Source organism: Pararhodobacter aggregans (assembly GCF_003075525.1).
Classification (GTDB): domain Bacteria; phylum Pseudomonadota; class Alphaproteobacteria; order Rhodobacterales; family Rhodobacteraceae; genus Pararhodobacter; species Pararhodobacter aggregans.
Genome location: NZ_QDDR01000002.1, coordinates 333,661 through 389,836, shown reverse-complemented (window position 1 = coordinate 389,836; position 56,176 = coordinate 333,661). Strand labels below are relative to the sequence as shown.

Genomic DNA, 56,176 nt, shown 5'->3' with positions numbered 1-56,176 from the left:
GGTCGCGCGCCTCTTCATCGTCACGGGCGATCCGCAACCGGTCACGCAAGTCCGAGACATGGCGGGCGAAATCGCCGATTTCGTCATGGCGATCGAGGGCGGCGATCGGCTGGTCGTAGCGGCCCTGCGCCAGATCCTCGAGCGAGTTGGCCAGCTGCTGCATGGGCCGCGAGATCATCCGGCGGACGATGACGATGGCAATGGCCATCATCACGGCCAGGATGACGACGGCGGTCAGCATATTGGCCAAATCGCCGACATGGGCCCGTTTCAGGGCATGGGCGGTATCCCAGCGGGTGGCAACCCCGCCGACGCGCGTGTCGGGCGTGCCGGCCCCGACCGGGCCGACCGAATCGAAGCCCGCGCCATGATCGATCAGGCGGGGCTCCCCGGCGGCGGCGGCGGCCTGGCGCAGGGTCTCGATGGCCCCGGGATCACTGGTGCCGGTCGAGGCCAGGACGCGGCCATCCGCCCCGGTGACGACGACGGCGGTCACATCACCGTCGCTCATCGCCACCAGTTCTTCGATCAGGGGCATGATGCGCGGGGCGTCGCCGAAGCGGACCGCGTTCAGCGCCCTTGCGGCGAAGCCGTTGATCGAGGCCGCGGCTTCGTCCTGCAGGGCGGCGGTGGCCAGGCGATCCGTCTCGCGCATGGCGAAGAAGATATTGGCGCTGACCACCACGGCCGTGGCCATGAACACGAGCCCCGTGACCTTGACGAAGAGCGAGGCACGCAGGGCGGGCCAGCGGGGGCGGAGACGTCCGGAAAGCCAGACCATGGCGAAACCTCCTGGGATGGCGTTACTGAATCAGTTCGGCGTCCACACCGACCGTCATGGCGCCGACCATCTCGCCATTGGCCGGATCGACCACCGGGAACGAGATCTGGCCCTGATAGCGCCCGGTAGATTCGTCGAATTCGACCTCGCCGATATGCACCGAACCGGGGCCGTGGCCGTAGGTCTCGCTGAACTTCGCCTCATCGCCCTGCCACATGTCCGAGGTGATGCCGGTCACGGCCACGTTCAGACCGGCCCCGTCCATCAAGATGACCTCGGTGATGCGGCCGCCCGAGGACTCGACCTGGCCGCGCAGGAAATCGGCGGCGGGATTATGCAGGACCGGGGTGATGGTCGGCTGGTTGGCATTGCCGATCTCGGCCTGCCAGCTGCGGTCGAGCGCGGCGACCTGATCGGCGGAATAGACACTGGTGGTGGCATTCTGCGCCCGGATCGCGCCGATAAGCACCGGATCGGTCGACCAGCCGGTCAGGCTGGATTCATAATAATTCTGCAGGGCCTGGTGGAAATCCTGGGCCGCAGCGGGCAAAGCCCAGGTGACCGCGGCAAGCGCGAGCGCGAAACGTCTCATACCGATACTCCTCAACGGGTCCGCCACCGGGCGGCCTGACCCACAAGGTAGAATCGAAGATTTGACGGCCCGTTAATGCGCGCCCTGCTCCGCTCTGGCGTCGTCCAGCACGATCACGTCGGAAGCGGCGATGCTGACCTCGGTCTGCGAGCCCAGCGGCGGCGGCGGGGTTTCGGGGCGGTTGAAGGTGTCCAGCGACAGGCTGGTGCCGCCGGTCTCGACCCGGATGCGGATGACGGAGCCGAGGAAATGCACCTCGGTCACGCGGGCGGGCAGCACGATATCGCCCCGGCCACCGCCCAGATGCAGCGCCTCGGGCCGGAGCGCCAGCGTGATCGCGGCGCCGGCCGGACGCTCGATGGGCCGGCCCAGCGTGACCTCGCCCTCAGCGAGCGAGACGCGCCCGGTTGCCGGGTCCTGAAGCACCCCCTCCAGCATGCTCAGCGTGCCGACGAAATTGGCGACGAAGCGGGTGCGGGGCCGGTTGTAGATCTCCAGCGGGCGGCCGGTCTGTTCGGCGATGCCGCCGTTCATCACCACGATCCGGTCCGAGATCGACAGCGCCTCCTCCTGGTCGTGGGTCACGAAAATGGTCGTAATGCCAAGGCGTTGCTGAATTTCGCGGATCTCCGTGCGCAGGCTGACGCGGATCTTGGCATCGAGCGCCGACAGCGGCTCGTCCAGGAGCAGCACCTGCGGCCGGGGCGCCAGCGCCCGGGCCAGCGCGACGCGCTGCTGCTGCCCGCCCGACAGCTGGAACGGATAGCGCGCGCCCAGATCGGGCAGGCCGATCAGCGCCAGCATCTCGGCCACGCGCTCACCCGCCTCGGCCTTGGCGACGCCCGCCACCTTCAGGCCGAAGCCCACATTCTCGGCCACCGTCAGGTTGGGAAACAGCGCATAGGCCTGAAACACCATGCCGATGCTGCGCTGGTTGGGTTTCAGCCCGGTGATGTCCCGCCCGTCAACGGTGATCGCGCCGCTGTCCGGGCGCTCGAACCCCGCGACCATGCGCAACACGGTGGTCTTGCCGCAGCCCGAGGGCCCGAGGAACGAGACGAACTCGCCCTTGTCGATGCCGAGGTTGAAGTCCTTCACCACGCGCATCGCGCCGAAGGCTTTTTCCAGATGGGAAAGGTCGAGGAAGGCCATCAGCGCGCCACCCTGTTGTGTTTCGAGAATCGGGTGACGAGCTGGATCAGCCCCATGCAGGCCCAGGTGATGGCGAAGGCGATGACCGCCAGCGCCGCGGGCTCGTAGGCGCGGTTGGCGCCCAGTAGCTGCATGTAGGGGCCGAAGGCCGGGCGGTCCAGCAGCGCCGCCATGGTGAATTCGCCGATCACGATGGCGAAGGTGAGGAAGGCGCCGGACAGGACCGCGCCCAGCACATTGGGCAGAATGACGCGGGCCAGGATCGTGACCCAGCCGGCGCCCAGCGACTGCGCGGCCTCGGTCAGGGTGGCCACGTCGATGGTACGGAGCCCGGTGTCGACGGCGCGGTACATATAGGGCAGCGCCAGCACCGTGTAGCCGAACATCAGCAGCATGTTGGTGCCGGTGACCGAGCCGGTGAGCGGCAGCCAGCTGGAGGTGTTGTAAAGCCGGATATAGCCGAAGACGACCACGATCGAGGGGATGACCAGCGGCAGGAGCGTGATGAACTCGACCCAGGGCCTGAGGCCCGGCAGTTTCAGCCGCACCCAGAAGGCCGTCGGCACCACCAGCAGCACGCCGCAGAGGATGGTCAGCACCGCCATCAGCACCGAATAGCCGAAGGTCGCCTGAAAGCGGGGGTCCCCCAGCACCGTGACATAGGCGTCGAAGGAATATTCCCCCCGGCGCATCTTCAGCGAGAATTCGGTCATGCCGTAGAGCGGCATGAGGAAGAAGGCGACACCGATCAGCAGCGCGCCCCAGGACCAGAGCCGGGTCATTTCAGCCACCTCTCGGAGCGGGCGCGCAGCACGATATAGAGCGCATTGGCCAGCCCGGTGATGACGATCATGCCGAAGGCCAGCGCATAGCCGAGGTTGGGCGAGCCCAGCACGTCGCCCCGGATCTGCGCATAAAGCAGGATCGGCGCGATGTTCAGGGACGGACCCGTGAGCGCGATGGCGGTGGCGACGGCGCCGAAGGCATTGGCGAAGAGCAGCGCCATGGTACCGAGGATCGAGGGGAACAGGATCGGAAAGGCCACCATGCGCCAGTACTGGAAGCTGGTGGCGCCCAGGATCGAGGCCGCCTCTTTCCACTCGCGCTTGAGCCCCTCCAGCGCCGGGGTGATGATCAGGATCATCAGCGGGATCTGGAAGAACAGGTAGGTGATGACCAGCCCCAGCGTGCTCAGCAGGTTGAAGCCCATGAGCCGCAGGTTGATGCCGAATTCGTGCCGCAGATAGAGGGTGATGATCCCCGCCGGGCCGATGGTGGCGATGAAGGCGAAAGCGAGCGGTACGCCCGCGAAATTGGAGGCGACGCCCGAAAAGGTCAGCAGCGGGTTCTTCACCCAGCCCGGCCCGGCGCCCACGGTGACGGCGGCGGCCATGGCGAAACCCACCGCGCAGCCGATCAGCGAGGACCAGAAGGCGATCTTGATCGACACCCAATAGGCGGACAGGATCGTCGGCGTGTTCAGCGCCAGAATATTGCCGAAGGTGAAGCCGCCCTCGGGCGTGCGGAAGGCGCCGACGACGATGTAGAGCGTCGGCAGCAGCAGGAACAGGCCGACAAAGACGAAGAACGGGACGACGCCCAGCCAGGTGAGCGGCAGGTTGATCCTTGCGCGCGGTAGCGCCATGGGCTTCTCCCCGGGGGATCGGGGGACCGGCTGCGGGCCGGACCCCCGAGGTTTCGCTTACTCGACGTTGGCGCCGACGACCGAATCCCAGCCCGCGACAACGGCGTCACGGTTGGCGTTCACCTGATCCAGCGTCGGGAAGACGGCGGCGGCATAGCTTTCAGCCGGGGGCAGCGCGTCCATCATGTCCTGCGGGATCACGCCGCGGGCGGCGAGGTCGTTGAAGCGGATCGGGTGGCAATAGCCGGCCAGCCAGCCCAGCTGACCCTCGTCCGAATAGAGGTATTCCATCCACAGCCGCGCGGCGTTCGGATGGGGCGCATAGGCGCTGATCGCCTGCACATAGACCCCGGCCAGAACCGCGTCCGAGGGCACGACCACTTCGACCGGCGGGTTGCCGGCCAGCGTGTCACGGGCCGAGAGCGCGTTGTAATCCCACTGGATCAGGATCGGCGTGGTGCCCTGCGCCAGCGTGCCCGTGCGGCCGATGACCGGCACGAAATTGCCCGAGGCGTTGAGTTCGGCGAAGAACTCGAGCCCCGCCTGGGCCGCCGCCGCGCCCGGCTCGGCGCCGCGCGCCATGCCCGCCGCCATCACCGCCAGGATCGCCTGGTTCGAGGCGCGCGGATCACCCGCCAGCGCCACCTGGCCCACGTATTCGGGCTTCAGGAGGTCCTCGAACGAGGTCGGGATGTTGTCCACGAGGTCGGTGTTCACGATGAACGACATGACGCCGTAGTAATCGCCGTACCAATGGCCCTCGGCGTCACGCGCGCCTTCGGGGATCGTGTCCCAGGTCGAGACCATGTAGGGCGTGATAAGCCCTTCCGCCTGCGCGGCGGGACCGAAGGCCAGACCGACGTCGATCACGTCGGGCGCCTGCGGCCCGGTGTTGTTCATGTTGGCGCGGATCGCTTCCAGCTCGTCGGCGGAACCCGCGTCGGGGTTCAGCTCGTTGATCTCGAGGAACGGATACATCTCGCGGAAGCCCGCGATGACGTCGCCGTAGCCGCACCAATCATGCGGCAGGGCGATGGTGGTCAGCATCCCTTCCGCGCGTGCGCCTTCGACCAGAGCGGCCATATCCTGCGCGAGTGCCGGCGCCGCCGACAGCATCGCCGCGATGCTGGCCGACGCCACCCGTACGGTCGTCGTTTTCATGAAAGCCTCCTGTTGGCAAAGCCGCCGCTTCTTCACCCCGAAAACTGGAGCGTCACGGCTGGCCCGGGCTACTGAACAACTGAAACAGATTCGTGACAATCGGGACAATGCGCGAAAAGGGGCGATTCTGTCTTTTTTCTTTCGCTTGCCGGTCGGAACGGCGACCGCCGCCTCTGCCCCGCGCGCGCCGGGCAGCGCCGGAAGCGGGCCTGTGCCCGCCCTCAGCCACCGGCGCGGCCGATGCCCGGTCAATAGGCAGTTCGAAACGCCGCTGCCCGACAAATGAGCATGAGGCGAAGTAAGCCGCGAAAAAACAGCAATCCTCTTACCATTGCCGACGACTGCAAATCGTCTAAAGTCGTGCAGAGTGGGGACAGTGACATGAGCACCTATTTCAACGAGATGATCGAAAGGGGCGCCGTCCGCCCCCCCTATGCGCGGTTGCAAGGCTGGGTCGACCAGATGCCCGCCGAACTCAGAAACCTCAAACAGGCCGAAGCCGAGGCGCTGTTTCGGCGCATCGGCATCACCTTCGCGGTCTATGGCGAGGGCGGCGATCCCGACCGGCTGATCCCTTTCGACATGTTCCCCCGCGTGTTCAGCGCGCAGGAATGGTACAAGCTCGAACGCGGCATCAAGCAGCGCGCCCGCGCGCTCAACGCCTTTCTGGCGGATGTCTATGACCGGGGCGAGATCATCCGCGCCGGCCGCATCCCCGGCCGCCTGGTCTATCTGAACGAGGCCTATGAAAAGGCCGTGGCCGGCATCCGCCCGCCCAAGAATGTCTACAGCCATATCGTCGGCATCGACCTGGTGCGCACCGGGCCGGACGATTTCTTCGTGCTGGAGGACAATTGCCGCACCCCCTCGGGCGTCAGCTACATGCTGGAAAACCGCGAGATCATGATGCGGATGTTCCCCGAGCTGTTCAGCGCCAACCGCATCCAGCCGGTCGAGGCCTATCCCGAGTTGCTGCGCCGGACCCTGGCCTCGGTCGCGCCCGAGAAATGCACCGCGTCCGAGCCCAATGTGGTGATCCTGACGCCCGGCCATTTCAACTCGGCCTATTACGAACACTCTTTCCTCGCGGACATGATGGGCGTCGAGCTGGTCGAGGGGCAGGATCTGTTCGTCGAGGGTGAATTCTGCTGGATGCGCACCACCGAGGGCCCGCGCAAGGTCGATGTGATCTATCGCCGGATCGACGATGCCTTCCTCGATCCGCTGTGTTTCCGCCCCGACAGCATGCTGGGCGTGCCGGGGCTGATGGATGTCTACCGCTCGGGCGGGGTGTCGATCTGCTCGGCCCCCGGCGCGGGCGTCGCCGATGACAAGGCGGTCTATACCTTCGTGCCGGAGATGGTCCGCTTCTATCTGGGCGAAGAGCCGATCTTGCAGAACGTCCCCACCTGGCAATGCGCCAAGTCCGACGAATGCAAGTATGTGCTGGAGAATCTGGGCGATCTGGTGGTCAAGGAGGTGCATGGCTCGGGCGGCTACGGCATGCTGGTCGGCCCCAAATCGACCAAGGAACAGATCGAGACCTTCCGCCACAAGATCGAGGCCGATCCCGACAATTACATCGCCCAGCCGACGCTGGCGCTGTCGACCGTCCCCTCCTTCGTCGAGGAGGGCGTGGCGCCGCGCCACGTCGACCTGCGCCCCTATTGCCTGGTGGGCGAGCGGATCGAGCTGGTGCCGGGCGGCCTGACCCGCGTGGCTTTGCGCGAGGGCTCGCTGGTCGTGAACTCGTCGCAGGGCGGCGGGGTCAAGGACACCTGGGTCTTGGCCGAGTGACGGGGGCGGAGGAACGGACATGCTGAGCAGAACCGCCGACAACCTCTTCTGGATGGCCCGCTACATGGAGCGCGCGGAAACCGCCGCGCGGCTTCTGGATGTGGGCGCCCGGATCGCCATGCTGCCCAACTCGGAACAGGGGTATCGCAACGAATGGGAGGCCCTGCTGCACGCCTGCGGCAGCTACGATGCCTTCATCAAGAAATACGGCGACCCGGTGCAGCGCAACATCGAGAGCCATCTGTTCTTCGACCACGAAAATCCCTCCTCGGTCGTCTCCTGCATCACCCAGGCGCGCGAAAACGGCCGCATCGTCCGCACCGCGCTGACCACGCAGATGTGGGACGCGCTGAACTCCGCCTTTCAGGAAATGCGACAGATCGAGCGCGAGCCGCGCTCGGACCAGTCGCTGAGCCGCCTGACCGACTGGACCCGGCGCCATTGCGCCATGGTCCGGGGCGCGATGGATGCGACGCACCTCAGGAACGACGGCTGGGATTTCCTCAACATCGGCTATTACCTCGAACGCGCCGACAGCACGGCGCGGCTGCTGGACGTGAAATACTACGTCCTGCTGCCGCATATCGACTTCGTGGGCTCGGGCCTCGACAATTACCAATGGCGCACGCTCCTGCGCGCCATGTCGCTGCACCGCGCCTTCCACTGGGCCTATGGCGGAGAGATCACGGCGAAGAAGATCGCCCATTTCCTGATCCTCAACCCCCAGACTCCGCGCGGCCTCAGCCCCTGCGTCGAGGCGCTGAACCTGCATCTGGACCGGCTGGCGCGCTATTACCGCCGCCCGAGCCGGGCGCAGGAATCGGCCCGCAACATGATGGCGCGGATGTACGAGACCTCGACGGAATCGATCTTCGACGAGGGGCTGCACGAATTCCTCACCCGTTTCATCGGCGAGGTGGCCGATCTGGGCGCCCGCGTGCATGAGGCCTATCTCAGCGGAGACGTGCGATGAAGCTCTTCGTCGAGCATGTGACGACCTACCACTATGACCAGCCGGTGCGCGGCGTGGTGCAAAGCCACCGCCTGCTGCCGACGCAATGCCAGAACCAGACCACCCACCGCTGGCAGGTGGCGGTGTCGGACGGGGTGATGGGCGGCTCGTTCCGCGACGGGGCGGGCGACATGATCCAGGCCTGGAGCGTGCGCGGCCCGGTCGACCGGATCGAGGTGCGGGTCACCGGCGAGGTCACGACCACCGACCAGGCCGGCGTCCTGCGCGGCAACCGCGAGATCATCCCGCCGGTCGCCTGGCTGGACGAGACCCTGCCGACCCGCCCCGATGCCGCGCTGAAGGAACTGGCGGCCAAGGCCGAAAGCCCGACCGCGCTGGGCTTGGCGCATGACCTGTCGGCGCTGGTGGCCGAGGCCATCGCCTATCGCCCGGGCGCCACCGACGCGCACACGACCGCGGCCGAGGCGCTGGCCCTGGGCGAAGGCGTCTGCCAGGATCACGCCCATGCGCTCATCGCCTGCGCGCGGCTCAGGGACCTGCCCGCGCGCTATGTCTCGGGCTATCTCTTCACCGACAGCGACGGCAAACCGCACGAGGCGGCGCATGCCTGGGCCGAGGTCTGGATCGAGGGGCTGGGCTGGGTCGGTTTCGACCCCGCCAATGCCTGCTGCCCGGACGAGCGCTATATCCGCCTCGGCTGCGGCATGGACGCCACGCATGCCGCGCCGATCCGCGGCACCGCCCGCGGTCCTGGCAGCGAAAGCATGGAGATCGCCGTTGCGGTTGCGGCAACGCAGCAGTAAACGCAGGCGAAACTGACCGCAGGACGGGGCCGGAGGCCGCCCCCGCCGCGGATCGAGGGGGACGGCTCGCCGCCATGACCTATTGCGTCGGATTGCTGCTCAAGGCGGGGATGGTCCTGCTGTCGGACACCCGCACCAATGCCGGGCTCGACAATATCGCCACCTATCGCAAGATGTTCGTGTTCGAGGATCCGGGCGAGCGCGTGGTCACGCTGCTGACCGCGGGCAGCCTGTCGGTCACCCAGACCACGCTGGCCCGCCTGCGCGAGGCGATCGACCACCCCGAAGAGGGTGTGCCCTCGATCATGACCGCGCAGACCATGCTCGAAGTGGCCGAGATCGTCGGCAACACGCTCGCCTCGGTCCGCCACGACATCGATGTGCGGATGGAGGCCAGCAAGGTCTCGACCTCGGCCTCGATGATCGTCGCGGGGCAGCGCAAGGGCGGTACGATGCGGCTGTTCCTCATCTATCCCGAGGGCAATTTCATCGAGGCGACCGAGGACACCCCCTATCTGCAGATCGGCGAGCACAAATACGGCAAGCCGATCCTCGACCGGGTGGTCACGCCCGACACCTCGCTCGAGGACGCCCGCAAGGCGGTGCTCCTGTCGATGGATTCGACCCTGCGCTCGAACCTGTCGGTCGGCATGCCGCTCGATTTCGCGGTGATCGAGAAGGACGCCTGCCGCGTCTCGCGCCGCCAGCGGATCGAGGCCCAGGACGAGGATTTCCGCGCCATGTCGCAAGCCTGGTCCAACGCCCTGCGCGACGGGTTCCAGAAGATCCGCATCTGACCGCCCGGATCGCACCGCGCGGCAACCCGCCGATCCCCGGAACCCTTTATCCTTTCGCGCGTTTTTGCCTGCGCCCGATGTGGCCCCGGCCTGCGACCCTCGGCGTGGTTGACGCCATCGCGGTGGCCGGGCATCACTCGGACGGATAGGGAAAAGGAGTATTCCATGGGCTGGAAAACCCTCGACGAGATGGATTTCGCCGGCAAGACGGCGCTGGTCCGCGTCGACATCAACGTGCCGTTCGAGAATGGCAAGGTCAGCGACTTCACCCGCATCGACGCGGTGCTGCCGACCATCCGCGACATCGCGGCGGCGGGCGGCAAGGTGGTGCTGATGGCCCATTTCGGCCGGCCCAAGGGCCAGCCCAACCCCGAGATGTCCCTTGCCCAGGTGCGTCCGGCGCTGGAGGCCCGTCTGGGCCAGCCGGTGGCCTTCGCCGAGGATTGCATCGGCGGCCCCGCCAAGAAGGCGGTGGGCGCGATGGAGCCCGGCGATGTGCTGCTGCTCGAGAACACGCGCTTTCACGCGGGCGAGGAAAAGAACGACCCGATGATGGCCGCCTCGCTGGCCGCGCTGGGCCATGTCTATGTGAACGACGCCTTTTCCGCCGCCCACCGCGCCCATGCCTCGACCGAGGGGATCGCCAAGCTCCTGCCCTCCTGCGCCGGGCGCCTGATGGCGGCTGAGCTGCAGGCGCTCGACGCAGCGCTCGGCAACCCGCAGCGGCCGGTGGTCGCCGTGGTCGGCGGCGCCAAGGTCTCGACCAAGCTCGATCTGCTGAGCAACCTCATCACCAGGGTCGATGCGCTGGTGATCGGCGGCGGCATGGCCAACACCTTCCTCGCCGCGCAGGGCAAGGATGTGGGCAAGTCGCTTTGCGAACACGATCTGGCCGAGACCGCGCGGGCGATCATCGCCAAGGCCGAGGAAATCGGCTGCCGTCTGGTGCTGCCGGTCGATCTGGTCGTGGCCCGCGAGTTCAAGGCCCATGCCCCGCATGAGGTGGTCTCCGACTGCCCGCCGGATGCGATGATACTGGACGCGGGGCCGGCCAGCGTGGCACAGATTGTCGACATCTTTAAAGGATCGAAGACCCTGATCTGGAACGGCCCGCTCGGCGCTTTCGAGCTTGAACCCTTTGATGCCGCTACCAATGCCGCCGCGAAAGCCGCGGCGGAACTGACCCGTGACGGCGCGCTCGTCTCGGTGGCGGGCGGCGGCGATACGGTGGCCGCGCTGAACCGCGCTGGCGCGGCGGGCGATTTCACCTATATTTCGACGGCGGGCGGTGCTTTCCTCGAATGGATGGAGGGCAAGGTTTTGCCCGGTGTTGCTGCGTTGGAGGCATGATGGAAGCGCAAGATCCCGATGATCCGAAGGGCCTGATCCGCGAAGCCTATCGCATTGACGGGATCGGCGAGGCCGAATGCCGGTCGATCCTGATCGACTGGGCGCTCAGTCTTCCGCCCAGCGTCGATTACGCGACGATCGCCAGTCGGCTGGCCGGGCGCGACCGGCCCGGGGATCACCCGATGACCGGGCTCCTCCTGGCCGCGGGCGCGCCGCGCATGGGCCTTGGCGGGCGCCGTGGCGGCCGCAACGGGCGACTGGGCGAAAGCGCGCATTGAAGGGCGGAACATTGTCGTCGGGCCGAGGGGGTCTCACCCTCTCGGCATGGCCTCTGGACAGGCTGGCGCCTCGCGCTAGCTGACAAACAGTTTGCCGCGCCCTCCCCCCTCATTGCCCGAGCCCCGATGCCCCTGCCCTCCCCGCTTGCCATCGCCATCACCCTTTTCACGCTCCTCGGCCTCGCCGGTTGCGCCACGCTGGTCGACAGCCGCGCCGACCGGCGCGAGACGCTGTGGATGACCGAATTTCCCCCCCTCGGCCAGTTCGTCGAGGTCGAGGGCCACCGCGTCCACCTGCTGGTGACCGGCCGCTCCCGCGGCAGCGCGCCGGATGTGGTGCTGATACATGGCGCGAACGGCAATCTGCGCGACTTCACCTTCGATCTGGTGGAGCGGCTGGAGGGCGATTTCCGCGTCATCGCCGTGGACCGGCCGGGCCTTGGCTATTCCGACAGCTGGGGCGAGGCCGACAACGACCCGGCGCTGCAGGCCCGGGTGCTGCGCGAGGCGGTGGCGCAGCTGGGCGTCCGGCGGCCCATCGTGGTCGGCCATTCCTATGGCGGCGCCGTGGCGCTGGCCTGGGGCCTGCAAGCGCCCCGCGACACCGCGGCACTGGTGCTGCTCGCCGGGGCCTCGGAACCCTGGGAGGGCGATCTGACGTTCTGGTACAACCTCAACGCCACGGTGCTGGGCGGACCGGCCCGCACCCTGGTCGCCGCCTTCGCCCCCGAAAGCGCGGTCGAGGCGGCGCTGGCCAATGTCTTCGCCCCCGAGGCGGTGCCGGAGGGCTATGGCGATCACATCGGCGCCGGCCTGTCGCTGCGCCGCGAGTCGCAGGAGACGAACAACCGCCAGGTCAACAGCCTGCTGCCCTATGTCACCGCGATGCAGCCGCGCTATCCCGGCCTGCGGATGCCGATCGAACTCTTGCACGGCGACGCCGACGAGACGGTCCCGGTCGAGGTCCACGCCCGCCGCTTCATCCGCGAGGTGCCCTCGGCCCGGCTGACCGAGATCCCCGGCGCGGGCCATATGCTGCACCACACCCACCCCGAGGCCGCGGTGGCGGTGATCCGGGAGGCCCGGCGCCGGGCGGGTCTCTGAGGCGCCTCAGAAAAGGCCGGTGATCCCGTCCCAGATCAGCTTGACCCCGACGATGGCCACCATGGTGTAGGTGAAGGGATAGAAGACCTCGGGCCCCATGCGCCTGATGATCCCGGCACCGATCCGGACCGAGATGATGGCCAGCGGCAGCATCAAGAGCGCCGACCACAGGACCGGCGCCTCGAAGAGGCCGAGCGCGGCGTAGGGCACGACCTTCACCAGATTGACCACGGCAAAGAAGATCACCGAGGTGCCGGTATAGAGCTTGGGATCCAGCCGCTTGGGCAGGACCTGGATCTGGAAGAGCGGCCCGCCGGCATGGGCCACGAACGAGGTGAAACCGGCGATCGAGCCCCAGAGCCAGCCCATCGCCGGGATGTAGCGCGGCGCGCTGCCGAGGTAGCGCCCCAAGGCCCAGCGGGCGGCAAATCCCAGCGCCACCAGACCGACCAGCAGCCGCACCATGGCGTCCGACGTCACCGCCGCCGCCGCCCAGCCCGCCGCGATACCGATCATCGCCGCGGGCAGCATGGTCCTCAGCACCTCCCAATCGCGGTAGGAGCGCCAGATCCAGAGGCTCACCGCATCCATCATCAGGAGGATCGGCAACAGGACAGCCGCGGCCAGAACCGGCGGCATGACCAGCGACATGACGGGAACGCCCATCAGCGCGAAGGCCCCGCCGAGCCCGCCCTTGGACAGACCCACCAGCCCCACAGCAAGCAGCGTCACCCAGATCATCGCGGGGCTTGCAAAGATCGTCCAATCCGCCAGGGCCATCGCCACTCTCCCATCCACCGAGGCGGTGATGCCCGCCCGGGTCGCGGAAGACAAGGGGCGGCATGACAGGAAGCCTGACGCGGAAGGGGAGGTATTTCGCCCTCGTTTCCCGCTAGCGCGGGCGCCTCGGGCGACCAGCGGCGCGGCGTGCCGCCGCGCCGAAACAGAAAGGGGGGCCGTCTGCCCCCCTCTTGGCCTGACGGCCAATTCACCCCCCGAGGATATTTGGAGCGCAAAGAAGGTGGCTTAACGCCCTCTTAATCTTCATCTTTGTTCTCTAAATATCCTCGGGGGTTTCCAAAGGGGGCCCGAGGGTCCCCTTTGGCGGGGGGCGCGGGGGGCTGGCCCCCCGCATGACCCGGCCCTGACGTCAGCGCCCCTCGAACTTCGCCGGGCGCTTCTCAAGGAACGCCATCACCCCTTCGCGGAAATCGCGGGTCGCGCCCATCTCGCCCTGCAGCCGGGCCTCGGTATCAAGCTGGCTGTCGAGATCGGCGGTCATCGAGGCCCGGAGCGCGCGTTTGATCGCGCCATAGGCGAGCGTCGGGCCCTGTGCCAGCTGCGCCGCCCGGGCCTGCCATTCCGCGGCAAACTGGTCATCGGGGACCGAGGCCCAGATCAGCCCGGTCGCCGCCGCCTCATCCGCCGTCACCGGCCCGGCAAAGAGCGACTGGCCCATGGCGCGCGCAAAGCCCACCAGCCGCGGCAGCCAATAAGTGCCGCCCGCGTCCGGGATCAGGCCGATCCGGGCGAAGGCCTGCAGGAAGACCGCGGATTGCGTGGCGATCACCACATCGGCGGCCAGCGCCAGATTGGCCCCCGCCCCCGCCGCCACGCCGTTGACCGCCGCGATCACCGGTACCGGACACTCGTGGATCGCCCGCAGCATCGGCTCGTATTCCTCGCGCAGGATCCGGCCCAGGTCGATCTCGTTGATCGAGGCCCCGGCCCCCAGATCCTGGCCCGAGCAGAAGGCCCGCCCCTCGCCGGTCATCACCAGGACGCGCGCGCGGGTGCCGAGGTCGCGCACCGCCTGGGTGATCTCGGCCCGCATCTGCGCGTTCAGCGCGTTCATCAGCGTCGGCCGGTTCAGCCGGATCAGGCCGACGCCCGCCTCTTCGGTGACGGTGATTGTGGTGTAGATCATGGGGCCCTCCGACAATGCCGCGGTCAGACTAGCCACAGGCGGCGCGCCCCGGCTAGGCGCAACCTTGCGTCACTCGTCGAGAAGCGCCCTGAGCCGCGCCTCTTCCTCGGGGCTCAGCGCCTCGGGTCCCGCGCGCCGCCGCCGCCGCGCCGCCATCAGCGCGATCCCCAGCCCCGCCACCAGCAGCGCGGGCCCGGTGATCCAGAGGATCAGGTTCGAGCCGGTCGGCCGGGGGTTGAGCAGGATATATTCGCCGAACCGGTCGACCATGTATTGCACGGCTTCGGTGTCGGTATCGCCGGCCACCAGCCGCTCGCGCACCATGAGCCGGATGTCGCGGGCGATCTCGGCGTTGGAATCGTCGACCGATTCATTGCGGCAGACCACGCAGCGCAGTTCGGCGGTGATGGCACGGGCGCGGGCCTCCATCGCCGGGTCGGGCAGGATCTCGTCGGGTTGCACGGCGCCTGCGGCCATCGGCAGGACCAGCAGCAGGGCGAGGAGGAAGGCGCGCATCGCCGTCACTCCGCCGGTTTCGCCGCAATCGGCGCCGAGCGCGCCCCGGCCGCCACCCGGAAGCGCCGGTCGCTCAGCGACACCAGCCCCCCCAGCGCCATCAGCGCCGCCCCGATCCAGAGCCAGACCGCGAAGGGTTTCACATAGGTCCTGAGCGCCCAGCCGCCGCCATCCTGCGGATCGCCGAGCGCGACATAGAGGTCGCGGGTCAGCGTGTAATGGATGCCCGCCTCGGTCGTCGGCATCCCGGCCGCGGGATAGACCCGCTTCTCGGGATGCAGGGTCGTGATGAAGCGGTCGCCGTCATGCACCTCGACCGTGGCCATGGTCGAGATGTAGTTCGGCCCCGGCTGACGCTCGACCCCGGTGAGGGTGAAGGTATGGCCGCTCAGCGTGAAACTCTCGCCCGGGCGCAGGACGCGGATATCCTCGCTGGCCCAGCCCAGCACGGCGGTCACGGCGAAGATGGTGACGCCGAGGCCGCCATGGGCGATGGCCTTGCCCCAATCGGCGCGCGGCAGCCGGGCGATGCGGCGCAGCCGGTCGCCGATGCCCTGGCGCCCGCCCCGGGTCCAGAGGTCGATCAGCGCGCCGAACACCAGCCAGCTGCCCAGCAGCACGCCGATCGGCGCCAGCGCCGAGCGCCCGGTCTGCAGCGCGAAGGCGAGCCCGGCCAGCGCCACGGCCAGTGCCAGCGCCCCGGTCATCGAGGCCGCGGCCTTGCCCAGTTTGCCACGCTTCCAGGGCATGACGGCGCCCACCGGCAGGGCGATGGCCAGCGCCACCATGAAGGGGGTGAAGGCCGCGTTGAAGAAAGGCGCGCCAACCGACAGCACCCGGCCGAAGGCCAGCTCGCTGACCAGCGGCCACATGGTGCCGACGAAGACGACAAAGGAGGCGACGGCCAGCAGAACGTTGTTGAGGACCAGCGCCGATTCCCGGCTGACCAGGGCGAAGACGCCCTTGGCCTCGAGCGCCGCGCCGCGGAAGGCGAAAAGCGTGAGGGCGCCGCCGACGAAGACGGCGAAGATCAACAGGATGAAGACACCCCGCTCGGGGTCCGAGGCGAAGGCATGGACCGAGGTGATGACGCCCGAGCGGACGATGAAGGTCCCCATCAGCGAGAAGCCGAAGCCGAGAATGGCCAGCAGGATGGTCCAGGCCTTCAGCGTCTCGCGCTTTTCCACGACGATGGCGGAATGCAGAAGCGCGGTGGCGAAGAGCCAGGGCATGAACGAGGCGTTCTCGACCGGGTCCCAGAACCAGAACCCGCCCCAGCCCAGCTCGTAATAGGCCCACCAGGAGCCGAGCGCGATGCCGATGGTCAGGAAGATCCAGGCAGCCAGCGTCCAGGGCCGCACCCAGCGGCCCCAGGCGGCGTCGACCTTGCCCTCGATCAGCGCGGCGATGGCGAAGGAGAAGGCCATCGAGAGCCCGACATAACCGAGGTAGAGGAAGGGCGGATGGAAGGCGAGGCCCGGGTCCTGCAGGAGCGGGTTCAGGTCATGGCCGTCGAAGGGCGGCAAAGCGGTGCGCAGGAACGGGTTCGAGGTGAAGATCATGAAGGCCAGGAACGCCGCGCCGATCGCGCCCTGAACCGCCAGCACCCTTGCCTGCAAGGTCTTGGGCAGATTGCCCCCGAACCAGGCGGCCGAGGCGCCGAACAGCGCCAGGATCAGGGACCAGAGCAGCAGCGAGCCCTCGTGATTCCCCCAGACACCGCTGATCTTGTAGAGCAGCGGCTTCAGCGTATGGGAATTGTCGACCACCAGCAGGACCGAGAAATCCGAGGTGACGAAAGCATAGGTCAGCGCCGCGAAGGCGATGGCCAGAAGCGCGAATTGCCCGCTGGCGAGCGGCCCCGCGGCGGCCATCCAATCCGCCCAGCCCTTCTGCGCACCGACAAGCGGCACGAGGCTTTGCAGGATGGAGACGGCGAAAGCCAGGATGAGGGCGTAATGTCCGAGTTCGACGATCATGCCCCCGCTATAGCCTGCCCGGCCCGGCCCGCAAAGCACGAAGGCGCGAGGGCCCTGCGACAGCACAGCGCGGGGGAGGTGTTTCGCCCTCATCGGGAGCGGCCTTGCCGCGCCCTCCTCGGGCGACCAGCGGCGCGGCGTGCCGCCGCGCCGAAGAAGGGGGGCCGTCTGCCCCCCTCTTGGCCTGACGGCCTGGTCCGGCCCTCCGCTTGCGCTCCGGGCGTTCGGGCCTGACGACGCGCCACTGGCGCCTCGTCCGGGCGGCCCTCACCCCCGAGGATATTTGCAGAACGAAGACGGAGGCTTAACGCCCTCTTAACCTTCATCTTTGTTCTCTAAATATCCTCGGGGGTTTCCAAAGGGGGCCCGAGGGTCCCCTTTGGCGGGGGGCGCGGGGGGCTGGCCCCCCGCTCCTGCGGGCTCAGCCGCCGGTGTGGCTCATGTGGCGGCTCATCTGGCCGGCCACCTTCTGGCGCGAATAGTCGAAATCGTGGCCTTTGGGCTTGCGGGTGATCGCCGCGCGGATCGCGTCCTGCACCACCGCGTCGTCGGACGAGGCGCGGAGCGGCGCGCGGAGGTCGGCCATGTCCTCCTGCCCGAGGCACATGTAAAGCTCGCCCGTGCAGGTCAGCCGCACCCGGTTGCAGCTTTCGCAGAAATTATGGGTGAGCGGGGTGATGAAGCCGATCTTCTGCCCGGTCTCTTCGAGCCGGACGTAACGGGCGGGGCCGCCCGTCCGTTCGGCCAGATCGGTCAGGGTGAAGCGTTCGGCCAGCCGCGCGCGCAGATCCTTCAACGGCCAGTATTGGTCGAGCCGGGCCTCTTCCGACATGTCGCCCATCGGCATGACCTCGATGAAGGTCAGGTCGTGCCCCTCGGCCGCGCACCAGTCGACAATCGGGAACAACTCGTCCTCGTTGAAGCCCTTCAGCGCCACGACATTGATCTTGACCCGCAGGCCCGCGGCCCGCGCCGCCTCGATCCCGGTCAGCACCTGCGGCAGGCGGCCCCAGCGGGTGATCGTGGCGAATTTCGCGTCATCGAGCGTGTCGAGCGAGACATTGATCCGCTTCACCCCCACATCCGCCAGCGGCTGGGCGAATTTCGCCAGCTGCGAGCCGTTGGTGGTCAGGGTCAATTCCCGCAACGCGCCGCTTTCCAGATGCCGGCTCATCGCCTCGAAGAAGGTCATGATGCCCTTGCGCACCAGCGGCTCGCCGCCGGTCACGCGCAGTTTCTCCACCCCCAGGCCGATGAAGGCCGAACAGAGGCGGTCCAGTTCCTCCAGCGTCAGAAGCTCCTTCTTCGGCAGGAAGGTCATGTGCTCGGCCATGCAATAGGTGCAGCGGAAATCGCAGCGATCCGTCACCGAGACGCGCAGATACTGGATCGGACGCTGGAACGGGTCGATCAACGGCGCCGTCGGACGCAGGATCGGGCTCTCGGGCAGGCTGGGGGTCATGACATCTCCTCGCGGCCTGACTTAGGTAATGCGCGTTCTGGTGAGCGGCAAGGCGCACGCCTTGCCGCAGCGGGGGCCGAGCGCTAGACTTTGGTCCATGCGCACCCTGACCCTCTGCCTGCTCCTCCTCTCCGTCGCCGCCTGTGGCCGCTTTGCGCCCGACCGCGACCGGGGCCCCGATATCGCCGTGACCGAAGGCCCGGGGGCCGAAGTCCTGCGCCCGCAGGGGCGGCCGGGCGCCGGGGCGCTGCCCGCGGGCACGCCACCCGGCGCCGGGGCCGATGGCAGCGTCCCGGCCCCGCCGCCGCCCGCCGCCGACGGGCTGCTGGGCGAGACGCTGGCCGGGCTGGGCGCGACCGGCGGGCCGGGGCTGTGGCTGATGACCGGGCTGGTGACCGAGGCGCGGCAGGGCCGGGTCGAGACCGCGGGCGGCGGACGCCTGTCGGTCGAGCTGCGCCCCTCGGGTGCCGCCCCGTCGGCCGGGAGCACGCTGTCGGTGCAGGCCATGCAGCGGCTGCAATTGCCGCTGGGGCAACTGGCCAATCTCAGGGTCTACGCCGAGTAAGCCGCGCTCAGCGTCCCGTCGCCACCTGAAAGACCGCGCCCTCCAGCGCCTCGCTTACCATGACCTGGCAGGTCAGGCGGCTGGTCGGCTGCGGCGCGTGGGCGTTGAACTCGATGGTGTCCGCCTCGTCGATCCGTGGCTCGGGCAAGGGGCCGTTCGGCGCCTCGAGCAGGTAGCAATGGCAGGTCGCGCACATGGCCGATCCGCCGCATTCGGCGATGATGCCGTCGATGCCCGCGTCCTTGGCGGCATACATCAGCGGATCGCCCGGTCTGGCGTCGATCTCGCGCCGCTTGCCGCTTTCCTCGATGAAGGTGACCTTGACCATGAAATCCTCTCAGATGAATTGCTTGCCGCCGTCGATCACCAGCGTATGGCCGGTGACGAAGCCCGAGAGCGACGAGGCGAGATAGAGCGCGCCGCCGGTGATATCCTCGACCTCGGCGTTGCGCTTGAGCGCGGCGCGGTCGACACCGTAGCTGCGCGCGTCCTCGATCAGGCCGAGACTCGCCTCGGTCAGGGTGAAGCCCGGGGCGATGACATTGACGCGGATGCCGTCGCGGCCCAGCTCGCGCGCCATGGTGCGGGTCATGGCGATAACGGCGCCCTTTGACGCGACATAATGCATCCAGAGCGGCGAGCCCGACAGCACGGTGGCCGAGGCGATGTTGACGATCGAGCCGCCCTTCGCCGCCCGCATCAGGGGCGAGACGGCGCGGGTCATCTGCCAGACGCCCTTGATATTGACCGCCATTACCCGGTCCCAGACCGCCTCGTCGATCTCCTCGAAAGGCGCGCGCTGGAGCCCGGCATAGAGCGCCGCGTTGTTGATGAGCACATCGACGCCGCCGAGTTCCGCCTGCGCCAGCGCCACCACCGCGTCACAGGACGCCTGCCGGGTCACGTCGAGCGTGGCGGCGAGGCAGCCCTGGCCGATCAGCGCCGCGGTCTCCTCGGCTCCTGCCCGGTTGATATCGGCGGCGATCACCCTTGCGCCGACCCCGGCAAAGGCCTGGGCGAAGGCGCGGCCAAGCCCGCCCCCTGCCCCGGTGACGATCACGCGCTTTCCGGTCAACGAGATGTCGCCCATTGGCCCGCTCCTTCGGTCTGGGGGAACTGGGGGAATTCGGCACCGCGGCCCAGATAGGCCCGGATCGCCTGTTCGGCGGCGACGGCGGCGGTATTGGCCTCGGCCAGCGCCCGGCCCTGCGGCGTCAGCATCAAGGGGTTCGAGCGTTCGCGCAGCATCATCAGCACCTCGGACACCGGGACGCCGTACCAGCCGGCGATGGTGCGCATCCCGTGCGGCGTGGTGCGCCAGCCCTTGTCCGCATCCTTCAGTACCGCGTCGTTGAGGTTCTTGGCCTCTTTCACCGTATCATGGCCGTCGATGATGGCCAGCACCGCCTCGATATCGACGCCCTCGGGGCGGTGGCGTTGCAGGACCTCGCGGGCGATCTCGACCGAGTGCAGCTCGTGCTCGCGCACCAGATCCTTGCGGCTGGGGTAGCGGCCGATGGCCAGAAGCAGCAGATCCTCAGGGATGCGCTTCCAGCCCACATCGTGCAGCAGGATCGCGGGCAGGACCACGCTTTCCTCCGCCTCGGGGATCTGGGCCAGCAACGCGCGGGCCAGACCATAGGCGACGATCGTGTGTTCGTCGTTGTTGCGCACGTCGAGATAGGCGCGCGCGTCGTGCCAGAGCGGCAGGTCGCGGGGCAGGAAGACGTCATCAGGGGTCACAGCGGCGGCTCCCAGCTGAGGTAGAGGGTCTTGTATTCCAGATAGCTTACAACGCCGTAGCGGCCCTTCTCGCGGCCCAGCCCGCTTTCCTTCATGCCGCCGAAGGGGACATGATGGCTGGCGCGCTGGATGTCGTTGAGCCAGACGGAGCCCGCCTCGAACCCCTCGCACAGCGCCATGCCGAGCGCGAGGTCGCGGGTGAAGACGAAACCGGCCAGCCCGAACCGGCTGTCATTGGCCAGCCGCAGCCCCTCGGCCGGGCTGTCCACCGGGGCGATGCCGATCACCGGGCCGAAGGTCTCTTCGCGCATGACCAGCATCTCGGGCGTGGCGTCGGCGATCAGCGTGGGCGGCATGTAGCAGCCGCCGTCGTAGCCGGGGCCGGTCGCCCGGTCGCCCCCCGCCAGGATCCGCGCGCCCCGGGCCCGCGCATCGGCGATCTGCTGTTCCGAGGTGGCGAAGATGCGGGCATTGACCAGCGGGCCCAGGTCGCCCTCGCCGCCCGCAGGCGCCAGCGTCAGCTTTCGCGCGCGGGTGGCGAGGCGGTCGAGCAGCGCCTCATAGACCGGGCGCTCGACATAGAGGCGGTTCACACGGTAGCAGAACTGCCCGCTGTTGGCGAAGCCGTGGCGGGTGATCGCCTCGGCTGCCTTGTCGAGATCGGCATCGGCGCAGACGATGGCGGCGGAATGCCCGCCCAGCTCCAGCGTCACCCGTTTCATGGTCCCGGCGGCGGCGGCGGCGATGGCCTTTCCCGCCGGAACCGAGCCGGTAAAGGCGATCTTGCGCGGCACCGGATGGGCGACCAGCGCCTCGCCCAGCTCCCGCGCGCCGGTCACCACGTTGAACAGCCCCGCGGGCAGGCCGGTCGCGTGGAAGAGTTCCGCCAGCAGCAGCGTCGACAGCGGCGTGTCCTCGGACGGCTTGGTGACCACCGGGCAACCGGCGATCAGCGCCGCGCCCAGTTTGAACATCAACAGCGTGATCGGATAGTTGAAAGGCGTGATCGCCACCACCACGCCGACCGGATCGCGGGTCACGACGATCCGCTCCCCGGGCGCCGAGCCCAGCGCCTGCGTCGCGTAAAGCCGCAACCCTTCCTCGGCATAGATGTCCAGGAGGTTGGCGGAACTGGCGATCTCGGCGATGCAGCCGGGCAGCGGGCGGCCGAGTTCGCGGTTCAGCGCCGCGCCGATCCGCGGCGCCTGATCCCGCATCGCCTGCGCGCAGGCCTTGACCAGCCGCACCCGCTCGGCCATCGGCACGCGCTTCCAGTTCTCAAAAGCCCGGGCGGCCGAGGCGATGGCCCGCCCGGCATCCGCGGCCTGCCCCATCGGCACGGTGTCGATGACCGCGCCGGAGGTCGGATCCGTCACCGGCATCACTTGCCCCGATTGCGCGGCGACCCAGCCCCCGTCCATGAACATATCCATCAGCGCGTTCCCCTAAAGCACATGCGCGAGCAGCAGGGCCCGGGTGCGGGCCAGTTCCTCGGTCGCCATGCGGCGGCCCGGCTCGGTCTCGAATTTCGGCAGGATTGCCTCGTTGCGGGCGCAGTTCTGCACCGGCGTCTCGCCGAACCAGTCGCAGCCGACGGCGGTGCCCGTCACCTCGTAGCGCCAGAGCTTGTCACTGTCGCGCACGATGCGGTCGTTCAGATGCCGCGGCTCGGGCCGGGTGTCGTGGCCGTCGATGATCTCGCAGACCTGGGCGATGACCGCCTCGGACCAGCCGGTCGCGCGCAAGACCTCGGTCCCCAGCCGCACGCCCTCGGCCTCGTGCCGGTAGCGCACATCCGATTGCAGGATGTTCTCGGACCGGAAGCCCTGTTCGATGATCTCCTCCATGTCGATGGCCCACCAGCCGATGTCATGCAGAAGGATCGCCAGCAGGCAGACATCGCGGTCGGCCTGGGGGAAATGTTCCAGGAGCCGCACGCACCAGGCGAAGGACAGCGGGATATGCACGTCGTTCTTGCGGGCGCGCATGTAGGGTTCGGCGGCGCGCCAGACGGGATCGTAGCGCGACAGGTCAGCAGGCATCATCAGGCGTCCACAGCAAGGAAACGGGGGGCCCGGCGGCCCCCCGGGGGGTCAGTCGAGGATCGTCACCGTTCCGGCGTTGCCATCGACCCGCAGGCGCATGCCCGTCTTGATCCGCGAACTGGCGTTGCCGGTGCCGGTCACGGCCGGCAGGCCATATTCGCGGCAGACGATGGCGGCGTGGCTCATCATGCCGCCGATGTCGGTGACGGCGGCGCCGATCTTGCCGAACACGGGCGCCCAGGAGGGCGCGGTCACCGGCGTGACCAGAATATCGCCCTTCTGCAACTCGCTGAGTTGATCGGGCGAGCGCAGCACGCGGGCCACCCCCTCGACCACCCCGGGCGAGCCCGCCATGCCGCGCAGGGCGCCGTCATCCTCGTCCGACTTCACCCAGCGCTCTACCGCGTCCGAGGTGATGCCCCAGAGCATGATGGTGAAGGGCTCGGTGATGACCTCGGGCGGGTTGTTCAGCGCGGGCAGCGGCGATTCCGCGGCCAAAGCCTCGTAGATCTTGCGGCGGCGCGCGATCTCCCCGGGCCAGACGGCGGTGCCGCGATAGGGCACGCCGATGGCCCAGCCGGCCGAATAATCCCACAGCACATCCCGCACCTCGTTGCGGTTGAGGAAGAACATGTCGTCGTCGTTCTCCCAGAAGCCCTGATCCTTCAGCAGCTTCGACAGCTGCCGCATCTTCCGCCAGAAGACGCCCAGCGCCCAATGCTCGATGTAGAAGTTGTGGTCTTCGACATAGGGGAACACGGTCCGCGCCAGACCCAGCTTGCCGTCAAACACCGCCTGCGCCTCGTCATCCATCATCTCGCGGTATTCGGCGGTGATGCGGTCACGCTCGGCCAGCAGCGTGGCGGTCGGGCGCATGATCTCGTCACCCTCCTGCAGCCGCTGGATATAGTCGCGCAGATAGCCCATCGGGATGTCCAGATGGTCGATCCAGTATTTGTCGGTCGAATAGAAGCCGTTGCCCGAGGTGAAGTTGAACCACGGGTCCTTGGCCGCCTCCCATTGCGCCAGCCATTCCTTGCCGCCCGCCTTGGTGGCCAGATTGGCCAGGATCACCTCGGTGCTGTCGCTTTCGAACACCGGGGCGAGGCCCGAGGCCACGGCGAGCTTGGCCAGTTTCTTGATCTCGTCATCGGGGCGGAAGAGTTCCGAATCGACGCCCTGCACCATCTTGGCGATGGCCTGATCGGGGATCTGCGGGAACTGGCCCTTCATGAAGCCGAAGAAATCGAGATAGGCGGCATAGCCGAGGTTCAGGAACTCGAAATGATGCTGCCAGATCTTGTAGGCCAGCTCGATGGCCTTGTCGTATTGGTCGAAGAGCTGGTTGGTGCTGTCGAGGCCCACGCCCCCCGTCACCACCTCCAGCGCCTCCACCTCCGGCAGCGCCTCGAAATTCAGGGCCTCCAGCTGGCGGATCTTGGCCAGGACCTTGTCCTTCCAATTGGCGTAGAGATCGCCCCAGTTCATGAAGTAATGCCCGGCGCGCTCCATGAAATGCGGAACCCGCGCCTCGATCTGCTCGCCGGGGACAGCCACGGGCGAGAAATAGACGTAGCCGTTCAGGATCCGGTAATCGACGCCATTGGCGGGCGGCACCAGCAGGTGGCGGGTGTTGTATTGCCCCAGCCCCTTGATGGCGAAATCCAGCATCACCGTGTCGAAGGGACGAAACGGCGTCGGCCAGTGCTGCGAGTTGCAGAACCAGAAGGTGGCGTCGTCCTGCGCCCGGCGTTGCGGCAGGAAATGCGTGTAATAGGGGTAAAGGTCTTGCCAGCCCTCGGCGCCCTTCGGGGTCGGAACCTCGAAGGCCGAGGGGAACATGCTCTTCATGGCGTCCATTCTGAATCCTCCCAGAGAATGGCCATAGTCTCGTAGCGTCAGGTCTTCTTTCTGGCGGCCAGCGGGTTGGTGAGGGTGTTGACGATCCCCATCATCCCGACGGCATAGGCGCTGGCCGGCGCCGCCTTTTTCTTCTGCGACCAGATCGTTTCGGGGCGCGATTGCAGCGCCAGCAGGTTCTCGCCGTCCGGCAGATCGGCGTCGATCGCCCATTCCACGTCCTGCGGGCAGCCGTTCTGGCGTTCCAGCCGCTTGGCCAGCTGGGCCACGGCGATGACCTGCGCGTCGGTCAGGCTGGGCGTCTTGCGCCGTGCCGCTTCGACCTCGCGCTCGACCGTTTCGCCGCGTTCGGCGTCGCCCAGCAACTCGACATGCTTGTCGCTGATCTTGCGGTCGATGATCTCCATCAGCACCTTCTCGACGCTGAAATTGTCGGGCGTCACCACGCCCGAGACGACCATCTCGCCCAGGCCCCAGCTGGCGTCGATGACGATCCGCGTGCGGTCGCCGGTGCCCGGGTCCAGCGTCATCGCCACGCCCGCGGCGCGCGCGTTCACCATCTTCTGCACGCCGACGCTCATGTTCACGTCGACATGCGGGATCTTGTTCTTCTCGCGATAGGCCACGGCGCGGGTGGCAAAGAGCGAGGCCCAGCAATCGCGCACCTTCTCGACCACGGCATCGGCGCCCTTGACCCACAGATAGGTATCCTGCTGCCCGGCGAAGGAGGCGTCGGGCAGATCCTCGGCCGTGGCCGAGGAGCGCACGGCAACCGGCGTCCCCTCCCCCATGCTGGCGTAAGCCGCACGGATCGCCGCCTCGACCGCCTCGGGCATGCGGTGGCCGCGGATGCGGATGCGGATCGCCTGCGCGGCGCGGTCGATGCTGTCGATGTCGTCGGGATCGACGCGGGCCAGATGCCGCTCGATCTCGGCCCTGAGGCCCGATTCCTCCAGCATCGCCAGATAACCGTCCGTGGTCACCGCAAAGCCCGGCGGCACCGCGACACCGGCCTGCGTCATCTCGCCCAGAGACGCGCATTTGCCGCCCACCCGCGCCAGATCGTGCTTGCCGATCTGGGCGAAGGCCAGCGTATAGGTTCCGTCGGTGGCGATCATGCGGGCTCACCCAGTTCAACCATGACCGAGGTCGGAACCCGGAAGGTGATGTTGCGGTGGTATTCAGGGCGGAAGCCCGGGGCGAGCGTCATGTTCGGGAACCGCTCGGCCAGCTGGCGCAGCAGGATCGCCGCCTCCATCTTGGCCAGCTGGAAGCCCAGGCAATAATGGATGCCGTAACCGAAGCTCAGATGGGTCCGCGCGTTGTCACGGGTGATGTCCAGCGTCTCTCCCTTGGGGAAACGCGCCTCGTCGCGGTTGGCGGACCCGGTTATCATCAGCACCTCGGCCCCGGCGGGCAGCGTCACGCCGCCCACCACCGCCTCGGTCCGCGCCTTGCGCCGCCAGCCCACGACCGAGGGCATGTAGCGCAGCATCTCTTCCACCGCGTTGGGGATCTTGCCCGGATCGGCCTTGATCGCCGCCCAGGCGTCGGGATTGTCCATCATGGCCATCAGGTAATTGCCCATGAAGGTCGAGGTCGTCTCGTGCCCGGCAAAGAGCGTCGAATAGAGGACACCGGCGATTTCCTCGGTGCTGATATCGGCCCCTTCGGCTTGAAGCCGCAGCAGGTCCGAGGGGAAATCGTCACCCGGATCGGCCCGGCGCAGATCCAGCAGGTCGTGGATGTACTTCCAGTAGGCCACCATGTCATGCGCCACCGGGATCTGTTCGGCATCCGACAGGTCGGACCAGGTCATCTTGCCCCGGCTCATGCCGTATTGCTTGATCTTCGGCACATCGGTGTCGGGAATGCCCATCAGCGTGAAGAGCACATGCGCCGGGACCGGGAAGGCGACGATCTCCCAGAAGTTCACCGGGCCCCCGTCGCGCCCGGCCTCTTCCAGCCGGTCGAGGTGGGTCTTCACGATCGTCTCGATCTGCGGCTCGATCGACTTGAAGCGGCGCGGGCCGAAGCACGATTGCGCCACCTTGCGGATGCGGGTGTGATCGGGCGGCACCCGGGCGGTGAGCCCGGAATAGGCGGTGAAGCCGCCGTCGGTGAGGATCTTGCGCCCCTCCGCGCACATCGGCCGCATCGGCTTTTGCGCATTCTCCGAGCTGAAGGTCTTCCAGTCGTCGAAAATCGCCTTGATGTCGTCATAGCGCGAGACGACCCAATAGCCGGTGGGCTCGTGGAAGAAGATGGGCTCTTCCTTGCGGAATTGCTCCCAGCGGGCGTGGGGCGTATTCAGATCGAACGGGTCATACCCGTTCGACGGCTTGACGCCGTCAATCGTTTGCATGTCGATATCCTCCCATCTCGGGGACCCGGATGCCCTCAGGGCTGGGTCTCGAGCTTGCGACTCACCGTAGGACCAGTTCTTTGGTTTTTCTTTGGCTCAGCGAAAGCCGGTCGAGCGATCGGCAAAGCTCGTCATAAACCGCCCTGATTTCAACGCCTTCCTTGGCCTCGCCCAGAGTCGTCAGCGCCGTCCGGTACTGGCGGAACTGGCGGTGCATGGCATCGGGGCGGCCCATGGCATGGAACACGCGCATCGCCTCGGCATTGGCGGCCTCGCTGGTCGGGTCGATGGCCACGGCCTTCTGCGCCCAAGCCAAAGCCTCGCCATAACGGCGGTATTTGCGCAGCAGTTTCGACAGGTCGAAATGCAGCCGCATCGCCATCTCGCGCAGCCAGGTGCGGCGCGGCATGATCCAGTCCTCGGTCTCGGTCGCGAGGTATTCGAGCGGCAGATCCTCGAAGAGATCGCCCGCATAGAGCCGCTCGGCCTCGAAATAGATCGGCAGCGCCAGATCCTCCTGTCCGTGCCGGGCAAGCGACAGTCCCCGGCGGCACAGCTGCTCGAAGGCGGTGATGTCGATCAGGCTGCCGTCCGGCACGTTCAGCCGGTAATAATCGCCGTTGCGGGTGATGGATTGCTGCGAGCCCAGCACCTTGCGGACCATGGCGACGGTATGGTGCAGCCGGGCGCGCTTGGTCTGTTCGGCCTCCAGATCCGGCCACAGCAATTCGCTGATCTGGTCGGCATGCGCCCCCTTCTCGCCCGCGTTCAGCAGATAGGCGAAGAGCGTCTTGCTCTTCTTCGGCGCGCCGCCCTTGGTGCGCCAGTCGACCTCGCGGTGGCCATCGACGAAGACCCTCAGCTGCCCCAGGCAATGGATATGCCAGCGCGCCCGGGCCGAGGGGGCGCCCAGCGTCGCCCGGTCCTCGTCCAGCCAATGCGGCGAGGCACCGCGCGCCGCGGCCTTGTCGAAGGTGCGGAAAAAGGTCTGCCCGGCGAAATCGGGCACCACCCGGCCCAGCATGAAGCCCAGCTGTTCGTCCAGCGTCGAGGCGGTCAGCAATTCGCGCGGCAGCCAATAGGGGTTCTCGTAAAGCCCCGAGGGCGCGAGGAATTGCTGATGCGCCCTGAGCGCGGCCTGCAACTGCTCCTCGATCATCCGGTCCTGATTGTAGATCGACACCACCGTGACACCCAGATCCGAGGCCGCCTGCTCGGCCACCGTGCCCCAGGCCTCGATGGCATTGACGCCCAGCATCGCCGCCAGGCTCCAGGTCATGTCGATGAGGATCGTCTCCACCGCACCCAGCGCCGCCACCCGGTCGCGCAGCTTGGCGTAGACATCCTCGGGTTCGATGGGCAGGCGGTCAAAGCCAAGGGCCGAGAGCGGGCAGCGCCGCCCCTCAGGCACCTGCACCAGCAGCGCCGCGTCGTCGCTGACCAGCAGCGCCGCGCGGTCCCGGTCCCGCAACGCGGCACTCAGGAAGGCGCTTTCGGTGAAATGGCAAAACAGCGCCGCGTTGATTTCGGCGCCCTGTGGCGAATCATCCAGCTCGGCCATTGTCCCCTCCGAAATCCGTGGATTTCCCTGCCATTGGTTCATAGGGCAATCATCGCCAAAGAGAAACCAAAGTTTCGTGCCTAGCGTCGACACTGCGTCGGGGGAGGCGCGGGGAGGATTCGTCGGCATCGCATCTGTCGCGCCCGGTCTTGGGCGTGGTCGGAAAAGCCATGCCTGCGAAAGGGTTGCGCCGGACGATGGCGCCGATCTGGGGGCAGACCACGCCGATGAACGCGACGATGAGCTTCGATTACGTGATCGTCGGCGCGGGCTCGGCCGGGGCGGTGCTGGCGCATCGCCTGTCCGAGGACCCGACCGTCCGCGTCTGCCTGATCGAGGCCGGACCACGCGACCGCTCGCCGCTGATCCGGGTGCCGCTGGGGGTCATGCTGCTGGCCAAGGACCGGCGGCACAACTGGCTCTATACCTCGGCCCCGCAGGAAGGGCTGAACGGGCGGCAGGTGTCGATCCCGCGCGGCAAGGTGCTGGGCGGGTCCTCGGCGATCAACGGCATGATCTACATCCGCGGCCACCGGGCGGATTACGACCAATGGGCGGCGCTCGGCTGCACGGGTTGGGATTACGACGCGCTCCTGCCCTATTTCCGGCGCTCCGAGGCCAATGCCGATCCGGCGATGGATGAACGCTTCCATGGCCGCGCCGGGCCGCTTTCGGTCACCTCGCTGCGCGACGCCTCGCCCATCGACCGCGATTTCATCGAGGCCGCGGGCCAGATGCAGATCCGCGCCTGCGCCGATTTCAACGCGCCCGAGCCCGAGGGCGTCGGCCTCTATCAGGTGACGCAGAAGGACGGCAAGCGCCATTCCACCGCCGAGGCCTTCCTCAAGCCGATCCGCGCGCGCCAGAACCTGCATATCGAGACGGGGCTGGAAGTCACCCGCGTCCTGATCGCCGAGGGGCGCGCAACCGGCGTCCTAGGGCGCAGACCGGATGGCAGCGCGGTCACGATCCATGCGGCGGGCGAGGTGATCCTCAGCGCCGGGGCCATCGGCTCGCCGGACATCCTGCTGCGCTCGGGCATCGGTCCGGGGGCCGAGATCGCCGGCTGGGGCGGTGCGCCGCTGCTGGACCTGCCGGGCGTCGGGCGCAACCTGCAGGACCATGTCGATTGTCTGGTGATCTGCCGCTCGCGCTCGCGCCAGCCTTATGGCCTGTCGCTGGCCGCCCTGCCCCGCCGCGCGCTCGATGTGGCGAACTGGCTGACCCGGCGGCGCGGCATGTTTTCCTCGAACATGGTCGAGGCCGGGGGCTTCGTGCGCACCACCCCGGCCGAGGAGCGGCCCGATATCCAGTTCCACATCATTCCCGGGCTGAAAAGTCACCGCGGGCGGATCGTCGAATGGGGCCATGGCGTGACGCTGCATACCTGCGTCCTCAGGCCCGACAGCCGGGGTTCCGTGACCCGCACCGGGCCCGAGGGCGCGCCCGTCGTCGACCTGGGCCTTCTGCGCGAGGACAGCGATGTGGTGCGGCTGGCCCGGGGCGTCGCCATGGCGCGGCAGATCCTGCGGCAGACGCCCCTTGCCCGGCACGGCCTGACCGAGGTGATCCCGGGCGACACCGTCTCGGACGACCGCGCGCTGCAAGCCTTCGTGCGCGAGCAGGCGCGGACCGTCTATCACCCGGTGGGCACCTGCGCGATGGGCACCGGCGCCGAGGCGGTGGTCGACCCCGACCTGAGGGTCCGCGGCATCGCCGGGCTCAGGGTGGTCGATGCCTCGATCATGCCGCGCATCGTCTCGGGCAACACCAACGCCCCGGCCATCATGATCGCCGAGAAAGCCGCCGACCTGATCCGCGCGGCCCGGCGTGCCGCCCCCGCCCCCTCGGCCCGGGCGGCAGAGTGAGCCGATGACACCGATCTTCACCCCCCGCGACCACAGCAAGCCCGGGGATTGGAGCTGCAGCGACGGGATCGGGAGGGTCCCGCCGCTGCCAAGACCGAAAACGGCACCACAAAGCACGTCCAACGGAGGAGACAAGACATGCGTTTCGCAAAACGGATCGGGGTGGCCAGCGCTATCCTGACGCTGTCGCTGGGCACCCAGGCCATGGCCGAGGTCAGCTGCGGCATGAACACGGGACAGGCCGCCACCGGCGCGCCGATTCTGGTCGGCGGCATCTATGGCAACGCGGCGCCGGGCGACTGGTCGTCCTCGACCGATTCCGCCGCCGCCTATTTCGCCTGCGTCAACGCCAATGGCGGGATCAACGGCCGCCCGGTCGACTACCGGGTCGAGAATGACCAATGGAACCCCGAGGCCGCCGCCCAGGCCGCCGCGCGTCTGGTCAATGACACGCCGACCGTGGCCATGGTCGGCAACGGGTCCTTCATCGAGATGGCGGTGAACGCCAATACCTACGAGGCGGCCGGGATCATGGTCATGGCCTCGGCCTGCGCCATCTCGGAATGTTTCGAGACGCCGAACATCGTCTCGACCAACCAGGGGCCGCTGTCCTCGAACCTCGGCGCCGCGCAATACGCGGTCGAGGAGCTGGGCACCCGGCATGTCGCCTGCATCGGGCTGAATATCCCCAACAACGGCATCTGGTCGTGCCAGGCGGTGCAGGATTTCATGCGCGCGCGGGGCGGCGAGGCCACGGCGGTGCTGATCAACCCGGGCGCGCCGGATGTGAACTCGGCGCTGCTGGAGGCCATGGCCTCGGGCGCGGACACGATCCTCATCAACCAGCCCGCGGGCATCGCGCTGGCGATCCTGTCGGCGGCCGAGGAGCAGGACCTGCGCGATCAGTTCAACTGGATCGCGCCCACGCCGCTTTATGACCAATCGGTCCCGGCCGCGGTCGGCGCCTATTGGTGGGGCCATATCTACGTCAACGCCGAACTCGCCCCCCTGGAGGTGAACGGCCCCGACGCCCAGAACTGGATCGCCGTGCTCGATCAATACGGCCGGGCCGACGACCCGCGCGACAGCTTCGGTCAGGCGGGCTATCTGTCGGCGCGCTTCTTCACCGAGGCGATGCTGGCCATGGACCCCGCGCAGCTGGACGACCGGGCGGCGGTCGGCGCGGCGATCCGCGGCATCACCGGCTATACCTCGGACCTGATGTGCGGCCCCTATTACGTGGGCGACGCCGATTTCCACATGCCCAACCACGCGGGCTACATGGTCAAGGTGGTCGAGGGCGGCTTCGAGATCGTGCGCGAGTGCTACGAATACGACAGCCCCTATTTCGAGCCGCATATCGCGCTCGAAACCCAGCTCGGCCTGCGCTGAAACCTGCCCCGCCGCATTTCCCTGCGGCGGGGTTCCACAGAACGGGCGGGGGGTCGATGAGACTGGCACGATACGGAAACTGGCTGCTCTGGGCGCTGCTGATGGCGGCGGTGATCGGCGTCCTCGGCTGGGGCGGGCGCCCGCAGATGGTGGGGCTGTTCATCGCCTCGGGCCTTGCGGTCGGATCGCTTTACGCGCTGGCGGGGATCGGCATCGTCGTCCTCTACCGCGCCACCGGCGTCCTCAACTTCGCGGGCGGCGCGGCCGGTGCGGCGGGGGCGATGACCGCCTGGCAGCTGACCGCCTGGGGTTTCTGGGAGCCGCTGGGCTGGCTCGCCTGCCTGCTGGTCGCCACCGCCATCACGCTCTTCTACGGGCGCCTGATCGCCCCGCGCCTCGCCTGGCGGGAAACCGTGGTCAAGGCGGTGGCGACGCTGGGCTTCGCGCTCATCATCCTCGGCGCCATCAGCTTCCTGTGGGCCGACGACCCGCGCTCGATCTCGCTGCCGACCGATGCCGTCGGCGTGCGGCTTCTGGGCATGCGGATCACCGCCACGCGGCTTTTGCTCTTCGCCGCCTCCATCGGGATCGTCATCGGCATCTGGCTGTTCCTCGCCCGGACAACCATCGGCCTGCAGATGCGGGCGCTGGCCAGCGACCGGGACCTCGCGGCGCTGATGGGCATCCCGATCCTCAGGGTCGAAACCATCGCCTGGGCCATCGCCGGGCTGCTGGCGGGCTTCACCGGGCTGATGTTCGCCGACCTGATCCGGCTGGAGCCAAGCGTCATCACCTTCATGGTCATCCCCGGCATCGCCGCGGCCATCTGCGGGCGGCTGGAGAACCTGGTCGTGGTGCTGATCGGCGGGCTGTCGATGGGCGTGATCGAGAACATGCTCACCATGTCGCCCGTGCTGCGCGGGGTGCGGCCCATCGCGCCCTTCGTCATCGCGGCGCTGGTGCTGCTTTATTATCAACGCGGCCAGCGGCTGACCTTCGGCGGGCGGGATTGAGATGAGACAGCTCTTCCACGTCACCCCCTCGGGCTGGGCGGGCCTCGGCACCGCGGCCTTCGGCATCCTGATCCTGCCGTCGCTGTCCAACAGCTACTGGCTGTCGGTCTTCACCTCGATGGGCTGTTTCCTGCTGGCCATCGCCGGGGTCGCCTTCATGTACGCGCGCCTCGGCATGGTGTCGCTCACGCAGGTGGGTCTGATGGGCGTCGGCGGCTGGATCGCGCTGCGACTCAACCACGCCTTCGACTTCCCTTTCGAGGTGAACCTCGCGCTAGCCGCCACCGCCACCATGATCTTCGGCTGGATCCTCGCCCTGCCCGCGCTCAGGATGCGGGGCCTCTATCTGGCGCTGGTCACGCTGATGGCGGCGGGCGGGCTGGAGATCATCTTCGCCACCTTCCAGTTCCCGAACGGCGGGGCGGGGTTCTGGGGCGTGCAGACCGGATCGGGCGCGGCCTTCCGCAGGCCCTGGATCGCCCAATCCGCGCAGGCCTATCTGCGCTATGTCATCGCTTGCGCGCTGCTCGGCTTCCTCTGCATCGAACTGCACCGCCGCCTGCAACCGGGCCGCGCCTGGGCCCTGATCCGCCGGTCCGAGGCCGCGGCGATGGCAGCGGGGGTCAATGTCACGCTCTACAAGACCTGGGCCTTCGGGATCGCGGGCCTGCTGGGCGGGGCGGCGGGGGCGCTGCTGGCGGGTTCGCTGGGCCTCTTGGACGACGGCACCTTCCGCGCCTCGGAAAGCGTGATGATCTTTGCCCTGGCGGTGGTCGGCGGGGCGCATTCCTGGCAGGGGGCGCTGGTTGCGGCGGCCCTCTACAAGGTGCTGCCCGCGGTTTTGAACATCTGGGGCGTGGACGCCAACCTCTCGTTCGTCATCTTCGGCGCGGGGCTGCTGCATGCCGTCATCACCGCCCCGCAGGGGATCGCCGGGCAGCTGCTGGACGGGCTCCGGCGCCTGTCGCCAAAACGCGAGGCCAGGGATGCTTGAGATCGAGGATGTGACCGTCCGCTTCGGCGGTGTCGTCGCCCTGAGCGCGGTCTCGGTGCGCTTCGACAAGCCGGTCAACGGCATCATCGGGCCGAATGGCGCGGGCAAGACCACGCTGATGAACGTGCTCTCGGGCTTCGTGCGCCCGGCCTCGGGGCGGGTCAGCGGCGATGGCGAGGCTCTCCTGCCGCTTGCACCGCACCGGCGCGCGCATTGGGGGCTGCGGCGCAGCTTCCAGAAGGAAGAGATCGCCGACGACCTGACCGTGTTCGAGAATGTGCTGGTGCAGATCGACCATTCCCGCAGCCCCGCCCGCAGCAAGACGGCCGAGGTCGAGGCGATGCTGGCGCTGGTCGGCATGGCGGATCGGGCGGGCAAGATCGGCGCCGCGCTCTCGGGGTTCGAGCGGCGGCTGACCGATGTGGCGAAATGCCTGGTCGGGCGACCCCGGCTGGTGATGTTCGACGAACCGGCGGGCGGCATGTCGGTGGACGAATCCCGCCAATTGGGCGCGCTGATCCGGCAGATCCACGGCGCGACCGGCGCGCAGGTGCTGGTCATCGACCACGATGTCGAGCTGATCCGCACCATCTGCGAGGACACGCTGGTCCTCGATTTCGGCCGCCGCATCGCCTTTGGCCCGACGGCCGAGGTGCTGGACGACCCAAGGGTCAAGGCCGCCTATCTGGGCACCGAGGAGGTTTGACCATGGCTTTCGTCGTCACCGATCTTGCCGTCACCAAGGGCGGGCGCGCCGCGGTCAGCGGCGTCTCGCTGCGGATCGAGCCCGGGCAGGTGGTCGCGGTGCTGGGCGCCAACGGCGCGGGCAAGTCCGAGCTGGTGCTGGGCCTCGCGGGCATGCTGCCGGTCACGGCGGGCAGCGTCGCGGTGGATGACCAGCCCCTGACCGGGCGCGGCCCCGATGCGATCCGCCGCGCCGGCATCGCCGCCGTGCCCGAGGGGCACCGGGTCCTTGCCCGGCTCAGCGTCGACGACAATCTGCGCGCCGCGGGCTCGATCCTGCCCCGGGGGCTGGACGAGACGCTGGCCGATACCTACGCCCTCTTTCCCGAACTGGCCGAACGCAAGAAGCAGCTGGCGGGCACCATGTCCGGAGGCCAGCAGCAGATGCTGGCACTGGGCCACGCGCTGATGGCCCGCCCGCGCTACATGCTGATCGACGAGATGTCGCTGGGGCTGGCGCCGCTGGTGGTCAGGCGGCTGATGGGTTTCGTCGAAGGCTTGAAGGCCCGCGGCGTCGGCATCCTGCTGATCGAGCAATTCACCAGTCTGGCGCTGGGTGTCGCCGACACGGCGCTGGTGCTGCGTTCGGGCAAGCTGCGCTTTGCGGGCCCGGCCCAGACGCTCCGCGACGATCCGCAAGCGCTGGACCGCGCCTATTTCGGGCACTGAGGGGCACGGGCCCTCGGTGCCCGCCGCCCGGTCCTAGCGCATCACGTTGGGCAGGAAGGTGGCGATCGGCGGGAACATCAGGATCAGCAACCCGCCCAGTACCATGGCCACGATATAGGGCATGACGCCAAGGAAGATCGCCGTCAGCGGGATCTCGGGCGCGACCGATTTCACGGTGAAGACATTCATGCCGATGGGCGGCGAGATCAGGCCCAGCTCGATGACGATGATGACCAGGATCCCGAACCAGATCAGATCGACCCCCAGCGCCGACAGCGCCGGCAGGAAGACCGGGATGATCAACAGCAGGATACCGATCGATTCGAAGACCATCCCCAGAAGCACGCAGATCGCGCAGATCAGCAGCACCAGCCCCACCGGCCCCAGCCCCCAGGCCGTCACCGCCGCCTGCAACGCATAGGGCATGCCGGTCAGGTTGATGAATTGCGCCAGGATCAGCGCCGAAAAGACGATGGCGAAGATCATCGCCGTGGTGGTGACCGTCTCGGAGAACACCGCCCAGAGGCTGGCGCGGTCCAGAAAATGCCCGCGCGCCACGCCGAACAGGAAGGCGCCCGCGCAGCCCACGCCCGCCGCCTCGGTCGGGGTGAAGATGCCGCCATAGATGCCGCCGAGGATCACCCCGAACAGGATGATTACCGGCCAGGTGGAATAGGAGGCGCGCAGCGTCGCCCGCAGGCCCATCGCCTCGCCCCGGGGGCCGATGCCGGGCCGCAGCCAGGTCATGATCACCACCGCCAGCATGAACAGCCCGACCAGCATCAGCCCCGGCAGGATCCCGGCGATGAACAGCTGGGCGATATCCTCGCCCGCGACGATGCCATAGATCGCCAGAGGGACCGAGGGCGGGATCATGATGCCCAAGGTGCCGCCCGCGGCGATGGTCCCGGCGGAAAAGCCGTCGTTGTACTTGAACTCGCGCATGGTCGGCACCGCGACCCGGGTCATGGTCGCCGCCGTGGCCAGCGACGAGCCGCAGACCGCCGCGAACCCGGCGCAGGACAGGATGCCCGACAGCGCCAGCCCGCCCCGGAAGCGCCCCATCCAGGCGTAGGAGGCGGCGAACAGGTCGCGGCTGATCCCCGAGCGGTGGATGAAGGCGCCCATCAGCACGAAAAGCGGGATGATGGTCAGGTTGTAGTTGGTCGCCGTGTCGACCATCCATTGCGAGGACACCGCCAGCGCCGCATCGAAGCCGCGCAGATAGGTCAGGCCGAAAAAGCCCACGGCCAGCGTGGCGAAAGCCAGCGGCACGCCGATGAAAGCCAGAAGAAGCAGCAGCGCGAAGCCCGTCAGTGCCAAGGTCATCCCGGATCAGCCTGTCATTCAAAACTTTGGGGGGAATGGGGCGGCGGCGCCCGCCGCTCGTCCCGCATCGAGGCCAGCACACCGACGACCCCCAGAAGGGCCAGCAACGCCATGATGGCGACGATCCAGATCATCGGCACCCGCAGCACCACGGTGGTTTCGGGGTATTCGGTCAGGTCCCACAGCCGCCAGCCCAGAATGCCGACGATGGCGCCCGAGCCGATCAGCGACATGACATCGAAGATGGCGCGATACCCGCGGTTGAAGCGCTTGAGCAGAAAGGGCTCGAACAGCGAGACATTCACATGCCCCCGGTCACGCCCCACCGCGAAGAAGCCGCAAAAGGCCAGCACGCCGAACAGCAATTGCGTCATCTCGGCAGAGCCGAAGATCGGATGCGCGAAGAAATAGCGCATCACCACCTCGGCGCAGGTCACCAGGATCATCGCCACGAGGCACAGCGCCCCGAGTACGACCGTCACCTTGCGGATCATCGGCTTTTCCTCCTCCGGCCGACGAAGGGCGCCGCCCGGGCGCCCCTCAGTTTCTCAGCGCCCGGGGATCACTCGGCCGAGGCCGCCTCGATCTCGGCGCGGACTTCCTCGACCAGCGCGCGGCCGTCGATGCCGTAAGCGCTCTGCACCGCCGCCGCCCATTGCGTCAGAACCGCGTCCGAGGCGTTGTGCATGGCCTCCAGGATACCCGGATCGACCGGCGCATAGGTCACGCCCGAGGCTTCGAGCTGCGCGCGCATCACCGTGTCGGCCTCGGCCGCGGCGGCGCCCATCCGTTCGGCAAAGGCCGAGCCCGAATATTCCATCACCGCGGCCCGCTGCTCGTCAGTCAGACGGTCGAAGGCGCGCTGGTTGAAGAACACGAGGAAGCTGGCCGACTGCAGCGCCGGCGACATGTCGAGGCAGGATTTGGTATAGGGCGCCGCGCCGAACGAGACGACCGTCTCCTGCGTCAGGCCGAAGATCGCGTCGACCGTATTGCGCGAAACCAGCTCCTGCACCTGCACCGCGGGCGAGGCGGTGATCGCCAGACCCATGTTGGCCATGGTCTCCGAGATGGTGCCGGGCAGCACCCAGACCCGGCGGCTCTGCAGATCCTCAAGGGTCGAGAGCGGCGTGTCGGTGGTGGAACACAGGATGTTCGGCCCCAGATGGAAGGCCGAGACGACCTCGACGCCGCGGATCCGCTCGACCGGGGCGAAATGCTCCTGATAATTCTCCCAGAACACGCGCGAGGTGGCGGCGGTGTCACCGAGATCGATGAACGGCATCTGCGTCAGCATCACGCCCGGGTAATTCTGCCCCAGAAAGCCGTTGAAGATGAAACCCGCATCGGCCACACCGTTGCGGACGGCATCGACGACACCCGGCGGCGGCGAGACGGATTGCGGGGTGAAGACAATGCGCACCTCGCCATTGGTGGCGGCGGCGATATCGTCCGACCAGGCGCGGAACACCGGCCAGCTGAAGTGGTTCGGCGGGAACAGGCTGGAAAAGGTCAGCTCGGTCACGGCTTGGGCCGAAACGGGCGCGATCAGCGCCGCGACGGAAAAGAGCGCCCCGAAAACGGGCGTGCGAATGGTCATCGTGTCCTCCCTTACACCGGCAGACCTGCCAGGCCCTTGGCGTAAACCCAAGCGCGCCAAGGAATCAATTGCACAGGGCCTATCGCGATACCGCTTCCTTATCGCTCATCATCGAGGCGACGCGGCGGCGGATGCATTGCGCGAAGGTATCGGCGGCGGGCGTCAGAGGATGACCGGCGCGGGTCATCAGGCAGATGGACAACGGTTCGATCGGCTCGCGGATCGGGATCTCGGCGATGTTCCAGGACTTCTTCAGGTCGTCCAGCAACAGGCCCGGGTAGGTCATGATCGCCCCCAGACTCTCGACCAAGGAGATGGCGCCGAAATAGCTTTCCGAGGTCGTCGTGGCATGGGGCGGCACGAAGCCGTTCTCGATGAAGGGCTTGCGGAACACGTCGCCCGGGCCGGTCGGCACGCCCAGCATCACCCATTGCGCATCGGCCAGTTCACCGATGGACCGCGCATGGCGATAGGGGGAATCGGCCGAGGTGACGACGATGATCGGCGAATAAAGCAGGTGCTCGACGTTGATTTCCCGCGCCATCCCGGCCGGTGGCGCCGGGCCGATGACGATATCGGTCCGCCCCTCGCGCAGGGGTTGCAGCGCGCCCGGAAACAGGCCCGAGGTGAAGCGCACGTCGATATCGGGATAGGATTTGCGAAAGAAGGTCAGCGCCCGCGGGATGATCCGCACCGCCGCCAAGGGCGACAGGCACACATGCACCGCGCCTTTTTGCTCGCCGCGAAGCTGCGCCACCTCATCTTCCATCCGCACGATTTCCGAGCTGATGGTGCGGGCGCGGGCCAGGATCCGCTCGCCGACCTCGGTCAGCCGCACCCCCCGCGAGGTGCGCACGAACAGCGACAGGCCGAGTTCGCTCTCGGCCTGGCGGAGGGCCTGGGTCAGGCCGGGTTGCGACCGGCCCAGCGCCTTGGCGGCGGCCCTGAGGCTTCCGTGATCGGCGATGGCGACAAGGGTCTGGATATGTTGGACACGCATGGCGATAAGCGAACATTATTGGTAGTGGAACTGCAATACTATTCGTGATTGCCCGCCCCCCCTAGGTTGCAGCCGTCAAGAGGGGGGAAGAGCATGGCAACGTTGACCTACGCGGTCACGGGGGTTGCAAGCGGGATCGGCGCGGAACTGGCGCAGGTCCTCAAGGCGCAGGGCCACCGGGTTCTGGGCTTCGACATCCGTGATACAGCGGCCAATCTGGACCGTTTCATCCCGCTCGACCTCAACGATCCGGTCAGCATCGCCCATGCGGTGCGGATCGTCGGCGAGCCGCTCGACGGGCTGTGCAACAACGCCGGTCTGCCGCCCCGTCTGGGGCTGGAAGAGACGATCCTGCAGGTCAATTACCTCGGCACCCGGGCCTTTACCGGCGCGATGATGCGCTGGTTCCGGCCCGGCGCCTCGGTGGTCAATCTGGCCAGCCGCGCCGGTCAGGGCTGGCGCGACGGGGTCGAGCAGGTCCGCCGCCTGAGCGAGATCCGCCGCCGCGACGACATCGCCCGCTTCATCGCGCTGGAGGGCATCGACGCCACGCGCTGCTACAACCTGTCGAAAGAGGCGGTGATCCTGTGGACCATCGCCGAGACCGAGGCGATGATCGCCCGCGGGTTGCGGATGAATTCGCTCAGCCCCGGCGCCATCGCCACCGGCATCTTCGGCGATTTCCAGAAGGCCTTTGGCGAGGTCGTGGCCCGCAACATCGCCCGCGCCGGCCGCCCCGGCACGCCGCGCGAAGTGGCCGAGACGGCGGCTTTCCTGCTCTCGCCCGCCTCGGGCTGGATCAAGGGCGCCGACATCGCCATCGACGGCGGCATGGGCGCGTTCAACCTGTCCGATGCGCTGGACCTGCGCCGCATCGGCCTGCGCCCGGAGGATCTGCAACCATGAACACCCGCGCCGCCATCCCCGCCGGGATCCCGGTCTCGACCCTCGATTATTACGCCGATGCGGCGATCCGCGATCCCTATCCGGTCTACGAGGAAATCCGCGCCCTCGGTCCGCTGGTCTATCTGGCGCAGCACGACCTCTATGCCGTGCCGAATTACGCCGAGGTCAGCCACGTCCTGCGCCATCCCGAATTCTTCTCGAACGCGCGCGGCGTCTCGCCCTTGCAGAAGGTCAACGACATCCTCGTCGGCTCGACCCTGAATTCGGACCCGCCGTCGCATGACCGCACCCGCGCCATCACCGCCGAGCCCCTGCTGCCCGGCGCGCTGGGCGTGGTCGAGGGCCGGATCCGCGAGGCCGCCGACGGGCTGATCGACACGCTTTGCCAGCGGGGGGAATTCGACGCGGTGAAGGATTTCGCCCGCTACCTGCCGGTGACCATCGTCGCCGAGCTGGTGGGCCTGCCGCCCGCCGTCGACAGCGAGCAGATGCTGACATGGGCCTCGGCCACCTTCAACCTGTTCGGGGACGAGAACCAGCGCACGCTCGAGGCCTATGAGAACCTCAAGGATCTGCGCGATTTCCTGCGCGAATACGGGCGCCCGGAAAAGCTGAAGGACGGCGGCTGGGCCAAGCGGATCTTCGAGGTCGGGCCCGAGCGCGGCATCTCCTACGAGACCTGCGCGCAGCTGATGCGCGACTATATCAACCCCTCGCTGGACACGACGATCTCGACCTCGGGCCAGCTAATCAAGCTTTTCGCCGAGAACCCCGGCGAATGGGCCAAGGTCCGCGCCAACCCCGATCTGGTCAACAACGCCATCGAGGAAGCCGTGCGCATCGCCGCCCCGGTGCGCGGCTGGACCCGCTATGTGGCGCAGGACGCGGAACTGGCCGGGCATCTGCTGCCCGCTGGCTCGCGCGTGCTGGTGATGTTCGCCGCCGCCAACCGCGACCCGGTGAAATACCCCGACCCCGCCCGCTTCGACGTGAGCCGCGACGTGCATGACCATGTGGGCTTCGGTCAGGGCGTGCATATGTGCATGGGGATGCATCTGGCCCGGCTGGAAATGCAGAGCCTGGTCCATGCCCTGCGCCGCCGGGTCGAGGGGTTCACCCTGACCGCCCCGCCGGTCATGGCGCTGAACAACACGATCAGCGGCTATCAGTCGATGCCGGTGCGGGTGACGCTGGGGGCCGAGGCCTCGGCCCGCCCCGAGGCGCAGGCGGTGGAGAACCCCTGGCTCGACCTGACGATCGCCCGCCGCCGCCCGGCCGCCACCGATATCATCGCGCTGGAGCTGGTCTCGGCCGATGGCAGCCCCCTGCCCGCCTTTGACGCCGGGGCGCATGTCGATGTCTACGTGCAATCCGGTCTGATCCGACAATATTCGCTGACCGGCGACCCCGCCGACCGCAGCCGCTACCGGCTGGGGATTCTGCTGGACCCGGCCTCGCGCGGCGGTTCGTCAGCGATCCACGCCCGCTTTGCCGAGGGGCAGCAGATCCGCGTCGGCCGCCCGCGCAACCATTTCCCCCTGCAGGACGCCGATCACACGATCCTCTTCGCCGGCGGGATCGGCATCACGCCCATGCTGGGCATGGCCCATGCGCTGGAGGCCCGAGGCGCCTCGTGGGAGCTGCATTATTGCGGCCGCACCCCCGACCGGCTGGCCTTTGCCGAGGAACTGGCAGGCTTCGGCGACAAGGTGCAGCGGCATGTGGACAGCGGGCCGGACGCGCAGAAACTCGACATCGCCCGCGTGCTGGCCGGACCCGGGGCCGGGCGCCACCTCTATGTCTGCGGGCCGAATGGTTTCATGGATTTCGTCACCGAATCGGCCACGACGCAAGGCTGGGACAAGGCGCAGGTCCATCTCGAACGCTTCGGGGCCGAAGTGAACACCGACGGCGCCCCGTTTACCGTGGTGGCCCAGCGATCGGGCAAGAGCTTCGAGGTGGCGCCGGGCGAGACCATCGCCCAGAAGCTGGAGGAAAACGGGATCGCGGTGCAGGTCTCGTGCCAGTCCGGGGTCTGCGGCACCTGCGTGACCCGGGTGCTGGAGGGGATGCCCGACCACCGCGATCTGGTGCAGACCGATCTGGAGAAGGCCGCGAACCGCACGATCACCGTCTGCTGCTCGCGCTCCAAGACCAAGACGCTGGTGCTGGACCTCTAGCCCAGCGCCGCCTGCCGCAGCGCTTCGACATGCGCCTCGGCGAAGGCCTCGGGCGACATCAGCCCGCCGGTAAAGACCAGCGGGATGCCGAACAGCGTCCCGTTGGGCGAGCGCACCGCCACCGCGACGGCCGAGAGGTTATCGGCCGCCACCGTCTCGCCCAGATAGGGGTAAAGCCGCTTGCCATAGCCCCGGGCGCGGGTCGCCTCGATCTCGTCGTAGAGCCGCGCCTTGGTCATGTTGAACCGCTCCAGCCCGAAGACCGCATCGCCCCGGGTCCGTTCGATCAGATGCTCGACCATCGAGGGCGGGCAGAGCGCGAGGCAGGCCTGACCCGAGGCCGCGCCGAACACGTTGAAGCGCCGGTCGACCACCCCCGGGACCATGAAATGCGGGCTGAGCGGCCGGGTCGTATCGACGAAGCGCATGCAGAGGTCATCCATCACATGCAGATCGCAGGGCCATTTGATGCGCCGGGTCAGCGCCGCCAGCCGCACCATCAGCTGATCGACGAACCGCTGATCCTCCAAGGACAGCGCGTCGACCAGCGCGGTGCGGGACATGATGTTCACCCGGTAGCGCCCGTCCGCCATCGAGCGGCGGACGAAATTGCGTTCGACCAGCGTGGTCAGCAGGCGGCGGGTGGTGGTGATCGGCAGATCGGCGTCGCGCGCCACCTCGCTCAGCGTGCGCGGCCCGAAGCGCGACAGGCATTCCAGCACCGTCAGGCCCCGGTCGAGCGATCTGTTCTGCTCCGCATCGGACATGGCCCGCCCTCCCGCCGCTTTCGGCGCGCCGGGTGTTTACCGCTCTGCGGAAAGCCTGTCAAATCGCGTTGCCTGTTCCCCGCCCGCTTGGAAGAAACCCCACAAGGGCCGCTTCCCTCCGGCAGGGAGATCCGAGACGCCTGAAGGGGGAAGACGATGGCCACCAAGAACATCCTGTTCATCATGTTCGATCAGCTGCGCTGGGATTACCTCAGCTGCGCCGGACACAAGACGTTGCACACGCCGCATATCGACCGGCTGGCCTCGCAAGGCGTGCGGTTCACCAAATGCTACGTGCAATCCCCGGTCTGCGGCGCGAGCCGCATGAGCACCTATACCGGCCGCTATTCCAGCAGCCACGGCGCGCAATGGAACGGCTATCCGCTCAGGGTGGGCGAGATGACGCTGGGCGACCATCTGCGCGCCAACGGGATGGACTGCTTCCTGTTGGGCAAGACCCATATGAAGGCGGATCTGGAGGGGATGGCGCGGCTAGGCATCGACCCGGACAGTAAGATCGGCCGCCGGCAGGCGGAATGCGGCTTTGACGCGCATATCCGCGATGACGGGCTCTGGCCCGAGGGGCCGGAGGGGTTCTATGACCCCAAGCCCTCGCCCTACAACGCCTATCTGAAGTCCAAGGGCTATCAGGAAGACAACCCCTGGAACATGAACGCCAATGCCGGGCGGGATGAGGACGGCTCCATCGCCTCGGGCTGGTTCATGCGCCACGCCGACAAGCCCGCCAATATCCGCGAGGAAGACAGCGAAACCACCTGGCTGACCTCGGAAACCATCGACTTCATCCAGAACGCGGCGCCCGACACCCCCTGGTGTGCCCATGTCAGCTATATCAAGCCGCATTGGCCCTATATCGTCCCCGCCCCCTATCACGCGCTCTACGGGCCGGACGACGTGCAGCCGGTGAACCGGTCGGACAGCGAGCGGGTGGATCCGCACCCCGTCTACAAGACCTTCCACAGCAACCTGATCGGCCGCGCCTTCCACCGGCAGGAAGTCCGCGACAAGGCGATCCCGGCCTATATGGGCCTCATCAAGCAATGCGACGACCAGATGGGGCGCCTTTTCGCCTGGCTGGAAGAGACCGGCCGGATGAAGGACACGGTGATCGTCATCACCTCGGACCATGGCGATTATCTGGGCGATCACTGGATGGGCGAGAAGGACCTGTTCCACGATTGCTCGGCCAAGGTGCCGCTCATCATCTACGACCCCAGCGCCGAGGCCGACGCCACCCGCGGCACCACCTGCGACGCGCTGGTCGAACAGATCGACCTGACCGCCACCTTCATCGAGATGGCAGGAGGCGAGGTGCCCTCGCATATCGTCGAGGGACGCTCGCTGCTGCCCTTCCTGCACGGGCACAAGCCCGAGGAATGGCGCGAGGTGGCGATCAGTGAATACGATTACGCCGTGACGCCGATGCGGGCGACGCTGGGCGTCCGGGATCAGGACGCGCGGCTTTACATGGTCACGGACGGCCGCTGGAAGCTGATGCATTCCGAGGGGCCGGGCCATGGCGCGATGCTCTTCGATCTGGTGAACGACCCGGGTGAGCTGACCGATCTGGGCCGCGACCCGGCCCATGCGGCGGAACGCGCCCGGCTCTACGCGCATCTGCACCGCTGGGCGCTCAGGATGAACCAGCGCGTCACCCGATCCGCGGCGGATATCGCCGGCATGCGCGGCCGCAGCCGCCGGCGCGGCATCCTGCTGGGGGTCTACGACGAACACGAGGTCGAGGACGACCTGACCCGGCATCTGCAGGGCAAGGCGAAAGAGGATTTCGTGTCCGGCCGCTGATCGGCCGAGGGCATGCGAAACGGGAGGATGACATGGCAGGCACCGCGGATTTTCTGACGGATGCGGATCTCACGCGCATCGAGCGCCTGATGGAAGCGCTGGACCGCTCGGGCGTCGACTACATGAAGGTCGATTTCGGCGAGTTGCAGCTGACGCTGGGCAAGGGAGCGCCGCTGGCGCCCCGGACGCCCCCGGTTTCGGCGCCAGCCCCTGCCCCGGCAGCGGCCGTGCGGGCCGCCCCTGCCCCTGCGCCTGCCCCGGCCCCCACCGCCTCGGGCGAGGTGATCGCCGCGCCGCTGATGGGCCGTTACTACGCCAAGCCCGAACAGGGCGCCGCGCCCTTCGTGCAGGTCGGGGATATGGTCACCAAGGACACGACCATCTGCCTGATCGAGGTGATGAAGACCTTCACCTCGGTCCCCGCGGGCATGGCCGGCCGGGTGGTCGAGGTGCTGGTGGCCGACGAGGCGGTCGTGGAATACGGCCAACCCCTGTTCCGTATCGAAAAGGCCTGAGCCCATGGCCATCCAGCGGGTCCTCATCGCCAACCGCGGCGAAATCGCCGTGCGCATCATCCGCGCCTGCCGGGCGCTGGGCATCGAAACGGTGCAGGTCGTCTCGGACGCCGACCGCGACAGCCTCGCGGCAAGACTGGCCGACCGGACGCTCTGCATCGGCCCGGCGGAATCGGCGAAAAGCTATCTGCAGATCGAGACCCTTCTGATGGCGGCCTCGGTGACGGGATGCGACGCGGTGCATCCGGGCTACGGCTTCCTGTCGGAATCCGCCGATTTCGCCCGCCGCTGCGCCGAGGAAAAGCTGACCTTCGTCGGCCCCACGCCCGACAACATCACCCGCATGGGCAACAAGATCGAGGCCCGGCGCGTGGCCCTCGCCGCCGGGGTCCCGGTGCTGCCGGGCTCGGAAAAGGTGGCCTCGGCCAATGAGGCGCTGGCCAAGGCGCGCGAGATCGGCGCGCCGGTGATGCTGAAGGCCGCAGCGGGCGGCGGCGGGCGAGGGATGAAGATCGTCCATGACCTCGGTAAACTGGCCGAGACCTTCCAGGCGGCCTCGGCCGAGGCGAAGGCGGCTTTCGGCGACGGTTCGATGTATGTCGAGCGTTATGTCGCCAAGGCCCGGCATGTCGAGGTGCAGATCCTGGCCGACAGCCACGGGACCGTGCTGCATCTGGGCGAGCGGGATTGTTCCTCGCAGCGCCGGCATCAGAAGATGGTCGAGGAAGCCCCCGCCCCGCAACTCTCCGACACCCTGCGCCAAGGCTTGCAGCAGGCCGCCGTCGCGCTGGCCCGGGCCATCGATTACGTCGGCGCCGGGACCGTGGAATTCCTGGTCGATGCCGAGCGCGAGGGCTTCTATTTCCTCGAGGTCAACACCCGCATCCAGGTCGAGCATCCGGTGACCGAGATGATCACCGGCATCGACCTGGTGCAGGAACAATTCCGCGTGGCGAACGGCGAGCGGCTATCGTTCTCGCAACAGGACATCCGCTTCACCGGCCACGCCATCGAGGCCCGGGTGAATGCCGAGAGCCCGGCGCAAGGCTTCCGTCCGACCCCCGGGCGCATCACCGGCTGGACCCCGCCCGAGGGGCCGGGCATCCGCGTCGATTCGCATTGTTACGAAGGCTACCGGGTGCCGATCTTCTACGATTCGATGATCGCCAAGCTGATCGTCCACGGCCGCGACCGGGCCGAGGCGCTGGCGATGATGGAAGGTGCGCTGGCCGGATTCGAGATCGGCGGGATCGAGACGACGATCCCCTTCGTGCAGCGCATCGTGACGGATGCGGCCTTCGCGCGGGGGGATGTGAGCACGGTTCTGGTGGATCGGTTGATGGCGTCGTGAGGGCGGATGGTGGGGTGAAACCCCACCCTACGGGCGCCCTGGAGGGTGGGATTTCATCGCACTTTGTGTGGCCGTCAATGGTGCGTGCGAGCACGCACCCTACGGGCGGTGGGATGGCGTTCCGAAGCGGGGTTGCATGGTGGGGTGGAACCCCACCCTACGGGGCGGGATATCCCTGGATCCCGTAGGGTGGGATTTCATCCCACCTTGCGTTCCATCCCGTAGGGTGCGTGCTTGCACGCACCGCCCCCTCACCCCCGCTGCAACACCAGCGCGTCATCCCCCCGCCGGATCTCCAGATGCCGCAGGCTCTTGCAGGCCCCGAACCGCTCGATCACCCGTGAAATCACCGGATCGGCCCCGGCATACTGCCGCCAGGGCCCCGCCGCCCGCATCGCCTCGATATCGCCGCTCTGGCCCTGCATCATCGCCCGGAGCAGCATCTCCTCGTCCGAGACATTGGCCCCGCCGTAAAGCGCCCGCGCCTCGGCCAGCGTCATCTCGCGCTGGGGGGTGGTGTCGGTCTTGGCGGCCAGTTCCTTGCCGCGCGGGTTTTCCAGCAGCCGGTCGCGCAGCCCCTCGTCCATGTCCTGATAGCCCGAATCCTCGCCATAGCGCCCCCGCGCGAACAGGAGGAGTTCATCCAGCACCACCTTGTAACGCTCGCCCGCCTGCACGTTCAGCGCGGCCTGGGTGCAGACATATTGCGAATGGGGCGTAATCATCACCGGGTAACCCATGTCGGCGCGGACCCGCACCGTTTCCTCGATCACCTCTTCCAGCCGGTCCTGCAAACCGATGCTGGCCAGCTGATGGCGCAGGTTGGAAATCACCCCGCCCGGGATCTGGTGCACATACTGCGCCGCGTCATAGGCCGAGGGCGCGCCCAAGGGCATCCCGTCGATCCGGGCGAACTCCATCAGCCGGTCCGAGACCGATTGCACCCGGTCCAGATCCAGCCCCACCGCATGCCCGGCGGATATCGCATTCCGCGCCGTGCGCAGGACCGAGGGCTGGGCCGAGCCCTCGGCCAAGGGCGGGATGCCGGTGTGCAGCGTGGCGATCCCCAGCTCCAGCGCCGCGGCATAGACCATCGGCGCCTCGCCCGTGGTGCAATGCGAATGCAGCTCGACCGGGATCGTCCCCGCTTCCTCCAGGATCGCGGGCGCAATCTCGCGCAGCCGGTCGACGGTCAGAAGCCCGCCCGCGTCCTTGATATAGATGACCTCGGGCTTCCAGGCCGCCACCTCGCGCGTCTTGCGGCGGAAATGGTCGACAGAGTGGCGGGGCGAGAGGGAATAGCAGATGCCCGGCACCACCTCGATCCCGATCTCGCGGTAGGCGCCGAACAGGTCGGCGAAATCGCGGGCGATCTGGTCCTGGGTGTTGCTCATCAGCTGGGCCCGTTGCAGCGCCCCCAGCTCGTAGAGGCGCTTGAAGAAGAGTTTCCCCAGCACCAGCGGCGTCGGCGCCCCGAAAAGGTTGAGGTTCAGCGTGCTGGCCATGCAGGCCTTGGTGGTGTTGGGCATGAGGTCCGCCAGCCGGGCCATCAGCCGCCACGGGTCCTCTTTCAGGTCCCGCACCAGCTTCTTGAAATAGATGGCATTTCCCGGAACCTCGATGACCCGGAACCCGGCGCGGTCCATGTCGCCCGCGACCGCCTCCATCATCCCCGACCGCATGCCGCTGGCCCAAAGGCTCTGCGAGCCGTCGCGGAAGGTCGTATCGACGAAATGAACCTGCATGGAGCCCTCCCCTGATTGTCGCCCCCAGCCTAGCAGCCAGGCGCCCGGGCCGAAGCGCCAAGCCACGGCTTTGCCGCCTGGCGGCAAGCCCGCGCGCGCCCGTGTCGCGGGGCGGCCGCCGGTCCTAGGATCGGGCGGCAACAGGGAGGGGTATCATGCGGGTCATCGTCACGGGCGCGGCCTCGGGGATCGGCCGGGCCATCGCCGAACGGTTGCTGGCGGACGGACATCAGGTCGTCGCGCTGGATCTGCGGCCGGTCGGTCTGCCGGGGGCCGAGTGCCACGCGCTGGATCAGGGCGATCCGGCCAGCATCGACCGGGTGCTCTCGGCCATCGCCGGGCCGCTGGACGGGCTGGTCAATTCCGCGGGTCTGCCGCCCCGGCCGGGCAATGAGGCGCAGCTCCTCCGCGTCAATCTGCTGGGGCTGAAACACCTGACCGAGGCCGTGCTGGACCGCCTGACCCCCGGCGGCGCGGTGGTCACCATCGCGTCCCGCGCGGGGCACGCCTGGCGGGAGAACCTGACGCAGGCCAGGGCCGCGCTGGCGCTGGGGTGGCATGACGATGTGGCGGGCTTCTGCGCGCGCGAGGGCATCGACGCGCTGCGCGCCTATGCCCTGTCGAAAGAGGCGCTGATCCTCTGGACCCGGCAGAGCGCCGCGCCGCTGATCGCCCGCGACCTCAGGATGAACGCCCTCTGCCCGGCAGCGGTGGAGACCCCGCTGCTGGAAGATTTCGCGCGGCTGCAGAGCGCCGAGTCCATCGCCCGGAACGCCGCACGGACCGCCCGCAGGGGCCGGGTCGCGGATATCGCCCCGGTCGCGGCCTTCCTGCTCTCGCCCGAGAGCGGCTGGATCAAGGGCGAGGCGCTGGCCCTTGACGGCGGCCTCTCGGCGATGGCCGAGTGCGAGGCGCTGGGTCTTTGACCCGAAGGAGACCCCGGATGACCCCTAGCCCCTTCACCCTGCAGATCCCCGAGGCCGAGATCCTTGACCTCAAGGCCCGCCTTGCCCGGACCCGCTTTCCCGATCAGGCGCCCGGTACGGGCTGGACGCAAGGCACCGACCTCGCCTTCATGACCCGCGCCATGACCCATTGGCGCGAGCGCTACGATTGGCGCCAGACCGAGGCCGCGCTGAACGCGCTGCCGAATTACCGCCTGACCATCGACGGGCTGGACCTGCATTTCCTGCATGTGCCGGGCAAGGGGCCGGACCCGCTGCCGCTGCTGCTGTCGCATGGCTGGCCGGGGTCGGTGCTGGAATTCCTCGACCTGATCCCCCGGCTGACCGATCCCGCCGCCTTCGGGGGCGATCCGGCGGATGCGGTGACGCTGGTTGTCCCGTCCCTGCCCGGCTACACGCTCTCTTTCGCGCCGAACGGGCCGCGCTACGGGATCGAGGAAATCTCGACCCTGTTCCTGCGGCTGATGACCGAGCTTGGCCATGAATGCTTCGCCGCGCAGGGCGGCGACTGGGGGTCGTTCGTCACCGCCCGCATGGCCCATGACGCGCCCGAGCGGCTGATCGGCATCCACCTCAACATGACCGCGCTGCCGATCAATCCCGCGACGATCGAAAACCCGACCCCGGACGAGGCCCGCTACGCCGCCGAGATGCAGGTCTTCGCCGCGCAGGAGACCGGCTATCAATGGATCCAGGGCACCAGGCCCCAGACCCTGGCCTATGCGCTCAGCGATTCCCCGGCGGGCCTTGCCGCCTGGATGTTCGAGAAATTCCGAAGCTGGACCGATTGCGGCGGCGAGGTGGAAAGCGCGTTGTCCATGGACCGGATGCTGGGGCTGATCTCGCTCTATTGGTTCACCGGCTGCATCGGGTCGTCGTTCCATCCTTATGTCACCCGCCGCCAGCGGCCCTTCCCCATGCCCCGGCCGATCACGGTGCCGACCGGCGTTGCCGCCTTCCCGCGTGAGATCATCCGCCCGCCGCGCTCGCTGGTCGAGCGGCTCTATCCCGACCTCCGGCACTGGACCGCGATGCCCCGGGGCGGCCATTTCGCGGCGATGGAACAGCCCGAGGCGCTGGCAGCGGACATCCAGACCTTCCTGCGGCCCCTGCGCCGTACCGGCCTCGCGCCTTAGGCAGAGGCGACACCTGCCCGGGCTGGAGCCCGCTGCGGCCCTGCGCTAAGGTCCGGCAACAGCGGGCGGAGGCGGGCGTGGCCGAAGGGCAGATGGCGCAGGTGGTGCTCAGGGACGGCGGGGTCAGCGTGACCCTGCTGAGCCGCGGCGCCGCCATGCAGGACTGGCGGGTGGACCTGAACGGCCGGCCCGAGCCGGTGATCCTGGGCTATGCCGATCCCGCCGCCTATGCCCGCAACCGCTGGTTCATGGGTGCCATCGTCGGCCGGGTGGCGAACCGGATCGGCGACGCGCGCTATCCCCGGCAGGGCGGGCCGCAGCTTTTGCAGGCCAATGACGGCAAGCATCTGCTGCACGGCGGCGCGGGCGGGCTCTGGGCGGTGGACTGGCTGCTGGAACCCGACGGCCCGCAACGCGCCCGCTTCACCCATCGCTCGCCCGATGGCGCCATGGGTTTCCCCGGCGCCGTCACCTTCACCGTCACGGTGACGCTGAGGGATCACGCCGTCACCTGGGACATGCAGGCAAGGGCCGAGGCTGAGACCCCGATCTCGCTGGCCCAGCACAATTACTACGCGCTGGCGGGCGGCGGGATCGCGGGGCAGCGCCTGCGGCTGGACGCCGACCGGGTGCTGGACCGCGACGCGGCGGGGATCATGACCGGCGCCATCCATCCGGTCGATGGCGGGCCGCTCGATTACCGCAGGGCCCGCCCGCTGTCCCCCGCCAAGGCCCCGGCCGACGATTTCCTGCTGTTCGCCCCGACACGGGACCCGGCGCTGCCGGTCGCGGAACTGAGCGCGGGCAATGGCTTGCGGCTCAGGATGTGGTCCGACCAGCCGGGCGCCCAGCTCTATACCGGGCACGGCATGGGCCCCGCCGGGGGCGGCCTGCCCGGCCGTCCGCTGGCCCCCGCCGCCGGTCTCTGCATCGAGCCCTCGGGCTATCCCAATGCCCCGAACCGCCCCGGCTTCCCCAGCATCCTCTGCGGCCCGGAGCGCCCCTATCGCCAGCGCCTGACGGTCGAGATCGCCCCGGTCTGACCGTCGCGAAACCGGGCCCGCCCTGCGGCAAACCACCACAGGGGCGATTGCATCCCCCGCCCCGAAGTGATCGACTGCCCCCGACCGCGCAGGATGCGGCCGCCGGACGATCTGCACCGACTCACCATGCCCGATACCCTGCGTCCCGAGGCGCCGCCCTCCGCCTTCGCCCCCTTCGCCAACCGCCGCTATCGCGGCTATTGGCTGACCGGGCTGGCCGGAAACTTCGGCTGGCTGATCCAGAGCGTCGGCGCCGCCTGGCTGATGGCCCTGATCGGCGGCAGCCCGTCGATGGTCGGGCTGGTGCAGACTTCGATCGCCGTGCCGATGATGCTGTTCGCGCTGCCCGCGGGCGCCGTCGCCGACGCTTTCGGCAAGCGCACCATCATCATCTGGGCGCAGCTGGCGCTGTTCCTCGTCTCGGCCGTGCTGGCAATCGCCGCCTATCTGGACCTGCTTTCACCGTGGTCGCTTCTGGCCTTCACCTTCCTGATCGGCAGCGCCAAGGCGATGAGCCATCCGGGCTGGCAGAGCATGGTCTCGGAAATCGTCGAACGGGCGCAATTGCCGCAGGCCATCGCGCTGAACTCGGTGGGCTTCAACCTGGCGCGAACCATGGGCCCGGCGCTGGGCGGCGTGCTGGTAGCGACTGTCGGCGCCTTCGCCGCCTTCGCCGTCAATGCCGTGGCCAACCTCTGGGTGGTGTTCGTGGCCCGTGGCTGGCCCGCGGGCGAGCGCAAGGCGGGCCTGCCGCCCGAACCCGTGGGCGCCGCGATCCTGGCCGGGCTGCGCTTCGTCGCGCTGTCGCCCAACATGCTGGTGGTCATGGCGCGGGGCGCGATCTTCAACTTCGCCGGCATCTCGGTCATGGCGCTGATGCCGCTGGTTGCCCGCGACCTTCTGGGCGGGGATTCGCGGACCTACGGCCTGCTTCTGGGCGCCTTCGGCCTCGGCGCCGTGGGCGGCGCCTTTGCCGCCAACCGCCTGTCGCGGCGCCTCAGCCCCGAATGGCGGGTGCGGGTGGGTTTCGGGTTCTTCGCGCTGGGCACCTTCGGGCTTGGGGAAAGCCAGTGGCTCTGGCTCTCGATCCTTTCGGCGATGCTGACCGGGGCCTGCTGGCTGGTCACGCTGTCGACGCTCAACACCACGGTGCAGATGTCCTCGCCGCGCTGGATCGTCAGCCGCTGCCTGGCGCTTTACCAGACCTCGATCTTCGGCGGCAGCGCGGCCGGGGGGCTTCTCTGGGGCCTGATCGCCGATCACGGGTCGCTCAGGCTCAGCCTGACCGTCTCGGCCGTGGTCATGGGCCTTGGCGCCGTCGCCGGGCTGGTCCTGAAACTGCGCGATTTCGACGCCGCCACCGTCGATATCCACGCGCCCTGGACCGCGCCCGAGACCCGGCTCGACATCCTGCCGAAAAGCGGCCCGATCCTGTGCGAGACGCAATACCGCGTGCCCCTCGCCAATGAGGAGGCCTTCCTCGCCGCCATGGCCGAAAGGCGGCAGGCCCGGCTGCGGCGCGGCGCCCGGCGTTGGACGCTGTCGCGCGACATGCTGGACCCCGAGCTCTGGACCGAGCGGTTCAAGACCGCGACCTGGCTCGACATGCAGCGCATGCATCTGCGCCGCTCGGTCTCCGAGGCGCAGATGAGCGAGCGTCTGCGCGCGCTGATCGACCCGTCGGTACCGCTGCGCCTGCATTACCATCTGGTGCGCGATCCGGCGGTCGAGGCCCGGCCCGAGGATGGCCATATCCGCCCGCCGGTGGAATCCTGAGCCTCAGTCCAGAAGCGCCAGCACCCTCTCCGGCGCCGCCACATGCACGTTATGGGGCAGCCCGTCGAGCAGCAGCGCCCCGGGGTCGATGGCCCGCATCTGCGCCAGCGTCACCATCGGATCGCCCGAACCCGCCGTCATCCGCAACGGCACCTGCACGCCCCGCAGGATCGCCTCGATCGAGGGGCCAACGGCGCCGAAGACCCCGGGCGCCATGGCCAGGGTGAAGCCGCCCTCGACCGCCCGCACCCCCCGCGCCAGCGCCGGGGCGCCAAGCGAGACAAGGCCAAGCAAGCCCGACACCTTGGCATGACGCTCGCGGGCCTCGGCCTCGGTAGCAAAGACCTTGCCCGGGCGGGCGGCCATGGCCTGCGCCCCGGCGATCTCTTCGGCGCTCCAGACCTGCTTGACCCCCAGCGTCACCAGCCGCGCCGGGGGCGGACCAAAGAGCCCCCCGGCCCAGAGCGCCCCGACCACGCCCCCGAAGGAATGCCCCAGCACCGTGACCTGCGAGGGATCCTCCGCCGCCAGCAGCCGCGCCAGATCGGCGGCATGGACGCCGAAGCCGTAGGGCCCCTCGGCGGGGGATCGCCCGTGCCCCCGGAAATCCGGCGCGATCCAGCGGTGGCCCTGCGCCTCGATCCCGGCCGCCACGCCGTGCCAGACGGCCCCGGTCGCCCCCAGCCCGTGCAGAAGCACGATCAGCCGCGCGCCCTGCCCGCCCCGTTCCGCGTATAGCCCCGTCATGCCGCCCCCCTTGCCGTACCGGGGCGACTATGGCGCGACGCCAGCGCAGCGGCAACGCCCGGCAGAGCGCCTCAGGCGATGTGGATCGTCTTGACCTCAAGGTAATTGTCCAGCCCCTCCGGCCCCCCTTCGCGGCCCATCCCGCTTTCGCGGTAGCCGCCGAACGGGTGCTTCGGATCGACGATCAGGCCGTTGATGGTCAGGCCCCCGGTCCGCATCCGCTGCGCGAAGCGGAAGGCGCGTTCCACGTCCCGCGAATAGACCGCGCCGTTCAGGCCATAGCGCGTGGCATTGGCCTTTTTCACCGCGTCTTCCTCGTCGTCATAGCCGATGACCGAGACGACCGGGCCGAAGATCTCCTCCTGAAAGATCTTCATGTCGGGCGTCACGTCGCTGAAGACCGTGGGCTCCAGATAGAAGCCCTTGTCCAGCCCCGCCGGCCGCTTGCCGCCGCAGGCGAGCGTCGCCCCCCCGGCCCGCCCGGCGGCGATGTACCCCTCGACCCGCTCGCGCTGGCGGGCCATGGCCAAGGGCCCCATTTGCGTCGCCGGATCGCCCGGATCGCCCACTTTCAGCGCCGTCACGGCCGGCAGGAACAGGTCCAGGAATTCGTCCTTGCGGCTGTTCGGCACCAGAAGCCGGGTCAGCGAGAAACAGACCTGCCCCGAGATCGGCATGGAATAGACCATGAGCGAGGGCAGCGCCTTCTGGAAATCCGCATCCGGCAACAGCACCGCCGCCGACTTCCCGCCCAGTTCCAGCGAGACCCGCGCCAGCCGTTCGGAACAGACCTTCATGATATGCTTGCCGACGGCGGTGGAGCCGGTGAAGGCCACCTTGTCCACATCCCGGTGGCGGATCAGGTGGTCCCCCGCCTCGCGCCCCGCCGGGACCAGGTTGAAAACCCCGCGCGGCAGGCCCGCGGCCTCGATGCATTCGGCGAGGATATAGGCCTCCAAGGGTGTCTCGGGCGAGGGTTTGGCGACCATCGTGCAGCCCGAGGCCAGCCCCGCCGCGATCTTGTAGGTCAAGAGCACCATCGGCGCGTTCCAGGGCGAGATCGCCGCGCAAACGCCCACCGGCTCGCGCAGCACCCGCACCGCGCCGCCATCGTCGCGCTTGCGGTCATCGCGGAACGGATAGGTCTCGATCAGCTCGGCGTAATAGCGAAAGAGGGTCGCATTCTGCGGCACCAGCTTGCGGGTCAGGCTGATCGGCGCCCCGACCTGCCGGGTCCAGGCCCAGGCGATTTCCTCCAGCCGCGCCTCGATCAGGCTTGCCACCCGCCGCAGATAGGACGCGCGCTCCGACGGCGCCATCCGCGGCCAGGGCCCGTGATCGAAGGCCGCCCGGGCGGCGGCGACGGCGCGGTCCATGTCGTCGGGCTGGGCCTCGGGGTAGCGGACGATCACCTCCTCCGTCACCGGCGAGACGACTTCCAGCATTGGCCCGTGCCGGGGCCGGACCCATTCGCCATTGATGAAGAAACTGTCGGGGGCCTTGAGGGGCTGGGTCATGGGCTGCCCTTACTCCTCGCGCCGGTCGCGGCGGCGCTTGCGGTCCAGATCGCCGTCGCGGATGTCATCGGTCAGCCAGTCCAGCACCTTGTGCAGGTTGGGCGCCTGCACCGCCTGATCCAGCACCGATTCCAGCGCCTGCAGGATCGCGCCGCGCGAGCCTTCCACCGTGCCGACCTGATTGATGTTGATTTCCTTGATCTTTTCGACGGGCTTCATCATCTCGCCCATGATCTTCGGCATGGCCTCCAGCCGCGCCAGTTCCGCCTCATGCGCCAGAACCGCGCCCGAGCGCGTGTTCTCCGCCGCGATCCGCGCGGTCAGCGCCTCGGCCTCGGCCCGGCGCATCGCCAGCCCCGCCTCGGCGTCGAGCTTCGCGGTCTCCAGCTTCTCGCCCGCCACCTTGCGCGCCGTCTCGGCGGCGATCTCGGCCCGGCGGCCGGTGGCGATGGCCTCGGCCTCGGCGGCGATCAGCCCCAGATCGCGGCGCCGCTCGGCCTCGGCCCCGGCGCGGGCGGTCTCGATCGCCTCATGCGCGCGCACGGCTTCGGCGCGGGCCAGATCGGCCTCGGCCTGGGCGCGGCTTTCCTCCTGGCTTTTGGCCAGAACCTGCACCGCGCGCTCCTGCTCGGCGATTTC

At 68.2% G+C, this 56,176-nt stretch carries 52 protein-coding genes (2 of these 52 running past the window's edge); 23 read left to right on the top strand and 29 right to left on the bottom strand.

Going from position 1 to position 56,176, the window contains the following annotated elements; all coding sequences use genetic code 11:
* The 6 genes from DDE23_RS05975 to DDE23_RS05950 all read right to left on the bottom strand — a co-directional run.
* A protein-coding gene (locus tag DDE23_RS05975; protein ID WP_107750512.1) for a methyl-accepting chemotaxis protein crosses the window boundary here: on the bottom strand, positions 1 to 781 show its 5' portion. It extends 1,004 nt beyond the left edge of the window; 781 of the gene's 1,785 nt are visible here — the first part of the coding sequence; it begins with the start codon at positions 779 to 781; its stop codon lies beyond the left edge, outside the window.
* A gap of 22 nt (positions 782 to 803) precedes the next feature.
* The gene (locus DDE23_RS05970; protein ID WP_107750513.1) at positions 804 to 1,373 is read right to left on the bottom strand and encodes a hypothetical protein; all 570 of its coding nucleotides are present in this window, start codon (positions 1,371 to 1,373) and stop codon (positions 804 to 806) included.
* Between the two features lie 72 nt (positions 1,374 to 1,445).
* A complete protein-coding gene (locus DDE23_RS05965) occupies positions 1,446 to 2,525 on the bottom strand; it encodes an ABC transporter ATP-binding protein (protein ID WP_107750514.1) in 1,080 nt (359 codons plus the stop codon).
* The gene (locus DDE23_RS05960; protein WP_107750515.1) at positions 2,525 to 3,307 is read right to left on the bottom strand and encodes an ABC transporter permease; all 783 of its coding nucleotides are present in this window, start codon (positions 3,305 to 3,307) and stop codon (positions 2,525 to 2,527) included. Before DDE23_RS05960 ends, DDE23_RS05965 begins: the two co-directional genes overlap by 1 nt.
* Complete coding sequence (locus tag DDE23_RS05955) at positions 3,304 to 4,170, bottom strand: ABC transporter permease (RefSeq protein WP_107750516.1); 867 nt, start codon at positions 4,168 to 4,170, stop codon at positions 3,304 to 3,306. The genes DDE23_RS05960 and DDE23_RS05955 overlap by 4 nt, the downstream gene beginning before the upstream one ends.
* Before the next feature lie 57 nt (positions 4,171 to 4,227).
* Positions 4,228 to 5,331, bottom strand: a complete 1,104-nt coding sequence (locus DDE23_RS05950) for an ABC transporter substrate-binding protein (RefSeq protein ID WP_107750517.1) — start codon at positions 5,329 to 5,331, stop codon at positions 4,228 to 4,230.
* Between the two features lie 381 nt (positions 5,332 to 5,712).
* Between DDE23_RS05950 and DDE23_RS05945 the strand changes: the two genes are divergently transcribed.
* From DDE23_RS05945 to DDE23_RS05915, 7 genes are all read left to right on the top strand, one after another.
* Positions 5,713 to 7,128, top strand: coding sequence for a circularly permuted type 2 ATP-grasp protein (locus DDE23_RS05945; protein ID WP_107750518.1), 1,416 nt, complete (start codon positions 5,713 to 5,715; stop codon positions 7,126 to 7,128).
* A gap of 19 nt (positions 7,129 to 7,147) precedes the next feature.
* Positions 7,148 to 8,101, top strand: a complete 954-nt coding sequence (locus DDE23_RS05940) for an alpha-E domain-containing protein (protein WP_107750519.1) — start codon at positions 7,148 to 7,150, stop codon at positions 8,099 to 8,101.
* Positions 8,098 to 8,904 carry a transglutaminase family protein gene (locus tag DDE23_RS05935; RefSeq protein WP_107750520.1) on the top strand — a complete coding sequence of 269 codons (807 nt, stop codon included), beginning with the start codon at positions 8,098 to 8,100 and terminating at the stop codon, positions 8,902 to 8,904. Before DDE23_RS05940 ends, DDE23_RS05935 begins: the two co-directional genes overlap by 4 nt.
* A 74-nt stretch (positions 8,905 to 8,978) precedes the next feature.
* Complete coding sequence (locus DDE23_RS05930; protein WP_107750521.1) at positions 8,979 to 9,701, top strand: proteasome-type protease; 723 nt, start codon at positions 8,979 to 8,981, stop codon at positions 9,699 to 9,701.
* Between the two features lie 165 nt (positions 9,702 to 9,866).
* Complete coding sequence (locus DDE23_RS05925; protein ID WP_107750522.1) at positions 9,867 to 11,051, top strand: phosphoglycerate kinase; 1,185 nt, start codon at positions 9,867 to 9,869, stop codon at positions 11,049 to 11,051.
* Positions 11,051 to 11,329 (top strand): hypothetical protein, encoded by a 279-nt coding sequence (locus DDE23_RS05920; protein ID WP_420330158.1) that lies wholly within the window; start codon positions 11,051 to 11,053, stop codon positions 11,327 to 11,329. Before DDE23_RS05925 ends, DDE23_RS05920 begins: the two co-directional genes overlap by 1 nt.
* Positions 11,330 to 11,455: 126 nt before the next feature.
* Positions 11,456 to 12,433: an alpha/beta fold hydrolase gene (locus DDE23_RS05915; RefSeq protein WP_107750524.1), complete on the top strand. Its 978-nt coding sequence runs from the start codon at positions 11,456 to 11,458 to the stop codon at positions 12,431 to 12,433.
* A 6-nt stretch (positions 12,434 to 12,439) separates the two neighbouring features.
* On the opposite strand, the gene DDE23_RS05910 is transcribed toward DDE23_RS05915, so the two are convergent.
* The 5 genes from DDE23_RS05910 to moaA all read right to left on the bottom strand — a co-directional run bounded on the left by DDE23_RS05910 (position 12,440) and on the right by moaA (position 18,317).
* On the bottom strand, positions 12,440 to 13,213 hold the full coding sequence (locus DDE23_RS05910) for a sulfite exporter TauE/SafE family protein (protein WP_107750525.1): 774 nt from the start codon (positions 13,211 to 13,213) through the stop codon (positions 12,440 to 12,442).
* Between the two features lie 370 nt (positions 13,214 to 13,583).
* Positions 13,584 to 14,360 carry an enoyl-CoA hydratase-related protein gene (locus DDE23_RS05905; RefSeq protein ID WP_107750526.1) on the bottom strand — a complete coding sequence of 259 codons (777 nt, stop codon included), beginning with the start codon at positions 14,358 to 14,360 and terminating at the stop codon, positions 13,584 to 13,586.
* A 69-nt stretch (positions 14,361 to 14,429) separates the two neighbouring features.
* On the bottom strand, positions 14,430 to 14,876 hold the full coding sequence (locus DDE23_RS05900; protein WP_107750527.1) for a cytochrome c-type biogenesis protein: 447 nt from the start codon (positions 14,874 to 14,876) through the stop codon (positions 14,430 to 14,432).
* Between the two features lie 5 nt (positions 14,877 to 14,881).
* Positions 14,882 to 16,855: a heme lyase CcmF/NrfE family subunit gene (locus DDE23_RS05895; RefSeq protein WP_107750528.1), complete on the bottom strand. Its 1,974-nt coding sequence runs from the start codon at positions 16,853 to 16,855 to the stop codon at positions 14,882 to 14,884.
* Positions 16,856 to 17,276: 421 nt separating this feature from the next.
* Positions 17,277 to 18,317 carry a GTP 3',8-cyclase MoaA gene (moaA, locus tag DDE23_RS05890; RefSeq protein ID WP_107750529.1) on the bottom strand — a complete coding sequence of 347 codons (1,041 nt, stop codon included), beginning with the start codon at positions 18,315 to 18,317 and terminating at the stop codon, positions 17,277 to 17,279.
* A gap of 97 nt (positions 18,318 to 18,414) precedes the next feature.
* On the opposite strand from moaA, the gene DDE23_RS05885 reads away from it, so the two are divergent.
* Entirely contained in the window at positions 18,415 to 18,882 is a 468-nt protein-coding gene (locus tag DDE23_RS05885; protein ID WP_107750530.1) for a D-galactarate dehydratase, read from the top strand.
* Between the two features lie 7 nt (positions 18,883 to 18,889).
* Here the strand turns inward: DDE23_RS05885 and DDE23_RS05880 are convergent, their stop codons facing one another.
* The 9 genes from DDE23_RS05880 to DDE23_RS05840 form a co-directional block, all read right to left on the bottom strand.
* Positions 18,890 to 19,210, bottom strand: a complete 321-nt coding sequence (locus DDE23_RS05880; RefSeq protein WP_107750531.1) for a 2Fe-2S iron-sulfur cluster-binding protein — start codon at positions 19,208 to 19,210, stop codon at positions 18,890 to 18,892.
* 9 nt (positions 19,211 to 19,219) lie between these two features.
* Positions 19,220 to 19,972 carry an SDR family NAD(P)-dependent oxidoreductase gene (locus DDE23_RS05875; protein WP_107750532.1) on the bottom strand — a complete coding sequence of 251 codons (753 nt, stop codon included), beginning with the start codon at positions 19,970 to 19,972 and terminating at the stop codon, positions 19,220 to 19,222.
* The gene (locus DDE23_RS05870; RefSeq protein ID WP_107750533.1) at positions 19,954 to 20,625 is read right to left on the bottom strand and encodes an HD domain-containing protein; all 672 of its coding nucleotides are present in this window, start codon (positions 20,623 to 20,625) and stop codon (positions 19,954 to 19,956) included. Before DDE23_RS05870 ends, DDE23_RS05875 begins: the two co-directional genes overlap by 19 nt.
* Entirely contained in the window at positions 20,622 to 22,058 is a 1,437-nt protein-coding gene (locus DDE23_RS05865; RefSeq protein WP_107750534.1) for an aldehyde dehydrogenase family protein, read from the bottom strand. Before DDE23_RS05865 ends, DDE23_RS05870 begins: the two co-directional genes overlap by 4 nt.
* A 12-nt stretch (positions 22,059 to 22,070) precedes the next feature.
* The gene (locus tag DDE23_RS05860) at positions 22,071 to 22,670 is read right to left on the bottom strand and encodes an HD domain-containing protein (protein ID WP_107750535.1); all 600 of its coding nucleotides are present in this window, start codon (positions 22,668 to 22,670) and stop codon (positions 22,071 to 22,073) included.
* Between the two features lie 48 nt (positions 22,671 to 22,718).
* Positions 22,719 to 24,530 (bottom strand): PEP-utilizing enzyme, encoded by a 1,812-nt coding sequence (locus tag DDE23_RS05855; protein WP_107750536.1) that lies wholly within the window; start codon positions 24,528 to 24,530, stop codon positions 22,719 to 22,721.
* 38 nt (positions 24,531 to 24,568) lie between these two features.
* The gene (locus DDE23_RS05850) at positions 24,569 to 25,648 is read right to left on the bottom strand and encodes a PEP/pyruvate-binding domain-containing protein (RefSeq protein ID WP_107750537.1); all 1,080 of its coding nucleotides are present in this window, start codon (positions 25,646 to 25,648) and stop codon (positions 24,569 to 24,571) included.
* A complete protein-coding gene (locus DDE23_RS05845) occupies positions 25,645 to 26,895 on the bottom strand; it encodes a cytochrome P450 (protein WP_107750538.1) in 1,251 nt (416 codons plus the stop codon). The genes DDE23_RS05850 and DDE23_RS05845 overlap by 4 nt, the downstream gene beginning before the upstream one ends.
* A 61-nt stretch (positions 26,896 to 26,956) precedes the next feature.
* Positions 26,957 to 28,456, bottom strand: coding sequence for an AfsR/SARP family transcriptional regulator (locus DDE23_RS05840; RefSeq protein ID WP_157957977.1), 1,500 nt, complete (start codon positions 28,454 to 28,456; stop codon positions 26,957 to 26,959).
* A 170-nt stretch (positions 28,457 to 28,626) separates the two neighbouring features.
* Here DDE23_RS05840 and DDE23_RS05835 point away from each other — a divergent pair, with 170 nt between their 5' ends.
* The 6 genes from DDE23_RS05835 (at position 28,627) to DDE23_RS05810 (ending at position 35,136) form a co-directional block, all read left to right on the top strand.
* The gene (locus tag DDE23_RS05835; protein WP_238149912.1) at positions 28,627 to 30,324 is read left to right on the top strand and encodes a GMC family oxidoreductase; all 1,698 of its coding nucleotides are present in this window, start codon (positions 28,627 to 28,629) and stop codon (positions 30,322 to 30,324) included.
* A gap of 138 nt (positions 30,325 to 30,462) precedes the next feature.
* The gene (locus DDE23_RS05830) at positions 30,463 to 31,716 is read left to right on the top strand and encodes an ABC transporter substrate-binding protein (protein WP_107750540.1); all 1,254 of its coding nucleotides are present in this window, start codon (positions 30,463 to 30,465) and stop codon (positions 31,714 to 31,716) included.
* A gap of 56 nt (positions 31,717 to 31,772) precedes the next feature.
* Complete coding sequence (locus DDE23_RS05825; protein WP_107750541.1) at positions 31,773 to 32,729, top strand: branched-chain amino acid ABC transporter permease; 957 nt, start codon at positions 31,773 to 31,775, stop codon at positions 32,727 to 32,729.
* 1 nt (position 32,730) lies between these two features.
* Positions 32,731 to 33,723 carry a branched-chain amino acid ABC transporter permease gene (locus DDE23_RS05820; RefSeq protein WP_107750542.1) on the top strand — a complete coding sequence of 331 codons (993 nt, stop codon included), beginning with the start codon at positions 32,731 to 32,733 and terminating at the stop codon, positions 33,721 to 33,723.
* Entirely contained in the window at positions 33,716 to 34,429 is a 714-nt protein-coding gene (locus DDE23_RS05815) for an ABC transporter ATP-binding protein (RefSeq protein WP_107750543.1), read from the top strand. The genes DDE23_RS05820 and DDE23_RS05815 overlap by 8 nt, the downstream gene beginning before the upstream one ends.
* A gap of 2 nt (positions 34,430 to 34,431) precedes the next feature.
* Complete coding sequence (locus DDE23_RS05810) at positions 34,432 to 35,136, top strand: ABC transporter ATP-binding protein (protein WP_107750544.1); 705 nt, start codon at positions 34,432 to 34,434, stop codon at positions 35,134 to 35,136.
* A 33-nt stretch (positions 35,137 to 35,169) separates the two neighbouring features.
* On the opposite strand, the gene DDE23_RS05805 is transcribed toward DDE23_RS05810, so the two are convergent.
* From DDE23_RS05805 to DDE23_RS05790, 4 genes are all read right to left on the bottom strand, one after another.
* On the bottom strand, positions 35,170 to 36,465 hold the full coding sequence (locus DDE23_RS05805; RefSeq protein WP_107750545.1) for a TRAP transporter large permease: 1,296 nt from the start codon (positions 36,463 to 36,465) through the stop codon (positions 35,170 to 35,172).
* A gap of 14 nt (positions 36,466 to 36,479) precedes the next feature.
* A complete protein-coding gene (locus DDE23_RS05800) occupies positions 36,480 to 36,959 on the bottom strand; it encodes a TRAP transporter small permease (RefSeq protein ID WP_107750546.1) in 480 nt (159 codons plus the stop codon).
* A gap of 68 nt (positions 36,960 to 37,027) precedes the next feature.
* On the bottom strand, positions 37,028 to 38,065 hold the full coding sequence (gene dctP, locus DDE23_RS05795) for a TRAP transporter substrate-binding protein DctP (protein ID WP_107750547.1): 1,038 nt from the start codon (positions 38,063 to 38,065) through the stop codon (positions 37,028 to 37,030).
* A 79-nt stretch (positions 38,066 to 38,144) separates the two neighbouring features.
* Positions 38,145 to 39,065, bottom strand: a complete 921-nt coding sequence (locus DDE23_RS05790; RefSeq protein ID WP_107750548.1) for a LysR family transcriptional regulator — start codon at positions 39,063 to 39,065, stop codon at positions 38,145 to 38,147.
* Positions 39,066 to 39,158: 93 nt separating this feature from the next.
* Between DDE23_RS05790 and DDE23_RS05785 the strand changes: the two genes are divergently transcribed.
* Entirely contained in the window at positions 39,159 to 39,971 is an 813-nt protein-coding gene (locus tag DDE23_RS05785) for a coniferyl-alcohol dehydrogenase (protein ID WP_238149911.1), read from the top strand.
* The gene (locus DDE23_RS05780) at positions 39,968 to 42,151 is read left to right on the top strand and encodes a cytochrome P450/oxidoreductase (protein ID WP_107750549.1); all 2,184 of its coding nucleotides are present in this window, start codon (positions 39,968 to 39,970) and stop codon (positions 42,149 to 42,151) included. The genes DDE23_RS05785 and DDE23_RS05780 overlap by 4 nt, the downstream gene beginning before the upstream one ends.
* Here DDE23_RS05780 and DDE23_RS05775 read toward each other — a convergent pair.
* Positions 42,148 to 42,918 (bottom strand): helix-turn-helix domain-containing protein, encoded by a 771-nt coding sequence (locus DDE23_RS05775; RefSeq protein ID WP_107750550.1) that lies wholly within the window; start codon positions 42,916 to 42,918, stop codon positions 42,148 to 42,150. The genes DDE23_RS05780 and DDE23_RS05775 overlap by 4 nt on opposite strands.
* 156 nt (positions 42,919 to 43,074) lie before the next feature.
* On the opposite strand from DDE23_RS05775, the gene DDE23_RS05770 reads away from it, so the two are divergent.
* Genes DDE23_RS05770 through accC form a run of 3 tightly spaced genes read left to right on the top strand, consistent with a single transcriptional unit; the run spans position 43,075 to position 46,608 of the window.
* Positions 43,075 to 44,742, top strand: coding sequence for a sulfatase-like hydrolase/transferase (locus DDE23_RS05770; protein ID WP_107750551.1), 1,668 nt, complete (start codon positions 43,075 to 43,077; stop codon positions 44,740 to 44,742).
* A gap of 32 nt (positions 44,743 to 44,774) precedes the next feature.
* Positions 44,775 to 45,257 (top strand): acetyl-CoA carboxylase biotin carboxyl carrier protein, encoded by a 483-nt coding sequence (locus DDE23_RS05765; protein ID WP_107750552.1) that lies wholly within the window; start codon positions 44,775 to 44,777, stop codon positions 45,255 to 45,257.
* A gap of 4 nt (positions 45,258 to 45,261) precedes the next feature.
* Positions 45,262 to 46,608, top strand: a complete 1,347-nt coding sequence (accC, locus tag DDE23_RS05760; protein WP_107750553.1) for an acetyl-CoA carboxylase biotin carboxylase subunit — start codon at positions 45,262 to 45,264, stop codon at positions 46,606 to 46,608.
* A 251-nt stretch (positions 46,609 to 46,859) separates the two neighbouring features.
* Here the strand turns inward: accC and DDE23_RS05755 are convergent, their stop codons facing one another.
* Positions 46,860 to 48,353, bottom strand: a complete 1,494-nt coding sequence (locus DDE23_RS05755) for a hypothetical protein (RefSeq protein WP_107750554.1) — start codon at positions 48,351 to 48,353, stop codon at positions 46,860 to 46,862.
* Between the two features lie 155 nt (positions 48,354 to 48,508).
* On the opposite strand from DDE23_RS05755, the gene DDE23_RS25695 reads away from it, so the two are divergent.
* The 4 genes from DDE23_RS25695 (at position 48,509) to DDE23_RS05735 (ending at position 53,273) form a co-directional block, all read left to right on the top strand.
* Positions 48,509 to 49,279: an SDR family oxidoreductase gene (locus tag DDE23_RS25695; RefSeq protein ID WP_107750555.1), complete on the top strand. Its 771-nt coding sequence runs from the start codon at positions 48,509 to 48,511 to the stop codon at positions 49,277 to 49,279.
* Between the two features lie 17 nt (positions 49,280 to 49,296).
* Positions 49,297 to 50,454, top strand: a complete 1,158-nt coding sequence (locus DDE23_RS05745; RefSeq protein WP_107750556.1) for an epoxide hydrolase family protein — start codon at positions 49,297 to 49,299, stop codon at positions 50,452 to 50,454.
* Positions 50,455 to 50,531: 77 nt separating this feature from the next.
* Complete coding sequence (locus DDE23_RS05740; RefSeq protein WP_107750557.1) at positions 50,532 to 51,497, top strand: aldose epimerase family protein; 966 nt, start codon at positions 50,532 to 50,534, stop codon at positions 51,495 to 51,497.
* A gap of 126 nt (positions 51,498 to 51,623) precedes the next feature.
* Positions 51,624 to 53,273, top strand: a complete 1,650-nt coding sequence (locus tag DDE23_RS05735; protein WP_157957976.1) for an MFS transporter — start codon at positions 51,624 to 51,626, stop codon at positions 53,271 to 53,273.
* Positions 53,274 to 53,276: 3 nt separating this feature from the next.
* On the opposite strand, the gene DDE23_RS05730 is transcribed toward DDE23_RS05735, so the two are convergent.
* From DDE23_RS05730 to DDE23_RS05720, 3 genes are all read right to left on the bottom strand, one after another.
* The gene (locus tag DDE23_RS05730; RefSeq protein WP_107750559.1) at positions 53,277 to 54,020 is read right to left on the bottom strand and encodes an alpha/beta fold hydrolase; all 744 of its coding nucleotides are present in this window, start codon (positions 54,018 to 54,020) and stop codon (positions 53,277 to 53,279) included.
* Positions 54,021 to 54,091: 71 nt separating this feature from the next.
* Entirely contained in the window at positions 54,092 to 55,537 is a 1,446-nt protein-coding gene (locus DDE23_RS05725; protein ID WP_107750560.1) for an aldehyde dehydrogenase, read from the bottom strand.
* Between the two features lie 9 nt (positions 55,538 to 55,546).
* Positions 55,547 to 56,176, bottom strand: the 3' end of a protein-coding gene (locus DDE23_RS05720) for a flotillin family protein (RefSeq protein WP_107750561.1). It continues 921 nt past the right edge of the window; the window shows 630 of its 1,551 coding nt (coding positions 922-1,551); the start codon falls outside the window, past its right edge; its stop codon occupies positions 55,547 to 55,549.

Coding starts and splice junctions, on each gene's coding strand:
- DDE23_RS05970 (WP_107750513.1), bottom strand. CDS start 1,373: ATGAGACGTTTCGCGCTCGCGCTTGCCGCGGTCACCTGGGCTTTGCCC.
- DDE23_RS05965 (WP_107750514.1), bottom strand. CDS start 2,525: ATGGCCTTCCTCGACCTTTCCCATCTGGAAAAAGCCTTCGGCGCGATG.
- DDE23_RS05960 (WP_107750515.1), bottom strand. CDS start 3,307: ATGACCCGGCTCTGGTCCTGGGGCGCGCTGCTGATCGGTGTCGCCTTC.
- DDE23_RS05955 (WP_107750516.1), bottom strand. CDS start 4,170: ATGGCGCTACCGCGCGCAAGGATCAACCTGCCGCTCACCTGGCTGGGC.
- DDE23_RS05950 (WP_107750517.1), bottom strand. CDS start 5,331: ATGAAAACGACGACCGTACGGGTGGCGTCGGCCAGCATCGCGGCGATG.
- DDE23_RS05945 (WP_107750518.1), top strand. CDS start 5,713: ATGAGCACCTATTTCAACGAGATGATCGAAAGGGGCGCCGTCCGCCCC.
- DDE23_RS05940 (WP_107750519.1), top strand. CDS start 7,148: ATGCTGAGCAGAACCGCCGACAACCTCTTCTGGATGGCCCGCTACATG.
- DDE23_RS05935 (WP_107750520.1), top strand. CDS start 8,098: ATGAAGCTCTTCGTCGAGCATGTGACGACCTACCACTATGACCAGCCG.
- DDE23_RS05930 (WP_107750521.1), top strand. CDS start 8,979: ATGACCTATTGCGTCGGATTGCTGCTCAAGGCGGGGATGGTCCTGCTG.
- DDE23_RS05925 (WP_107750522.1), top strand. CDS start 9,867: ATGGGCTGGAAAACCCTCGACGAGATGGATTTCGCCGGCAAGACGGCG.
- DDE23_RS05920 (WP_420330158.1), top strand. CDS start 11,051: ATGGAAGCGCAAGATCCCGATGATCCGAAGGGCCTGATCCGCGAAGCC.
- DDE23_RS05915 (WP_107750524.1), top strand. CDS start 11,456: ATGCCCCTGCCCTCCCCGCTTGCCATCGCCATCACCCTTTTCACGCTC.
- DDE23_RS05910 (WP_107750525.1), bottom strand. CDS start 13,213: ATGGCCCTGGCGGATTGGACGATCTTTGCAAGCCCCGCGATGATCTGG.
- DDE23_RS05905 (WP_107750526.1), bottom strand. CDS start 14,360: ATGATCTACACCACAATCACCGTCACCGAAGAGGCGGGCGTCGGCCTG.
- DDE23_RS05900 (WP_107750527.1), bottom strand. CDS start 14,876: ATGCGCGCCTTCCTCCTCGCCCTGCTGCTGGTCCTGCCGATGGCCGCA.
- DDE23_RS05895 (WP_107750528.1), bottom strand. CDS start 16,855: ATGATCGTCGAACTCGGACATTACGCCCTCATCCTGGCTTTCGCCGTC.
- moaA (WP_107750529.1), bottom strand. CDS start 18,317: ATGACCCCCAGCCTGCCCGAGAGCCCGATCCTGCGTCCGACGGCGCCG.
- DDE23_RS05885 (WP_107750530.1), top strand. CDS start 18,415: ATGCGCACCCTGACCCTCTGCCTGCTCCTCCTCTCCGTCGCCGCCTGT.
- DDE23_RS05880 (WP_107750531.1), bottom strand. CDS start 19,210: ATGGTCAAGGTCACCTTCATCGAGGAAAGCGGCAAGCGGCGCGAGATC.
- DDE23_RS05875 (WP_107750532.1), bottom strand. CDS start 19,972: ATGGGCGACATCTCGTTGACCGGAAAGCGCGTGATCGTCACCGGGGCA.
- DDE23_RS05865 (WP_107750534.1), bottom strand. CDS start 22,058: ATGGATATGTTCATGGACGGGGGCTGGGTCGCCGCGCAATCGGGGCAA.
- DDE23_RS05860 (WP_107750535.1), bottom strand. CDS start 22,670: ATGATGCCTGCTGACCTGTCGCGCTACGATCCCGTCTGGCGCGCCGCC.
- DDE23_RS05855 (WP_107750536.1), bottom strand. CDS start 24,530: ATGGACGCCATGAAGAGCATGTTCCCCTCGGCCTTCGAGGTTCCGACC.
- DDE23_RS05850 (WP_107750537.1), bottom strand. CDS start 25,648: ATGATCGCCACCGACGGAACCTATACGCTGGCCTTCGCCCAGATCGGC.
- DDE23_RS05845 (WP_107750538.1), bottom strand. CDS start 26,895: ATGCAAACGATTGACGGCGTCAAGCCGTCGAACGGGTATGACCCGTTC.
- DDE23_RS05840 (WP_157957977.1), bottom strand. CDS start 28,456: ATGGCCGAGCTGGATGATTCGCCACAGGGCGCCGAAATCAACGCGGCG.
- DDE23_RS05835 (WP_238149912.1), top strand. CDS start 28,627: ATGCCTGCGAAAGGGTTGCGCCGGACGATGGCGCCGATCTGGGGGCAG.
- DDE23_RS05830 (WP_107750540.1), top strand. CDS start 30,463: ATGCGTTTCGCAAAACGGATCGGGGTGGCCAGCGCTATCCTGACGCTG.
- DDE23_RS05825 (WP_107750541.1), top strand. CDS start 31,773: ATGAGACTGGCACGATACGGAAACTGGCTGCTCTGGGCGCTGCTGATG.
- DDE23_RS05820 (WP_107750542.1), top strand. CDS start 32,731: ATGAGACAGCTCTTCCACGTCACCCCCTCGGGCTGGGCGGGCCTCGGC.
- DDE23_RS05815 (WP_107750543.1), top strand. CDS start 33,716: ATGCTTGAGATCGAGGATGTGACCGTCCGCTTCGGCGGTGTCGTCGCC.
- DDE23_RS05810 (WP_107750544.1), top strand. CDS start 34,432: ATGGCTTTCGTCGTCACCGATCTTGCCGTCACCAAGGGCGGGCGCGCC.
- DDE23_RS05805 (WP_107750545.1), bottom strand. CDS start 36,465: ATGACCTTGGCACTGACGGGCTTCGCGCTGCTGCTTCTTCTGGCTTTC.
- DDE23_RS05800 (WP_107750546.1), bottom strand. CDS start 36,959: ATGATCCGCAAGGTGACGGTCGTACTCGGGGCGCTGTGCCTCGTGGCG.
- dctP (WP_107750547.1), bottom strand. CDS start 38,065: ATGACCATTCGCACGCCCGTTTTCGGGGCGCTCTTTTCCGTCGCGGCG.
- DDE23_RS05790 (WP_107750548.1), bottom strand. CDS start 39,065: ATGCGTGTCCAACATATCCAGACCCTTGTCGCCATCGCCGATCACGGA.
- DDE23_RS05785 (WP_238149911.1), top strand. CDS start 39,159: ATGGCAACGTTGACCTACGCGGTCACGGGGGTTGCAAGCGGGATCGGC.
- DDE23_RS05780 (WP_107750549.1), top strand. CDS start 39,968: ATGAACACCCGCGCCGCCATCCCCGCCGGGATCCCGGTCTCGACCCTC.
- DDE23_RS05775 (WP_107750550.1), bottom strand. CDS start 42,918: ATGTCCGATGCGGAGCAGAACAGATCGCTCGACCGGGGCCTGACGGTG.
- DDE23_RS05770 (WP_107750551.1), top strand. CDS start 43,075: ATGGCCACCAAGAACATCCTGTTCATCATGTTCGATCAGCTGCGCTGG.
- DDE23_RS05765 (WP_107750552.1), top strand. CDS start 44,775: ATGGCAGGCACCGCGGATTTTCTGACGGATGCGGATCTCACGCGCATC.
- accC (WP_107750553.1), top strand. CDS start 45,262: ATGGCCATCCAGCGGGTCCTCATCGCCAACCGCGGCGAAATCGCCGTG.
- DDE23_RS05755 (WP_107750554.1), bottom strand. CDS start 48,353: ATGCAGGTTCATTTCGTCGATACGACCTTCCGCGACGGCTCGCAGAGC.
- DDE23_RS25695 (WP_107750555.1), top strand. CDS start 48,509: ATGCGGGTCATCGTCACGGGCGCGGCCTCGGGGATCGGCCGGGCCATC.
- DDE23_RS05745 (WP_107750556.1), top strand. CDS start 49,297: ATGACCCCTAGCCCCTTCACCCTGCAGATCCCCGAGGCCGAGATCCTT.
- DDE23_RS05735 (WP_157957976.1), top strand. CDS start 51,624: ATGCCCGATACCCTGCGTCCCGAGGCGCCGCCCTCCGCCTTCGCCCCC.
- DDE23_RS05730 (WP_107750559.1), bottom strand. CDS start 54,020: ATGACGGGGCTATACGCGGAACGGGGCGGGCAGGGCGCGCGGCTGATC.
- DDE23_RS05725 (WP_107750560.1), bottom strand. CDS start 55,537: ATGACCCAGCCCCTCAAGGCCCCCGACAGTTTCTTCATCAATGGCGAA.